Here is a 57,418-nt window from a genome sequence, read left to right as displayed (position 1 = left end):
GATCTTTAGCGTCGCTCCACCACACCCCGCACGTACGCCGCCTGTCCCGCGTGCTGGTTGTCCTCCGCGATCACGCTCACGAGGCGAACGCCCAGCGTGACGGGCGGGTCCCAGGCCTCGTCCACGACGCGGTCGAGGTCCGCGTTGGTCAGGGTGCCGAGGTGTTCCAGGCTTCGCGCGTGCACGGCGTCGTAGTAGCCGAGCAGCAGCTCCGCCGGGGCGCGGACGGCGGCGACCTGGCTGCTGGAGTGGCCGTAGCCGGTGGCGCGCGCGGAGAAGGGCAGCCCGAACCGGTCCTTCCAGCCGTCGGCCGTCCAGATCTGCTCGGTGTCGAAGACGCCCGCGACATGGTCGTCCTGGATCCGGGTGAGGTGCCAGACCAGCCAGGCGATCGAGTTCGCGTCCTCGTCGATCCTGGCGGTCAGTTCGTCCTCGGACAGCCCCTCGACGGCCCCGTGCACGGCTTCCTGGACGCGGCCGAACGCGTCCATGAGCAGGTCGGCACTCCTCATGTCACCCAACTCCTCGTCCGGCTCGCCACTCCGCCACGACCGCCTCCACGTCGAACGGCTTCAGGTTCAGCGGCGGGCCCGGGGGCGGGCGCAGGAGCGCCTCCGCGATCAGGGTGTTGATCTCGCCCAGGATCCGTCGCACCTGCGTCTCCGAGACGGCCTGGTCGACCGCCTCCCGCGCGTCCTCGGCATCCTTGCGGAGCGCCAGCGCGGCCGGGAGGACCGACGCGCCCTCGCGGTGCATCTTCTGCTTGATCCACCACAGCTCGTCGTACGGCGCGGTGTCGTCGGCCAGGGGTCTGCCGAAGCCTGCCAGCTTCCGGAACTCGCCGCGTTCCGCGGCCTCGCGGATCTGTTTGTCCACGAACGACTCGAAGCTGACACCGGGCGGCTTGCGTTCGGTCATACGTCCACAGTAGGTGGCGTCCACAACGAAAGTCAGGAGTCGAAAGCAGGAGTCGAGGCAGGAGCCGGAGCGCGGGAGCCAAAGGCAGGCACCAAAAGCAGGCACCAAAGGCAGGCACCAAAGGCAGGCACCAAAGGCAGGAGCCCCGCTCGTGCCCGAAGGCACGGAGCGGGGCTCCTTGGGTACTTCTCTAGCCGTGCGCGATCGCCGACCCGGGCAACTTAGGCCGGGGTGACGTTCTCCGCCTGCGGGCCCTTCGGGCCCTGGGTGACGTCGAAGTTCACGACCTGGTTCTCCTCGAGGGAGCGGAACCCGGACGCGTTGATCGCGGAGTAGTGGACGAAGACATCCGGGCCGCCGCCGTCCTGGGCGATGAAGCCGAAGCCCTTTTCAGCGTTGAACCACTTGACGGTTCCGGTAGCCATAAGCCCTCCTTGGGCCAAAGGGTTGCCCTGCTCCAGAACCTGCAAACAAGTCTGAAAACTACAAAAGCCTGCGGGTCACATGCTCCGCAGGCTCTGTACTGCAAGGGAAACCAAACTGCAACTTGCGATGAGCGTAGCACGCAGGGTCTGGGACGCACTAGAGGGAAAGATCACGTCACCCACACGTTTGACGACCTTCTGACGTGCTGACGTTCGGAGCCCTGACGTGCTGACGTTCGGCGCCACGCGCGCCCCGGCGATGTCCGGCGTCCGGGACGGGTCTAGCCTCGCGATGTGGACAATGCAACCGACGACCACCAGCGCAGCCGGCCCCGCGTCGGACACATCCAGTTCCTGAACTGCCTGCCCCTCTACTGGGGCCTGGCCCGGACGGGAACGCTCCTCGATCTGGAGCTGACCAAGGACACCCCCGAGAAGCTCAGCGAGCGGCTCGTGGCCGGTGACCTCGACATCGGGCCCATCACCCTCGTCGAGTACCTCCGACACGCCGACGACCTCGTCGCCCTGCCCGACATCGCCGTGGGCTGCGACGGTCCCGTGATGTCCTGCGTGATCGTCTCCCAGCGTCCGCTGGACCGGCTCGACGGTGCGCGGGTGGCCCTCGGCTCCACGTCCCGTACCTCCGTACGGCTCGCCCAGCTGCTGCTCGCCGAGCAGTACGGCGTGCGGCCCGACTACTACACGTGCCCGCCCGACCTCGGGCTGATGATGCAGGAGGCCGACGCGGCCGTGCTCATCGGCGACGCCGCCCTGCGGGCCTCGCTGCACGACGCGCCGCGCCTCGGGCTCCAGGTCCATGACCTGGGTCTGATGTGGAAGGACTGGACGGGTCTGCCGTTCGTCTTCGCGGTGTGGGCGGCGCGCAAGGACTTCCTGGCCCGCGAGCCGGAGACCGTGCGCGAGGTCCACGAGGCGTTCCTCGCCTCGCGGGACCTGTCGCTCGTGGAGGTCACCAAGGTCGCGGAGCAGGCGGCGCGCTGGGAGTCCTTCGACGCCGAGCTGCTGGAACGGTACTTCCGGACCCTGGACTTCCGGTTCGGCCCCGAGCAGCTGGCGGGGGTGCGCGAGTTCGCCCGCAGGACCGGTCCGACGACCGGCTTCCCCGCGGACGTACGGGTGGAGCTGCTCGCCGCCCACCGCGGCTGACGCGTCAGGGGGACGGGACCGGGCCCTGCATCTGCTCGCTGATCCAGGCGATCGAACCGTCCCCCATGCCCCGGACGTAGGTCTTCGCGTTGTGCTCGCCGTCCTGGATGACCTGGAGGCGGGTCTTCACCGGGCCCTTCGTGTAGTCCTTCACGAACTTCTTCAGGCTGCCGAGGCCGGACTCCCTGGTCCCGATCTGGAACGCGAGGTAGACCCGGTTCTCCTCGGTGTCCGGCTTCGTGCCGAGCGCCTTCGCCAGCTTCTCCGGGTTGTTCGCCTGGCGCGCCGCCTCGTGCCCCGCCCACAGCGGCGAGTCGGGCACGGTGTCGGGACCGGAGGCGATCACGGCCTTGAACCGGTCCGGGCGCTGGAGCACGGCCTTGAGCCCGGCGAAGCCGCCCGAGGACGAGCCCATGAAAGCCCAGCCGTCCCTGGACGCGAAGGTACGGAAATTGGCCCGGACGAAATCGGGGACGTCCTCGGTGAGCCAGGTGCCCATTTTCGGCTGCCCCGGAATATCACTTCCGTCGTAGTAGTACTTGTCGTCCGGGTTGAGGACAGGCATCACCACAATGAACGGCAGGCTCTTTCCCTCCTGCGACCACGTGCTGATGCTCGACTGGAGTTTGAGGTCCGTGCCCATCCAGTAATTCATCGGGTAGCCGTTTCCGCCCGGCAGCGCCACGAGGACCGGGAAGCCGCTCTTCGCGTACGCGGGGTCGAAATACTGCTTCGGCGCCCACACCCACACCTTGCCCGTGAAACCGGACTTCGCGCCCGCGAGCGTGGTGACGCCGATCTTGGTGCCGTCGTCCAGGGTGTTGGCCGTCGTGAAACTCGCCTTGGGGCCGGTGGGAAGAACCGTTTCGGGCCCTCCCGTCCCCTTCCCCGGGCCCGCGCCCCGGCCCGCGCCCTGTCCTGGATCCGTCGCCTGCCGGGTCGTGCTCGACTCACCCGTCGGGGTGTCGAACGTGAGTGGTGCGCCCTCGTCCGAGCAGCCGGTCACCAGTGCGGCCGCGGTACCGAGAGCGAGGGCGGTGGCGAGGAACCTGGGGAGGCGGTTCATGGGGCGACTCCGGATGTTTCGGACACGAAGGTCGATTACGGATGGGGCTACGGAAGGGAGGAGTGGCGTGGTGGGCGATCGGTTGGCTGGGTACGGTTCCGAATCGTGGTGATCCGGCCCACGGTTCGCGCGGTGCGCGCCACGACCGGGCCGTGACGGACGACGATCGGCTCGGAACCGACTCAGGGCCGGCTCCGGACCGGCTCGGAAACCGGCTCGGAAACCGGCTCAGAACCGGCCCGTGACCGGGGCCATCAAGGGGGAGACATGCAGCCGCTCGACGCGGGGGAGCCCAGGACCATCGGCGCGTACCGGATCCTCGGCCGGCTCGGTGCCGGCGGGATGGGGCGCGTCTATCTGGCCCGTACGGCAGGCGGTCGGACCGTCGCCGTCAAGATCGTGCATCCGCACTTCGCCCTGGACGAGCAGTTCCGGGAGCGGTTCCGGCGCGAGGTGGCCGCCGCCCGCCGGGTCGGCGGCCGGTGGACGGCGCCCGTCCTGGACGCGGACCCCGACGCGCCCGTCCCGTGGGTCGCGACCGGGTACGTCGCCGGGCCGACGCTCACCCGTGCGGTGGAGGCGGCCGGGCCGCTCCCCGAGCACACGGTGCGGGCCCTGGGCGCCGGTCTCGCCGAGGCGCTGGCGGGCGTGCACGGGCTCGGCCTGGTCCACCGGGACGTGAAGCCGTCCAACGTGCTGGCCACCGTGGAGGGGCCCCGCCTGATCGACTTCGGCATCGCGCGGGCCACGGACGGCACGGCCTCGCTCACGGCGAGCGGGGTCTCGGTCGGCTCACCCGGCTACATGGCACCCGAGCAGATCCTCGGGCACGGCGCGACCGGCGCGTCCGACGTCTTCTCGCTCGGCGCCGTCCTGGCGTTCGCGGCGAACGGGGCCCCGCCCTTCCCCGGCGACACCTCGGCGGCCCTGCTCTACAAGGTGGTCCACGAGGAGCCCGACCTCGGCGCGCTCGCGGGGGAGCTGCGCGAGCTGGTGACGGCCTGTCTCGCGAAGGCCCCGGCCGACCGCCCGACCCCGGCGGCCCTCGCCGCCGCGCTCGCCCCGGCCGGAGCGGCCGCCCTCGTCGCGTCCGGCTGGCTGCCGCCCCGCGTCCTGGAGGAGATCAGCCGGACCGCCGTACGCCTCCTCGACATCGACGCGGCCTCCGACGCGCCGCTCGGCGGCCCCGACCACCCCTCGGGCCCCGTGCCCTTCACGGCCCCGTCCATCGAGGGGGGTGCGGCCGGTCCGCCGTCGGGGGTCTTCGGCCCTCCGACGACCCCGCCCCCGCACCACGGCGTGTACGGCCCCCCACCGGCCACACCCGCCACACCCACCCCGTCGGTGACTCCCACCGCGGAGAACGCCTCCGCGCCCACCGCCCCCGGCGAGCGGCGGGCGACCTTCGCCGTGGCCGGACGACGGGTGAGCTGCACCCTCGCGCTGGCCGTCGCGGGAGCGCTCGCGGCCGTGACGCTGAGCGCCGGGTTCCTCTACGACCTGCTGCCCGGCGGCACCCGGGGCGACGACGCGGGCAGGAACGGCGGGACCGGGAACACCTCGAAGCCGCCGGCCGCCACGGAACCGAGCACCGAGGCCGCCACGCCCTCCACCACCCCGACGCAGAGCCGCACCCCCCGACCCACCCCGACGGACACGGCCCCCGTCGCCGCCGTCCCGGCCGCCTTCCTCGGCACCTGGACCGGGCCCACGACCGAGCGCAACGGCTCCCCGCACGGCGACTTCACCGCCGTCGTGACCAAGGGCCGCACGGGCGAGGACGTCGTCCGCACCACCCACACCATCAGCCTCCTCGGCACCACCGTGAGCTGTCACGGCATCGGCAGGCTCAGCTCCGCCACCGCCACCGACCTCACGATCGCCGACCGCACCGACCCCGACCGCCCGAGCACCGCGGGACTCTGCACCACCGGCACCTCCTCCTTCACGCTCACCCTCAACGCCGACGGGACGCTGGCCTACCGCTCCGACGAAGAGGCCGCGGGCCGCCCGACCGGCACCCTGCGGAAGTCCTGAGAAGCGCTGGCGTAGGCTGGTTCGACCCGTCAAGACCCCTCTTGAAGGCCCCAGAACTCCTCCGAAAAGGACGCACCCGGTGACCGAGAAGGCCGACCTCCAGTCCGTGCTCGACCGTGCCGCCGAGGGTGGCCGGATCACCCCCGAGGAGGCGCTCGACCTCTACCGCTCCGCGCCGCTGCACGCGCTGGGCGCGGCGGCCGACGCGGTGCGCCGCCGCCGGTACGCGGGGACCGAGCACATCGCCACGTACATCATCGAGCGGAACATCAACTACACGAACGTCTGCGTGACGGCGTGCAAGTTCTGCGCCTTCTACGCGCCGCCCAAGGACACCGCCAAGGGCTGGACCCGCGACCTCGACGACATCCTGCGCCGCTGCGCGGAGACCGTGGAGCTCGGCGGCACGCAGATCATGTTCCAGGGCGGGCACCACCCGGACTACGGCGTCGAGTACTACGAGAAGCACTTCGCGGCCATCAAGAAGGACTTCCCGCAGCTGGTCATCCACTCCCTCGGCGCCTCCGAGGTCGAGCACATGGCCCGGATCTCCGGAGTCTCCGTCGAGGAGGCGATCACCCGGATCCACGCCGCCGGTCTCGACTCCTTCGCAGGCGCCGGCGCCGAGCTGCTGCCGGAGCGGCCGCGCAAGGCGATCGCCCCGCTCAAGGAGAGCGGCGAGCGGTGGCTGGAGATCATGGAGATCGCGCACAAGCTGGGCGTCGAGTCGACGTCCACGATGCTGATGGGCACCGGCGAGACCAACGCCGAGCGGATCGAGCACCTGCGAATGATCCGTGACGTGCAGGACCGGACGGGCGGCTTCCGGGCCTTCATCCCCTACACGTACCAACCGCAGAACAACAAGCTGCGCGGCCAGACGCAGGCCACGCTCTTCGAGTACCTGCGGATGATCGCGATCGCCCGGCTCTTCCTCGACAACGTGGCCCACATCCAGGGCTCGTGGCTGACCACCGGCAAGGAGATCGGCCAGCTGACCCTGCACTACGGCGCGGACGACCTCGGCTCGATCATGCTGGAGGAGAACGTCGTCTCCTCGGCGGGCGCCAAGCACCGCTCCAACCTGCGCGAGATGATCGAAATGATCCGCACGGCGGACCGCGTCCCGGCGCAGCGCTCCACGACGTACGAGCACCTCGTCGTCCACGACGACCCGGCGAACGACCCGGTCGACGAGCGGGTCGCCTCGCACATCTCGTCCACCGCGATCGCGGGCGGGACGGCCCATCCGGAGCTGAAGCTCCTGGACGCCAACTGACGCCGCCGTGCTGACGATCCACGTCGCCGAGGCGTCGCCCGAGACCGCCGTCCTGGTCGACGGCGCGCGCCTCGGCGCCGTCGGCCCGTTCGAGGAGCTGGCCGCCGTGCGCCCCGAGGCACGCGTGCGGCGGTGGCCCGGCATCCTCACCCCCGGGCTGCTCAACCCGTACGCCCCCGAGCTGCTCGAAGCCACGTACCACCCGGATCCGCGCGAGGCCGAGGAGTTCGGCACCGCGCCGATCACCGGCGCCCGCGCGCTGGAGATCTTCCGCGCCGACCCCTCCCGCCGGGGCGCCTCCGCGCGCCGCGGCGTGCAGCGGATGCTGGCCCACGGGACGGTCGCCGTCGCCGGTGAACTGCGCGGCCGGGTCGCCGTGGACGCCGTGCGCCGGGCCGGGCTCGCCGTCGGCAGGCGGCCCGAGGTGCTGCCGGGCCCGCCGTCCTTCTCGCCGGTGCCGCTCGTGCTGCTGCCGCGCCTCGCACCGGGCGGCCCCGCCCGGTTCGCCGTCTTCGACGTCCCCGACAGCGCCGCGCTCGTCCGCCTGGGCGCCTCGACGTGCGTGGCGACCGTCATCGACGGCCGCCTGGTCCACCGCCGCCGCTAGGGCCTTTCGTTCGGATCATGCCGGGCTCGCGGGCTCCGGTGCCGCGCCTCGCCGCGTTGTCGTCAGTCCCCAACGCTCCGCGTTGACTCCCTCCTCCGCCTTGCGATGCACGGCACCGGAGCCCGCTCCCTGATCCGGCCTGATCCAAACGAAAGGCCCTAGAGCCCGTCCCTGACCTCCACGCCTTCGGTGCACAAGAGGGCGGGCCCCGCCGTGGTCCTGGTGGGGCGCCTGCCAGAATGGGCGGGTCCGTCCACACCCGAGCCGTACCCGAGTCTGCGAGGCCGAACGCCAGTGACCCGCGCATCCCTGGACAAGCAGCCGCACGAAGTCGCCTCGATGTTCGACGACGTCGCCAAGAACTACGACCTCACCAACGACGTGCTCTCGCTCGGCCAGGACCGGCGCTGGCGCAAGGAGGTCGCCAAGGCGGTCGACGCCCGCCCCGCGCAGCGCGTCCTCGACCTGGCGGCCGGCACCGCCACCTCCTCGCAGCCCTTCGCCCGCGCGGGCGCCTACGTCGTGCCCTGCGACTTCTCGCTCGGCATGCTCCGGGTCGGCAAGCAGAAGCACCCGTGGATGCCGTTCACCGCCGGCGACGGCATGAACCTCCCCTTCCGCGACGACGTGTTCGACGCGGTCACCATCTCCTTCGGGCTGCGCAACATCCAGGACACCGAGGCCGCGCTGCGCGAGCTGTACCGGGTCACCAAGCCCGGCGGCCGGGTCGTGATCTGCGAGTTCTCGCACGCCACCTGGGCGCCGTTCCGCACGGTGTACGAGGAGTACCTGATGCGCGCCCTGCCGCCGGTGGCCCGCGCGATCTCGTCCAACCCGGACGCGTACGTCTACCTCGCCGAGTCGATCCGCTCCTGGCCCGACCAGCCGACCCTGGCCGGCCTGCTCCAGAAGGCGGGCTGGTCGAAGGTCGCCTGGCGGAACCTCTCGGGCGGCATCGTCGCCCTCCACCGGGGCTTCAAGCCCTAAGGCCCCCGCCCCAGCCCCGCCCCCGCCGCGGGCGCGCCCGGGCCCCGACGGCCCGAACCGGCCGCCCTAGACTGAAACCGCACCACCTCGCCCTCGTCCTCGACCTTCGGGAGACCCCGCCGTGACCGAGCAGCAGCCCCTCTCCGAGCACAGCGCTGATGTGATCGTCGTCGGGGCGGGCCCGGCCGGTTCGACGACCGCGTACTACCTCGCCAAGGCCGGACTCGACGTCCTGCTCCTGGAGAAGACCGCGTTCCCGCGCGAGAAGGTCTGCGGCGACGGGCTCACGCCCCGCGCCACCAAGCAGCTCGTCTCCATGGGGATCGACATCTCCGAGGAGGCCGGCTGGCTGCGCAACAAGGGCCTGCGCATCATCGGCGGCGGCGTCCGCCTCCAGCTCGACTGGCCCGACCTCGCCTCGTACCCGGACTACGGACTCGTCCGCAAGCGCGACGACTTCGACGAGCAGCTCGCCCGCCAGGCGCAGAAGGCGGGCGCACGGCTGTACGAGCGCTGCAACGTCGGCGCGCCGATCATCGACGACCGCACCGGCCGGATCACCGGCGTCACGGCCAAGCTCGGCGAGGAGAAGCGCGAGGTCTCCTTCCACGCGCCGCTCGTCGTCGCCGCCGACGGCAACTCGACCCGGCTCTCCCTCGCCATGGGCCTGCACCGGCGCGAGGACCGCCCGATGGGCGTGGCCGTCCGGACGTACTTCACCAGCCCCCGCCACGACGACGACTACCTGGAGTCCTGGCTGGAGCTGTGGGACCGGCGCGGCCCGCAGGACCGGCTGCTTCCCGGCTACGGCTGGATCTTCGGCATGGGCGACGGCACGTCCAACGTCGGCCTCGGCATCCTCAACTCCTCCTCCGCCTTCCGCGAGCTGGACTGGCGCGAGGTCCTCAAGGCGTGGTGCGCCTCGATGCCGGAGGACTGGGGCTTCACGCCGGAGAACATGACGATCCCGATCCGCGGCGCCGCCCTGCCGATGGCCTTCAACCGCCAGCCGCACTACACCAAGGGCCTGCTGCTCGTCGGCGACGCGGGCGGCCTGGTCAACCCGTTCAACGGCGAGGGCATCGCGTACGCCATGGAGTCCGGCCAGCTCGCGGCCGACGTCATCGTCCAGGCGCACGCCCGCCAGACCCCGGCCCAGCGCGAACTGGCCCTGCACAACTACCCGAAGATCCTCAAGGACACCTACGGCGGGTACTACACGCTCGGCCGCGCCTTCGTGAAGATCATCGGCAACCCGAAGGTCATGAAGATCGCGACCCAGCGCGGTCTGACCCACCCGGTCCTGATGAAGTTCACGCTCAAGATGCTGGCGAACCTCACCGACCCGACCGGCGGCGACGCGATGGACCGCATCATCAACGGTCTCTCGAAGGTGGCCCCGAAGGCGTGAGGCCGGTGGGCCTGAAGGCCCGTCGGTAGTCCGAGGGGGAGACCCCGACGGTACGGGTGAAGTGGCGGCGCAGGTTCGCCGCCGTACCGAGCCCGCTGTGGTCGCCGATCTGCTCCACCGGCAGATCGGTCGACTCCAGGAGCGTCTGGGCGCGCGCCACCCGTTGCTGGAGCAGCCACTGCAGCGGTGTGGTGCCGTACGCCTCCCGCACCCTGCGGTGGAAGGTGCGCGGCGACATCCGGGCGCGCAGCGCGAGCTCCTCCACGGTCAGCGGCTCGGCCAGGTGCTCGGTCGCCCACTGCAGGACGGGCCCCAGGCTGTCGCCGTCGGCGGGCGGCACGGGCGCCTCGATGAACTGGGCCTGGCCGCCGGTGCGGTGGGCCGGGACGACGAGCCTGCGGGCGAGCTGGCCGGCCGCGGTGGCGCCGAGGTCCTTGCGGACCAGGTGCAGACAGAGGTCGAGCGCGGCGGTGGCCCCGGCGCTCGTGAGGACCGTTCCCTCGTCGGTGTAGAGCACCGAGTCGTCCACGATCACCTCGGGGTGCCGGGCGGCGAGTTGCCCGGTGTGCTGCCAGTGGGCCGTGGCCCGGCGGCCGTCGAGCAGCCCGGCGGCGGCGAGCGCGAAGGCGCCCGTGCACAGCGAGACCATCCGCGCGCCGGACGCGGCGGCCGCGCGCAGCGCCTCGACGAGTTCGCCCGGCACCTCCTCGCCGTGGTCCACGACCGCGTCCGGCACGGACGGCACGATCACGGTGTCCGCGCCGACGAGCCCGTCGAGGCCGTGGTCCGTACGGACGGAGAAGACGCCCGCGCCGCCCGCGTCCCCGCACAACCGGAGCGTGTACCAGGGGTCGGCGAGATCGGGGTGGGGGACGCCGAAGACGGCGGCGGCGATGGAGAGTTCGTACAGCTCCCAGAGCGAGGTGCCGACCCGCTGGTCCGGTACGACGGCGATGGCGACGACCCCTGTGCTCATGGCGTCGAGCCTACGTCGACCGTGGCAGGAATGGTGCGGACATGGTCAGCCCTGCCACTGTCGGCCGGATTCCGCCGCTGCGAGCGTGGACGTCATGAACAAGCCGAACGTCACCGTCATCGGTCTCGGACAGATGGGCGCCGCCCTCGCCGACGCCCTCCTCACCGCGGGCCACCCCACCACCGTCTGGAACCGCACCCCCGCGAAGGCCGACGCCCTCGTCGCCCGGGGCGCCGGCCGCGCCGCCGGCGTCGCCGAGGCCGCCGCCGCGAGCGAGCTGGTCGTCGTCTGCGTCCTCGATTACCCGGCCGTCCGTGAACTCCTCGCCCCCGAGGCCGCGTCGCTCCGCGGCAAGGTCCTCGTCAACCTCACCAGCGGTTCCCCGGAGCAGGCCCGCGCGGAGGCGGAGTGGGCGGCGGCACACGGCGTCGGGTACCTGGACGGCGGCATCATGACGACCCCGCCGGGCGTCGGCGACAGCGCCAACATGATCCTGTACGCGGGCTCGCCCGCCCTGCTCGCCGCGCACCGGGCGACCCTGGAGGTGCTCGGCGACCCGGTGGACCTCGGCGAGGACGCCGGACTCGCCTCGCTGTACGACGCGGGGCTCCTCGGGCTCATGTGGTCGGTCTTCGGCGGCTGGCTGCACGCGACGGCCCTCGCGGGCGCCGACGGAGTGGCGGCCAAGGAGTTCACGGCGGTCGCCAACCGCTGGCTGAAGACCGTCTCCTGGTTCATGAGCGGGTACGCCGACCAGATCGACGCGGGGGAGTACCCGGGTGCGGACGCCACCATCGACGTACAGGTGGCGGCGATCGGGCACCTGCTGCACGCGGGGGAGGAACGGGGCATCGACGACCGGCTGCCGCGGCTGCACCTGGAGTTGATGCGCGCCGCCGTCGACGCCGGTCACGGCGGGGACAGCTACGCCCGGATCATCGAGGCCTTCCGGAAGTAGGGCGAACCGTCACCGAAACCGCGGAAGCCGTCACTCCCCCGAGGAGTGACGGCTTCCGCCGTGGTGCGGGTGATCAGAGGATGCGGACCGCGCCCGACGGGGTGTCCCAGTCCAGGGAGCGCTCGACGACACCGGTCGACGGGTTCTGCGCGCCGACGTACTTGCCGCCGCCGACGTAGATGGCGACGTGGTACGAGCCGCTGCGGCTGCCCCAGTACAGGATGTCGCCCGGCTGGAGGTTGCTCAGCGAGACGGACGTGCCCCTGGAGGACTGGTCGCCGGAGATCCGGGGGAGGTCGATGCCGGCCTGGCGGTAGGCGGCCTGCACGAGACCGGAGCAGTCCCAGGAGTTGGGTCCCGTGCCGCCACGGACGTATGCGTCGCCGACCTGCGCGCGGGCGAAGGCCACGATCGCGGCGGCGGAGCCGGTGGGGGCCTCGGTGTTGCTCTCGTACGAGGAACCACTGTCGGAGGACGACGAGCCGGAGGAGGACGAGAGCGTGGTGCGCGTCTGGGTGCGGGAGGCGCGCTCACGCTCCGCCTGACGGGCCTTCTCGGCCTTCTCCGCCTTCTCGGCGGCCGCCTTGCGGTCGGCGTCGGCCTTGGCCCTCTTGGCGTCCTTGGCGGCCTTCTCCAGGGCAGCCGTCTCCTGGGCCTGCAGGCTGAGGTCCAGGGCCTCCTGCTGGGACGCCTCGGCCGAGGCGGAGACGGCGCTCGCCAGGTCCGTGTCGAGCGAGCCCAGCGTGGGCATCTCGATGGTCTCGGTCACCGGGTCGGCGTTCGCCGGCCCGGCGGCGCCGGCCACCGCGATGGTGCTGAGGACGCCACCGGCAACTCCGGCACGGAGCGCGAGCTTCGAGGCGCTGCGGCGGGGCTTCCGGTGGCTGGGTATGTGAGCGGTCTGGGACATGAGTACAACCGCTATCAGGGCTTCACGGTTCCCTTCAAGAAACGTGGGTTGCGCCACAGTTACGTTCGGAACCACCTAATCCGCTTATCTGGCGGCTTTATTGACGCCGTAACGGACAATCCGGGCATGCGCCATCCGGGCCTTGATCACGGGTTTTCCGCGAAACGTCCGAATTGACCGCCGCTTACCACCTCTTCACACCGTTGGCCAAGCCCCGTTTCCCTCGGGGCTTTTTCGTGTGGCGCAGGTCACATCTCGGGTCCATCAGGCGGGCGGGTGGCTCGTGAATCGGTGCACACGTCCACTTCGCTCCCGTCGACCCCCCGACCGGGCGACGGCCCGCCCCTTTATCACCCGGTCGGAGTCCATCGCCAATTTGCTTGTAGATGCCACCTCTTGATAGTGCGACACCGCCCCGACCAGGGGTTTCCGGTCCGGATGTCACATCTGGTGATCACCTGGGCGCTTCGAGTGCCAAGATCACCGCTCATCCGACTTCATGATCCTTCGTCAGGTGGTGGAGATCACAAAGTCCTTGCTGTACCCCGTGTCGCAGATCACAGAGGGGCGGGCATAAGATGCGGGGCAGCCAGGCTTGTGAACTGCCTCACATGGGGGCGATCTTCCGCGGCCCGGCAGTGCGGTCCAACGGTCAAGGACGACTGGAAGGAGCGAGGAGCGTGAATGCGTACGCGCCCATCCTCGTGCTCGGTGCCCTGGGAGCGGGGTTTGCGATCTTCTCCGTGGTCATGGCCACGCTAATCGGCCCAAAGCGGTACAACAGGGCAAAACTTGAGGCGTACGAGTGCGGTATCGAGCCGACGCCCACTCCGGCCGGAGGCGGCCGCTTTCCCATCAAGTACTACCTGACGGCGATGCTCTTCATCGTCTTCGACATCGAGATCGTCTTCCTCTACCCCTGGGCCGTCACCTTCGACGCCCTGGGGCTTTTCGGGCTCGTGGAGATGCTGCTCTTCGTGCTCACCGTCTTCGTCGCCTACGCCTATGTGTGGCGGCGCGGCGGCCTGGAATGGGACTGAGGGGCTGAGGGGCACCTATGGGACTCGAAGAGAAGCTGCCGAGCGGCTTTCTGCTGACGACGGTCGAACAGGCCGCGGGCTGGGTGCGCAAGTCATCCGTCTTCCCCGCCACCTTCGGCCTGGCCTGCTGCGCCATCGAGATGATGACGACCGGCGCCGGCCGCTACGACCTGGCGCGCTTCGGCATGGAGGTCTTCCGTGGCTCACCGCGCCAGGCCGATCTGATGATCGTGGCCGGCCGGGTCAGCCAGAAGATGGCGCCGGTCCTGCGGCAGGTCTACGACCAGATGCCCAACCCCAAGTGGGTCATCTCCATGGGGGTTTGCGCGTCTTCAGGCGGAATGTTCAATAATTACGCGATTGTGCAGGGCGTTGACCACATTATTCCGGTTGACATCTATTTGCCGGGTTGCCCGCCGCGCCCGGAGATGCTGATGGACGCGATCCTCAAGCTCCACCAGAAGATCCAGACCTCCAAGCTCGGCGTGAACGCCGAGGAGGCGGCCCGCGAGGCGGAGGAGGCGGCGCTCAAGGCGCTGCCCACCATCGAGATGAAGGGGCTCCTCCGTTGAGCGACGAGACTCCCAACCCCGAGAAGGAGCTCTCCGAGCAGAACCTTCCGGGCCAGCGCGGGGAGCACGGCGAGGAGGTCCGCGTCCAGCGCGGCATGTTCGGCGCCAACAACGGCGGCGACACCTCGGGCTACGGCGGCCTCGTCCGCTCCGTCCGTCTGCCCGGCGCGGCCACCCGCCCCTACGGCGGCTGGTTCGACGAGGTCGCCGACGAACTGGAGGGCGCGCTCGACGAGCAGGGGCTGCTGCCCGAGAACGCCATCGAGAAGACGGTCGTCGACCGCGACGAACTCACCTTCCACATCGCCCGCGAGCACCTCGTCCGCGTCGCCCGCACCCTGCGCGACGACCCGGCCCTGCGCTTCGAGCTCTGTACGGGCGTCTCCGGCGTCCACTACCCCGGTGACAAGGGCCGCGAGCTGCACGCCGTCTACCACCTGCGCTCGCTCACCCACGGCCGGCTGATCCGCCTGGAGGTGTCCGCCCCGGACACCGAGCCGCGCATCCCGTCGCTCACCGCCGTCTACCCGACCAACGACTGGCACGAGCGCGAGACGTACGACTTCTTCGGGATCGTCTTCGAAGGCCACCCCGCCCTCACCCGGATCATGATGCCGGACGACTGGCAGGGCTTCCCGCAGCGCAAGGACTACCCCCTCGGCGGCATCGCCGTCGAGTACAAGGGCGCCCAGATCCCGGCTCCTGACCAGCGGAGGTCGTACAGCTGATGAGCACCGAACATGCCTCCGCCCGCGAGACGACCGAAGGCACCGTCTACACCGTCACCGGTGGCGACTGGGAAGAGGTCGTCGAGTCCGCCGCCAAGGCCGACGACGAGCGCATCATCGTCAACATGGGTCCCCAGCACCCGTCCACGCACGGTGTGCTGCGGCTGATCCTGGAGATCGACGGCGAGACCGTCACCGAGGCCCGCTGCGGCATCGGCTACCTCCACACCGGCATCGAGAAGAACCTCGAGTTCCGGAACTGGACGCAGGGCACCACCTTCGTCACGCGCATGGACTACCTCACCTCGTTCTACAACGAGACGGCGTACTGCCTGGGCGTCGAGAAGCTGCTCGGCATCACCGACCAGATCCCGGACCGCGCCAGCGTCATCCGCGTCCTCCTCATGGAGCTCAACCGGCTCTCCTCCCACCTGGTGTGCATCGCCACCGGCGGCATGGAGCTGGGCGCCACGACGATCATGATCTACGGCTTCCGGGACCGCGAGATGATCCTGGACCTGTACGAGCTGATCACCGGACTGCGCATGAACCACGCGTTCATCCGCCCCGGCGGCCTCGCCCAGGACCTCCCGCCCGGCGCCGTCGACGCCGTGCGCGAGTTCGTGAAGACCATGAAGAAGAACCTGCCGGAGTACGACAAGCTCGCCACCGGCAACCCCATCTTCAAGGCCCGCATGCAGGACGTCGGCTACCTCGACCTCACCGGCTGCATGGCGCTCGGCGCCACCGGACCGATCCTGCGCTCCGCGGGCCTCCCGCACGACCTGCGCAAGACCGACCCGTACTGCGGCTACGAGACCTACGAGTTCGACGTACCGACCGCCGACACCTGCGACTCCTACGGACGCTTCCTCGTCCGCCTGGAGGAGATGCGGCAGTCGCTGCGGATCGTCGAGCAGTGCCTCGACCGCCTGTCGCCCGCGGGCGACGATCCGGTCATGGTCGGCGACAAGAAGATCGCCTGGCCCGCGCAGCTCGCGCTCGGCCCGGACGGACTCGGCAACTCCCTCGACCACATCAAGAAGATCATGGGCACCTCCATGGAGGCCCTGATCCACCACTTCAAGCTGGTCACCGAGGGCTTCCGGGTCCCGGCCGGACAGGCCTACGCGGCCGTCGAGTCGCCCAAGGGCGAACTGGGCGTACACGTCGTCTCCGACGGCGGCACCCGCCCCTACCGGGTCCACTTCCGCGACCCGTCCTTCACCAACCTGCAGGCCATGGCGGCCATGTGCGAAGGCGGCCAGGTCGCCGACGTCATCGTCGCCGTCGCGTCCATCGACCCCGTGATGGGAGGCGTCGACCGATGACGGACGGACAGACCAGTCTCGGGATGCCCCAGCTCCCCGCCCCCGACTACCCGGCCGAGGTACGCGCCCGGCTGGAGGCGGACGCCAAGGAGATCATCGCCCGCTACCCGGGGTCCCGCTCCGCGCTCCTGCCGCTGCTGCACCTCGTGCAGGCGGAGGAGGGCCATGTGACCCGCACCGGCATGAAGTTCTGCGCCGAGATCCTCGGCCTGACCACCGCCGAGGTCACCGCGGTCGCCACCTTCTACACCATGTACCGGCGCAAGCCCTCCGGCGACTACCAGGTCGGCGTCTGCACCAACACGCTCTGCGCGGTCATGGGCGGGGACGCCATCTTCGAGGAGCTGAAGGAGCACCTCGGCGTCGGCAACAACGAGACCACCGAGGACGGCAAGGTCACGCTGGAGCACATCGAGTGCAACGCGGCCTGCGACTTCGCGCCCGTGATGATGGTCAACTGGGAGTTCTTCGACAACCAGACCCCCGCGTCCGCGAAGAAGATCGTCGACGACCTGCGGGCCGGCCGCCCCGTCGAACCGACCCGCGGCGCGCCCCTGTGCACGTACAAGGAGACCGCGCGCATCCTGGCCGGCTTCCCCGACGAGCGCGAGGGGGCCGTCGAGGCCACCGGTGGGGCCGGCCCGGCCTCGCTCGTCGGGCTGCGGCTGGCCAAGGGCGAGACCCCGCACCACAAGATCGTCCACCCGCGCGGCGAATCGGCCAGTGGGGAGGGGGAGTGATGACCTTGGCAGCCGAACTCAACAACAGCAGCCCCGAGAAGCTTCTCGCGCCGGTGCTCTCGGCGTTCTGGGACCAGCCGGACTCCTGGACCCTGGACACCTACCGGCGCCACGAGGGCTACGAAGGGCTCCGCAAGGCCCTCGCGATGTCGCCCGACGAGGTCATCGCCTACGTCAAGGACTCGGGACTGCGCGGCCGAGGCGGCGCCGGCTTCCCCACCGGGATGAAGTGGCAGTTCATCCCGCAGGGCGACGGCAAGCCGCACTACCTCGTCGTCAACGCCGACGAGTCCGAGCCGGGCACCTGCAAGGACATCCCGCTCCTCTTCGCCAACCCGCACTCCCTCATCGAGGGAATGATCATCGCCTGCTACGCGATCCGGTCCGAGCACGCGTTCATCTATCTGCGCGGCGAGGTCGTGCCCGTCCTGCGCCGACTGCACGAGGCGGTGCGCGAGGCGTACGACGCCGGTCTCCTCGGCCGGGACATCCTCGGCAGCGGCCTGAACCTCGACATCACCGTGCACGCCGGCGCCGGCGCGTACATCTGCGGTGAGGAGACCGCGCTGCTCGACTCGCTCGAAGGACGGCGCGGCCAGCCCCGGCTGCGTCCCCCCTTCCCCGCGGTCGCCGGTCTGTACGCCTGCCCCACCGTGGTGAACAACGTCGAGTCCATCGCGTCCGTTCCCGCGATCCTCAACCGGGGCAAGGACTGGTTCAAGTCGATGGGCAGCGAGAAGTCCCCCGGCTTCACGCTCTACTCGCTCAGCGGGCACGTCACCACGCCCGGCCAGTACGAGGCCCCGCTCGGGATCACCCTGCGCCAGCTCCTCGACATGAGCGGCGGGATGCGGGCGGGCCACCGGCTGAAGTTCTGGACCCCCGGCGGCTCCTCCACCCCGATGTTCACCGACGAGCACCTCGACGTCCCGCTGGACTACGAGGGCGTGGGCGCGGCCGGCTCGATGCTCGGCACCAAGGCGCTCCAGTGCTTCGACGAGACCACCTGCGTGGTCCGGGCGGTGACCCGCTGGACGGAGTTCTACGCCCACGAGTCGTGCGGCAAGTGCACGCCCTGCCGCGAAGGCACGTACTGGCTGGTGCAGTTGCTCCGCGACATCGAGGCCGGCAAGGGCGTCATGTCCGACCTCGACAAGCTCAACGACATCGCCGACAACATCAACGGCAAGTCGTTCTGCGCGCTCGGCGACGGCGCCGCCTCGCCGATCTTCTCCTCGCTGAAGTACTTCCGCGAGGAGTACGAGCAGCACATCACCGGCCGGGGCTGCCCTTTCGACCCGGCCAAGTCGACCGCCTGGGCGGACAACCACAAGGAGGTGACGGCATGACGGTCACCACGTCCGGCCCGGCCGGCGGGGCTTCCCCGGCGGTACCGCCGGAGGACCTCGTCACGCTGACCATCGACGGCGCCGAGATCTCCGTCCCCAAGGGGACCCTGGTCATCCGCGCCGCCGAGCAGCTCGGCATCGAGATCCCGCGGTTCTGCGACCACCCGCTCCTCGACCCGGCCGGCGCCTGCCGGCAGTGCATCGTCGAGGTCGAGGGCCAGCGCAAGCCGATGGCGTCCTGCACCATCACCTGCACCGACGGCATGGTGGTGAAGTCCCAGCTGACCTCCCCGGTCGCCGAGAAGGCCCAGCACGGTGTGATGGAGCTGCTGCTCATCAACCACCCGCTGGACTGCCCCGTCTGCGACAAGGGCGGCGAGTGCCCGCTGCAGAACCAGGCCATGTCCCACGGACAGGCCGAGTCCCGCTTCGAGGGCCACAAGCGGACCTACGAGAAGCCGGTACCGATCTCCACGCAGGTGCTGCTCGACCGCGAGCGCTGCGTGCTGTGCGCGCGCTGCACCCGGTTCTCCAACCAGGTCGCGGGCGACCCGATGATCGAGCTGGTCGAGCGCGGCGCGCTCCAGCAGGTCGGCACCGGCGAGGGCGACCCGTTCGAGTCGTACTTCTCCGGGAACACCATCCAGATCTGCCCGGTCGGCGCGCTGACCTCGGCCGCGTACCGGTTCCGCTCCCGCCCCTTCGACCTGGTGTCCTCGCCGTCCGTCTGCGAGCACTGCGCGGGCGGCTGTGCCACCCGCACCGACCACCGGCGCGGCAAGGTCATGCGGCGGCTCGCGGCGGACGACCCGGAGGTCAACGAGGAGTGGGTGTGCGACAAGGGGCGCTTCGCGTTCCGGTACGCCCAGCAGCGTGACCGGCTCACCACTCCGCTGGTGCGGAACCCGGAGACCGGCGCCCTCGAACCGGCCTCCTGGCCCGAGGCGCTGGAGGCGGCGGCGCGCGGCCTGGTCCGGGGCCGTACCGGCGTCCTGGCCGGCGGCCGGCTGACCGTCGAGGACGCCTACGCGTACGCCAAGTTCGCCCGGGTCGCCCTCGACACCAACGACGTCGACTTCCGGGCCCGGGTCCACTCCGGCGAGGAGGCCGACTTCCTGGCCTCGACGGTGGCGGGTCGCGGCCGGGACCTGGACGGCTCGGGTGTCACGTACACCTCCCTGGAAGCCGCTCCCGCCGTGCTGCTGGTCGGCTTCGAGTCCGAGGAGGAGGCGCCCGGCGTCTTCCTGCGGCTGCGCAAGGCCTGGCGCAAGCACGGCCAGCAGACGTACGCGCTGGCCGCGTTCGCGAGCCGGGGACTCGAGAAGGCGGGCGGCACGCTGCTTCCGGCCGCGCCCGGCACCGAGACCGAGTGGCTGGACGCGCTCACCTCGCGGGTCGGCCTCGACGAGGCCGGTACGCGCGCGGCGGAGGCGCTGCGCCAGGACGGCGCGGTCCTCGTCGTCGGCGAGCGGCTCGCCGCCGTACCGGGCGGGCTCACCGCAGCCGTCCGGACGGCGACCGCGACCGGCGCGAAGCTGGTGTGGATCCCGCGCCGGGCGGGCGAGCGCGGCGCGCTCGAAGCCGGCGCGATCCCCACGCTGCTGCCCGGCGGCCGCCCCGCGACCGACCCCCGCGCGCGCGAGGAGGTCGCCGCCGCCTGGGGCGTACGGGACCTGCCGCACGGCTACGGCCGCGACACCGGCCAGATCGTCGAGGCCGCGGCCACCGGCGAACTCGGCGCGCTGCTCGTCGGCGGCGTCGAGGTCCGCGACCTGCCGGACCCGGCACGCGCGCGTGAGGCGCTCGACGCGGCGTTCGTGGTCTCCCTGGAGCTGCGGCCGAGCGAGGTCACCGAGCGGGCCGACGTGGTCCTGCCGGTCGCGGCGGTCGCCGAGAAGCCCGGCACCTTCCTCAACTGGGAGGGCAGGGCACGGCTCTTCGAGGCCGCGCTCAAGCCCGAGCAGATGACCCGGACGCTCCCGCCGGCGGACGCGCGCGTGCTCCACATGCTCGCCGACGCGCTCGACGCCCACCTGGCCCTGCCCGACCTGCGCTCGGTCCGCCGCGAGCTGGACCGGCTCGGCGGCTGGGACGGCGAGCGGGCCTCCGAGCCGACCGAGCCCGCACAGGCCGCGCCCCGCCCGGGCGAGGGCGAGGCGGTCCTCGCCGGACACCGGCTGCTGCTCGACCTCGGCCGCCTCCAGGAGGGCGACACCGCCCTCGCGGGCACCCGCCACGCGGCGGTCGCCCGGCTCTCGGCCACCACGGCCGCCGAGACGGGCGTCAAGGACGGCGACCTCCTCGCCGTCACAGGACCGGCGGGCTCGACGAGCTTCCCGCTCCAGGTGACCGAGATGCCCGACCGCGTGGTCTGGCTCCCGCTCAACTCCGCGACGGGCGGCGTCCTCTCCGACACGGGCGCCCACCCGGGCGACCTGGTCCGCATCGGCGCAGCGACGACGGAGGTGCAGGCATGACCACGCTGCTCGCCGCGGAAGACCTGTCCATGTTCGGGACGGACCCCTGGTGGCTCGTCGCGATCAAGGCGGTCTTCTGCTTCGCCTTCCTCATGGTCACCGTGCTCTTCTCCATCGTGTGGGAGCGCAAGGTCGTCGCCTGGATGCAGCTGCGCATCGGGCCCAACCGGCACGGCCCCTGGGGTCTCCTCCAGTCCCTCGCGGACGGCATCAAGCTGATGCTGAAGGAGGACGTCGTCGTCAAGCGCGCCGACAAGGTCGTCTACATCCTCGCGCCGATCATCGCCGCCGCCCCCGCGTTCATGGCCATCGCCGTGATCCCGTTCGGCCCGGCCGGCAACGAGGTCTCGATCTTCGGCCACCGCACCACGATGCAGCTCACCGACCTGCCGATCGCGATGCTGTACGTCCTCGCGATCGCCTCCGTCGGCATCTACGGCATCGTGCTCGCCGGCTGGTCCTCCGGCTCCACGTACCCGCTCCTCGGCGGTCTGCGCTCCTGCGCCCAGATGATCTCCTACGAGATCGCCATGGGCGCCGCGTTCGCCTCCGTCTTCCTCTACTCCGGGTCGATGTCGACCTCGGCGATCGTCGAGGCGCAGGCGGACCGCTGGTTCGTCATCCTGCTGCCGGTCTCGTTCATCATCTACATCGTCACGATGGTCGGCGAGACCAACCGCGCGCCCTTCGACATGCCGGAGTCCGAGGGCGACCTCGTCGGCGGCTTCAACACCGAGTACTCCTCCATCAAGTTCGCGATGTTCATGCTCGCCGAGTACGTGAACATGGTGACGGTCTCCGCCGTCTCCGTGACGCTCTTCCTCGGCGGCTGGCGCGCCCCGTACCCGATCTCCACCTTCTGGGAGGGCGCGAACCACGGCTGGTGGCCGATGCTCTGGTTCATCCTCAAGGTGCAGCTGCTGCTCTTCTTCTTCATCTGGCTGCGCGGCACGCTGCCCCGTGTCCGCTACGACCAGCTGATGAAGCTCGGCTGGAAGGTCCTCATCCCGGTCTCCGTGCTCTGGCTGATGCTGGTCGCCACCGTCCGGGCCCTGCGCAACGAGAACGTCGGCTTCCAGAACATCGTGCTGTACGTCGCGGGAGCCGTGATCGCCGTCCTGTTGATCTCCTTCGTCGCCGACATGTTCCGCGACCGCAGGGACAGGGCGGGCGCCGAGGCCGAGGACGAGCCGCCGTTCGACCCGATGGCCGGCGGGTTCCCCGTACCGCCCAAGCCCGGACAGTCCCTGCCGCCCGTGCCGCGGCGCAGGTCGCGGCAGGACCGCGACCTGGTTGTCAGTGGCGCCCCCGATACTGCTACTGCGAGTGATGGAAAGGAGACGGACGGTGTCTGATTTCCAGAACCCGGTGGCCGGCTTCGGCGTGACCTTCAAGGCCATGTTCAAGAAGCGGCTCACCGAGCAGTACCCGGAGGAGCGCAAGACGACGGCGCCGCGCTTCCACGGCCGGCACCAGCTCAACCGTCATCCGGACGGTCTTGAGAAGTGCGTGGGCTGCGAGCTGTGCGCCTGGGCCTGCCCCGCCGACGCCATCTACGTGGAGGGCGCGGACAACACCGACGAGGAGCGCTACTCCCCGGGCGAGCGCTACGGCCGCGTCTACCAGATCAACTACGCCCGCTGCATCCTGTGCGGTCTGTGCATCGAGGCCTGCCCCACGCGGGCGCTGACGATGACGAACGAGTTCGAACTGGCCGACTCCTCCCGCGAGAACCTGATCTTCACCAAGGAGCAGCTCCTCGCGGGCCTCGAGGAGGGCATGGTCGACTCCCCGCACGCGATCTTCCCGGGCATGGACGAGCAGGACTACTACCGGGGCCTGGTCACGCAGGCCGCCCCCGGGACCGTCCAGCAGGTCGCCACGTCCAAGGGGGAGAAGGGCGAGCCGGAAGAGGTGGACGCATGAGCGCCGCCACCCTCGCCGCGTACACCACGTCGACCGGTGAGGCCTTCCAGTTCTGGGTCCTCGGCACGGTCGCCGTGATCGGCGCCCTCGCCACGATCCTGATGAAGAAGGCCATGCACAGCGCGCTGTCGCTGGCCGGCACGATGATCATCCTGGCGGTCTTCTACCTCGCCAACGGCGCGTACTTCCTCGGCATCGTCCAGATCGTCGTCTACACCGGCGCGATCATGATGCTCTTCCTCTTCATCGTCATGCTCGTCGGCGTCACGGCCGCGGACTCGCTGAAGGAGACCATCAAGGGCCAGCGCTGGTGGGCCGCCGCCTGCGGGCTCGGCTTCGGCATCCTGCTGATCGCCGGCATCGGCCAGGCCTCCCTGACCGAGTTCAACGGTCTGGGCGCGGCCAACGGCGCGTACGGCGGAAACGTGGAGGGGCTCGCCGCCCTCATCTTCACCAAGTACGTCTTCGCCTTCGAGATCACCGGCGCGCTGCTCATCACCGCGGCCGTCGGCGCGATGGTCCTCACCCACCGCGAGCGGACCGAACGGGCCCGCACCCAGCGGGAGCTGGCGGAGCAGCGCGTACGGGAAGGCAAGCACGTACCGCCGCTGCCCGCCCCCGGCGTCTACGCCCGGCACAACGCGGTGGACATCGCCGGTCTCCTGCCCGACGGCACCCCCGCCGAGCTGACCGTGATGCAGACGCTGCGCAAGCGGGGCCAGATCCGGGACGTGTCCGGTGAGGCGATGGCCGACCTGAAGGCGCTGGAGCAGCGCTCGGAGGAGCGGCTCGGCCGCACCCGGGACGAGCGCGACCGGGACTCCGCCGGCGACCGGGACGAAGAGGAGGCCTCGCGATGAATCCCGTCAACTATCTGTACCTCGCCGCCCTGTTGTTCACCATCGGCGCGGCAGGTGTGCTGATCAGGCGCAACGCGATCGTGGTCTTCATGTGCGTGGAGCTGATGCTCAACGCCTGCAACCTCGCGTTCGTCGCCTTCTCCCGGATGCACGGCAACCTCGACGGCCAGATCATCGCCTTCTTCACGATGGTCGTCGCCGCCGCGGAGGTCGTGGTCGGGCTCGCGATCATCGTGACGCTCTTCCGTTCCCGCCACTCGGCCTCGGTCGACGACGCCAGCCTGATGAAGCTGTGAGGGGCTGAACCGTGGACAACCTGATCGCTCTGCTCGTCGCGGCGCCCCTGCTCGGCGCGGCCGTGCTGCTGTGTGGCGGGCGCCGTCTTGACAAGGCCGGGCCGCTGCTCGGCACGGCGCTCGCCGCCGCCTCCTTCGTCATCGGCGTCGTCCTCTTCGCCGACATGCTCGGCAAGAGCGCCGACGACCGGGCCCTGTACCAGAACCTGTGGACGTGGATCCCGGTCGAGGGCTTCCAGGCGGACATCGCCTTCCAGCTCGACCAGCTGTCGATGACGTTCGTGCTGCTGATCACCGGCGTCGGCTCGCTGATCCACGTGTACTCCATCGGGTACATGGAGCACGACGAGCGCAAGCGCCGCTTCTTCGGCTATCTGAACCTGTTCCTCGCGGCGATGCTGCTCCTGGTCCTCGCCGACAACTACCTGCTCCTGTACTTCGGCTGGGAGGGCGTCGGCCTCGCCTCGTACCTCCTGATCGGCTTCTGGCAGCACAAGCCCAGCGCGGCCACCGCCGCGAAGAAGGCCTTCCTGGTCAACCGGGTCGGCGACATGGGCCTTTCGATCGCCATCATGATCATGTTCACCACCTTCGGGACCTTCGCCTTCGGGCCGGTCCTGGAGGCCACCGGCGAGACGAGCGAGGGCACGCTGACGGCGATCGCCCTGATGCTGCTGCTCGCCGCCTGCGGCAAGTCGGCCCAGGTGCCGCTGCAGTCCTGGCTCGGGGACGCGATGGAGGGCCCGACCCCGGTCTCCGCCCTCATCCACGCGGCCACCATGGTCACCGCCGGTGTCTATCTGATCGTCCGCTCCGCGAACATCTTCAACGCCTCCCCCGACGCCCAGCTCGTGGTCGTCGTGGTCGGCGCGGTCACGCTCCTCTTCGGTGCGATCGTCGGTTGCGCGAAGGACGACATCAAGAAGGCGCTGGCCGGCTCGACGATGTCGCAGATCGGCTACATGATCCTGGCGGCGGGCCTCGGCCCGATCGGCTACGTCTTCGCGATCATGCACCTGGTCACGCACGGCTTCTTCAAGGCCGGGCTCTTCCTCGGCGCCGGTTCGGTCATGCACGGCATGAACGACGAGGTGGACATGAGGCGTTACGGCGGCCTGCGGAAGTACATGCCGGTCACCTTCGTCACCTTCGGCCTCGGCTATCTCGCGATCATCGGCTTCCCCGGCCTGTCCGGCTTCTTCTCCAAGGACAAGATCATCGAGGCGGCCTTCGCCAAGGGCGGCACCGAGGGCTGGATCCTCGGCGCGGTCACCCTGCTCGGCGCGGCCATCACCGCGTACTACATGACCCGCGTGATGCTGATGACCTTCTTCGGCGAGAAGCGCTGGCAGCCCGACGACAAGGGCGAGCTGCCGCACCCGCACGAGTCGCCGAAGTCCATGACGGTCCCGATGATCCTGCTGGCCGTCGGCTCCGTCGCCGCGGGTGGCTTCTTCGCCATCGGCGACCGGTTCATCAACTGGCTCAAGCCGGTGACCGAGTTCGAGCACGGCCACCCGCCGATCAGCGCCGGGGCCATCACCTCCGCCACGGTCGCGGTCATGGTGATCGGCGTCGGGATCGCCTGGCTCCAGTACGGACGCAGGCCCGTCCCGGTCACCGCCCCGCGCGGCTCGCTGCTCACCCGGGCGGCCCGCCGCGACCTGCTCCAGGACGACTTCAACCACGCCGTCTTCGTGACGGGCGGCACGCACCTCACCCGCTCGCTCGTCTACGTCGACCACACTCTGGTCGACGGGGTCGTCAACGGAACCGCGGCCTCGGTCGGCGGTCTGTCCGGCCGGCTGCGCAAGCTGCAGAACGGCTACGCCCGCACGTATGCGGTCTCCATGTTCGGAGGTACGGCGGTGCTGATCGCCGCGACCCTGCTGATGAGGGCGGTGTAACTGTCATGTCCTTCCCGCTCCTTACGGTGACGGCAGCGGTGCCGGCGGTCGGTGCGATCCTCACCGCCGCCGTCCCCGCCGCCCGCCGTACCGCGGCCAAGTGGCTGGCCCTGCTGGTCTCCCTGGTCACGCTGGTGCTCGCGGCGATCGTCATGATCCGCTTCGAGCCCGGCGGCGACCGGTACCAGCTGGTGGAGTCCCACTCCTGGATCAAGGACTTCGGCGTCCGCTACGAACTGGGTGTGGACGGCATCGGGGTGGCGCTGATCGCGCTCACCGCGTTGCTGATCCCCTTCGTCATCCTGGCCGGCTGGCACGACGCCGACCCCCTGGAGACGAAGTCCAGCCGCTGGCGGCCGACGCAGGGCTTCTTCGCCCTGATCCTGATGGTCGAGGCGATGGTGATCCTCTCCTTCGAGGCCACCGACGTCTTCCTCTTCTACATCCTGTTCGAAGCCATGCTCATCCCGATGTACTTCCTCATCGGCGGCTTCGGCGACCGCGCCCACGCGGGCTCCGACGAGAACGCGGCTGCCCAGCGCTCGTACGCGGCGGTGAAGTTCCTGCTGTACAACCTGGTCGGCGGACTGATCATGCTGGCCGCCGTCATCGGTCTGTACGTGGTCGCCGGGAACTTCTCCCTCACGGAGATCGCGGAGGCGCGGGCGTCCGGTCAGCTGGAGATGGCGACCAACACCGAACGGCTGCTGTTCCTCGGCTTCTTCTTCGCCTTCGCGGTGAAGGCGCCGCTCTGGCCGCTGCACACCTGGCTGCCGAACGCGATGGGGGAGGCGACCGCCCCGGTCGCCGTGCTCATCACCGCGGTCGTCGACAAGGTCGGCACGTTCGCGATGCTCCGCTTCTGCCTCCAGCTCTTCCCCGAGGCCTCGAAGTGGGCGACCCCGGTGATCATCGCGCTCGCCCTCGTCAGCATCGTCTACGGCGCGCTGCTCGCGGTCGGCCAGCGTGACATCAAGCGGCTGGTCGCGTACGCCTCGATCTCCCACTTCGGTTTCATCATCATGGGCATCTTCGCGATGACCACCCAGGGCCAGAGCGGCGCGACGCTGTACATGGTCAACCACGGCATCTCGACGGCCGCCCTGATGCTGGTGGCCGGCTTCCTGATCACCCGGCGCGGCTCGCGGCTCATCGCCGACTACGGCGGTGTGCAGAAGGTCGCCCCGGTGCTCGCCGGCACCTTCCTGATCGGTGGCCTCGCCACCCTCTCGCTGCCGGGCCTCGCGCCCTTCGTCAGTGAGTTCCTGGTCCTGGTCGGCACGTTCGCCCGCTACCCGGTGGCCGGCATCATCGCCACCACCGGCATCGTCCTCGCCGCGCTCTACACCCTCGTCCTCTACCAGCGGACGATGACGGGGCCGGTGAAGACGGAGGAGGTCCGGACGATGCCGGACCTGCGGGTGCGCGAGCTCGTCGTGGTCGCGCCGCTGATCGCGCTGCTGATCCTCCTCGGGGTGTTCCCGAAGCCGCTGACGGACATCGTGAACCCGGCCGTCTCGTACACCATGTCCGACGTCCAGCAAGAGGACCCGAAGCCCACTGTGCCTGTTCAGAACGCGGAGGCGGCCAAGTGAGCGACATTGCTGTCCACAGCCTGTGGACGACGGCTGCCGAGCCGTTGACCAAGATCCCGGCACCCCACATCGAGTACGTCCAGCTCTCGCCCGTACTCATCGTGGTCGGCGCCGCGGTCCTCAGCGTCCTCGCCGAGGCCTTCGTGCCCCGCAAGGCCCGCTACCAGGCCCAGGTGTTCCTGACCGTGCTCGCCCTGGTTGCGGCCTTCGCCGCGATCGTCGGCCTCGCCGCCGGCGGCTACGGCTCCACCAAGGCGCACATCGCGGCCATGGGCGCCATCGCCGTCGACGGCCCGGCGCTCTTCCTGCAGGGCACGATCCTGCTGGCCTCGCTCGTCGCCGTCTTCACCTTCGCCGAGCGCAGGCTCGACCCGGCCGACCACGGCCACAAGGTCGACTCCTTCGCCGCCGAGGCCGCCGCCGTACCCGGCAGCGACCAGGAGAAGGCGGCCGTCAAGGCTGGGTTCACCACCACCGAGGTGTTCCCGCTGGTGCTGTTCGCCATCGCGGGCATGCTGGTCTTCCCGGCCGCCAACGACCTCCTGACGCTCTTCATCGCGCTCGAGGTCTTCTCCCTCCCGCTCTACCTGCTCTGCGCCGTCGCCCGCCGCAGGCGGCTCATGTCGCAGGAGGCCGCGGTCAAGTACTTCCTCCTCGGCGCCTTCTCCTCGGCGTTCCTGCTCTTCGGCATCGCCCTGCTCTACGGCTACGCGGGCTCCGTCTCGTACGCCACCATCGCGAACGTCGTCGACGGCTCGGTCGCCTCGGTCGACCCGGCCCTCGCCCAGACCATGGGCAACGACGTCCTGCTGCTCATCGGCTTCGCGCTGGTCCTCATGGGGCTGCTCTTCAAGGTCGGCGCCGTGCCGTTCCACATGTGGACCCCGGACGTCTACCAGGGCGCCCCGACCCCCGTCACCGGCTTCATGGCGGCCGCGACGAAGGTCGCCGCGTTCGGCGCGCTGCTGCGCCTGCTGTACGTGGTGCTGCCGGGCCTCACCTGGGACTGGCGGCCGGTCATGTGGGGCGTCGCCATCGTCACCATGCTGGGCGGCGCGATCGTCGCGATCACCCAGACCGACATCAAGCGGCTCCTCGCGTACTCCTCGATCGCGCACGCGGGCTTCCTGCTCGCCGGTGTCATCGCCGCCACGCCCTCCGGCATCTCGTCGGTGCTCTTCTACCTGGGTGCGTACTCCTTCGTGACGATCGGCGCGTTCGCGGTCGTCACCCTGGTGCGGGACGCGGGCGGCGAGGCGACGCACCTGTCCAAGTGGGCGGGGCTCGGCCGCCGTTCGCCGCTGGTCGCCGCGGTGTTCGCGGTGTTCCTGCTCGCCTTCGCGGGCATTCCGCTGACCTCCGGGTTCTCCGGCAAGTTCGCGGTCTTCTCGGCGGCGGCGGAGGGCGGCGCGGGCGCGCTTGTCGTGGTCGGTGTGATCTCCTCGGCGATCGCCGCGTTCTTCTACATCCGGGTGATCGTGCTGATGTTCTTCAGCGAGCCGAAGGCGGACGGCCCGACGGTCGCCGTGCCGTCGGTCTTCACGGCGGCCACGATCACGGTGGGTGTCGCGGTCACGGTGGTGCTGGGCCTCGCGCCGCAGTACTTCCTGGACCTGGCGGGCCAGGCGAGCGTGTTCGTCCGCTAGCAGGTCCGCGAGAGGGCCCGGTCTCCGCTGGCGCGGGGGCCGGGCCCTTCTGTCGTACGCGGGCGGGCGCTAGGACGCCGGAACGATCCTCCCGGTCACCTCGCCGAGCGCGACCTGCGTCCCGTCCGGGCCCGGGGCCCACGCGGTGAGCGTGACCACGTCGCCGTCCTCCAGGAACGTCCGCTTCCCGGTGGGCAGTTCGAGCGCGTCGCGGCCGTTCCAGGTCAGTTCGAGGAGCGAGCCGCGCTGGTGGACCTCGGGGCCCGAGACCGTGCCGGAGCCGTACAGGTCACCGGTGCGCAGCGAGGCGCCGTTGACCGTCATGTGGGCCAGCTGCTGGGCGGCGGTCCAGTACATGGTGGCGAACGGCGGCTCGGAGACGACCTGCCCGTTGATCTCGACGGTGATCCGCAGGTCGAAGCCGCCGGGCTCCTCCTCGGTGGCGTCGTCGAGGTAGGGGAGGAGGTCGAAGTCCCGGGCGGGCGGGGCGGTCCTGGCCGCGTCCAGGGCCTCCAGGGGGGTCACCCAGGCCGACACGGAGGTCGTGAACGACTTGCCGAGGAACGGGCCCAGCGGCACGTACTCCCAGGCCTGGAGGTCGCGTGCGGACCAGTCGTTGAGCAGCGTCAGGCCGAAGACGTGCTCGCGGAAGTCGGCCAGCGGGACCGGCGTGCCGAGGGTGGAGGGGGTGCCGACGACGAAGCCGACCTCCGCCTCGATGTCCAGCTTCACCGAGGGACCGAAGACCGGCGCGGGGTCGGTGGGCGCCTTGCGCTGCCCGGCGGGGCGCACGACATCGGTACCGGAGACCACGACCGTGCCGGCCCGGCCGTGGTAACCGATGGGCAGGTGCTTCCAGTTGGGGGTGAGCGCGTCGCCGTCGGGGCGGAAGATCCGGCCCACGTTGGTGGCGTGGTGCTCGCTGGCGTAGAAGTCGACGTAGTCCGCGACCTCGTACGGCAGGTGCATGCTGACGGAGTCGAGCGGATACAGCAGCGGCTCTATGACCGGCCGGTGCGCGGGTACGGTCACCCAGGCCGTCAGGGCCCTGCGCACGTCGCGCCAGGCGGTGCGGCCGGCGGCGAGCAGCGGGTTGAGGCTGGGCTGCGCGAGCAGCGCCGCGTACGGCGAACCGAGGGCGTGCGCCGCGGCCCCCGCGTCGAGGACATGACCGCCGATGCGGACGCCGACCCTCCGCCGGTCGGGCTCGTCGGCGGGGGAGAAGACGCCGTACGGAAGGTTGTGCGGGCCGAAGGGGTCGCCCTCGGCCAGATCGAGCGGGGACTGCTCGGGCATCGGTGCTGCCTCGCTTTCCAGGGTGTGGGGGACACGTTAATGGGCGGGCGGCCGGACGCGGATGATATGGATCACAGAGAAAGCGCCGCCTCCGTGCACAACTGTCCATGTATGCGCGGTTTATGCATCCTGTGCGCGAGCTGTGCGCGCAAGAGGTGACTGAGCGCGTTCAATTCCTGCTTTTCCGGGGACTGATCCCGGTCATACGATCACGGCATCGTCGCGCCGCGTGAGGTTCCCGCAGGCGCGACCCCCTCCTTGCTTTGTCTTCACCCGACCGCTCTTGACCAGAAAAGGTCCATCTTGAAGATTCGCCGCATGCTCGCGACGGCCGTGGCGGCCGCCGTGACCACCCCCGTCGTCTTCCTGTCGGCCGCCCCGGCCTTCGCCGACACGAAGCCGTCCGCGCCCGCGCAGACGCAGAACGACAAGCAGGACCAGGCGCCGGACATCGACCAGCTCAAGAAGGACGTCGCGGCGGCGCAGAAGGTGTACGACGCTGCCGTCGTGGCCCACAACGACGCCAAGAAGGCGTTCAAGGAGTTCGACGAGTCGACGACCCACCCGCTCAAGGTCGCCAGGGACGACGCCAAGAAGGCCGCCGACGCCGCCGCCACGGCCAAGACCGAGGCGGACGCCAAGCTCGCCACGGCGCAGGCCGAGCTGGACGCCGCCAACGCGGGCACGGACGAGGCCGCCAAGACCGCGGCCAAGGAGAAGTTCGACGCGGCCAAGCTGGTCGCCGACACGGCCGCGACGACGAAGACCGCTGCGGACGCCACGCTCACGGCCGCCGTCACGGCCGTCGGCGACAAGAGCGTCGCCCTGTCCGCCGCGGAGCAGGCCGCGAGTGACGCCAAGGACGAGGCCCTCAAGAAGCTGGACGCCGCCAAGGAGGCGCTGAGGAAGGCCCAGGAGGAAGAGGGCGAGGAGGAGCCGCCGCACGAGGACTGCTTCCCGGACGAGAAGTTCACCTCCGTCCTCCAGGGCCTGCCCTCGAAGGTCGTCGCCGGCACCACCGTCGATTTCAAGCTGCGTCTGACGAACGGCACCGACCGCACGATGGACGAGGCCTACGCCTTCATCGCGCTGCACGCCTTCGACGAGAAGGGCCTGAAGCCGCTCGACAAGTACCTCGACCTGGAGTGGTACGAGGTCGTCAAGGGCAAGGGCACCTGGAACGACGTTCCCACCGCCGAAGAGCTTCCCGTCGGCACCCTGAAGCCGAAGGCCTTCGCCGACATCAAGCTCCGCCTGAAGGTGGACGCGGACACTCCGGCCGGCCAGGGCCTCACCTTCACCGCGGGTGACTTCTGGAACGAGGACGGCACCTGTGGTGGCACGCCCATCGACATGACCGAGTACGAGTTCGACATCCTCGCCAAGGGCACCGACCCGGGCAAGGTCGAGGACGCCACGGGCACCCCGGGCGGCAAGAACACCACCACCCAGGGCGGCACCTCCACCACCGCGGTGACCACCGGCCAGCTCGCCAAGACGGGTTCGAACGACGCCATGCCGCAGATCGCCCTCGCGGGCGCCACGGCCGTCGCGCTCGGCGCCGGCGCGATGTTCATGGTCCGCCGCCGCAAGGCCGGCGCGGACGCCTGAAAGCAGTAAGAGAAGGGCCCGCGCTCCCACCTGGGAACGCGGGCCCTTCGCCGTGTCCGACGCTCAACCCGCCGTGCGCGGAATGCTTTTCTCCCATGTCCGGTGGAAGAGGACCTCGCCGCCCTCCTTGCACACCACCTCGTTCGACGTCAGGAACGCGTCCGCGTCGCAGGTGATCTCCGAGCGGGAGTCGATCGTCACGTCCCAGGACAGGTCCGGGCGGTGGAGGCGGATCGTCCAGGTGGAGTGGGTGTGGGCCGAGAGGGGGTCGTTCTCGGTGATCGTGTAGGTCTCCAGGGCGTCCTCGGTGAACTCCAGGCCGTCCGGGTAGACCCGGGTGCCGCCGTAGCGGGGGTCGACCTCCAGGCGCCATTCGCCCTTGGCCACGTCGCGGACGACCAGGCGTTCCGGGCGGGGTTCCTCCAGAGTGGCGGGGGTGACGACGCCCAGGGGTTCCGACTGCTCCGGGGGCTGCCATTCGACCGCGTCCGTCGTCGTGCGGCGGCGGACCGGGAGGGTCAGGGACGACGTGGCCGGGGAGAGGGTGAAGCCCGCCGCGTCCGGCTGGGGCCAGATCCAGGGCCAGTACGCGGAGGAGACCGCGAGGCGGACCCGGTGGCCCGGCGGGAAGGTGTGGCCGATGCCGTTCAGGTCGAGGACGAAGTCCTCCGTCTCGTTCACCTGCGCCTCCACCGCGCGGTCCCGGCCGTAGCGGGACGAGAAGTTCATCGCGCCCCGGGTCACCAGCGTGGACGAGCCGTCCGGGGCCACGTCGCACAGGCGGGCGATCACCTGGCCCGTAGGAGCCGGGGTCGTCAGGGTGAGGCTCACCCTCGGGCGGCCCAGGACCTCGATCGGCTCGCCGTCCTCCGGGACCACGAAGTCGAAGCAGGCCCCGAGCGCGTCCTCCTCCCGCTGGTCCGGCGGCAGGTCGCCGTCGTTGCCGAAGGGGAAGAAGCGGCCCGCGTCCAGACCTGTCTGCTGCGGCGAGTGCACCGCGACCGGCTCGCCCTGGAAGGCGTACGTGACCGGGGTGACGTTCGGGGACGGCCAGGACGGGTCCGTGACCCAGCGGCCCGGCAGCTCCTCGTACACCGTGGCCGGCGGGTGCGAGGCGCTGAGCCAGGAGCGCAGCAGGGGTTCCGCCATCACGTCGTTGTCCGCGTCCTTCAGGTGGTGGTCCCACCACCTGAGCGTCTCCTGGAGGAAGCCGATCGCCGGGCCCGGTGGCAGGCCCCTGTCCGGGTACTGGTGCGACCACGGGCCGATGATCCCGCGTACCCGGTCCTGCGGGAGGTGCTCGACGAGCCGCAGCACGGTGTCCCGGTACGGGTCGTGCCAGCCGCCCACCGCCAGGACGGCCGCCCGGATCGCGCCGTAGTCCTCGCAGACGCTGCCGTGCTTCCAGTAGTCGTCCCGGGTCTGGTGGGCGAGCCAGGTGTGGATGAACGGGTCCACGGCCTGCAGGCGCCGCAGCCACATCTCCCGCCACTCCTCGCCCACGTGCAGCGGGTCCGGCGGCCGGCAGACGAAGGCCAGCATGGTGGCCGCCCAGGCGTGCATGTCGACCGCGAGGACCGACCCGCCCATGTAGTGCACGTCGTTGTCGTAGCGGTCGTCGGTCGAGCAGACCGTGACGATCGCCTTCAGGGGCTCGGGGGCCAGGGCGGCGATCTGGAGCGCGTTGAAGCCGCCCCAGGAGATCCCGAACATGCCGACCTTCCCCGTGCACCAGGGCTGTTCGGCGAGCCAGTGCACCACCGCCACGCCGTCCGCCAGCTCGACGGCGTCGTACTCGTCGCCCGGCAGCCCCTCGCTGTTGCCGTGCCCCCGCACGTCGACCCGCACGGAGGCGTAGCCGTGCCCGGCGTACCAGGGGTGGCGCTGCCGGTCCCGGGGCGCCGTCCAGTCGGTGAGCCGGTACGGGAGGTACTCCAGGAGCGCCGGGACGGGCTCCTCGGTGACCGGGCGCCAGATCCGGGCGTAGAGCCGCGTGCCGTCCGGGAGCGGGATCCGGACGTCCTCGTGGGTCGTCTCGTAGGGGAACTCGGTACGGATGCGCATGACGGATCTCCGTGGAGCTCAGTGGACGGGGTGCATCGTGCGGCGCAGCCAGGGCGCCAGGGCGATCACGACGAGGCCCGCGACGACCGCGATGGCGCCGTTCACGCCGAAGTACGCGGGTTTGGAGACGTCGTCGTACAGCTTCACGGTCTGGGCCTGGATGCCGTTGGCGAGCGCGAGGGAGAGGAACCAGAGCGACATCGTCTGGCTGGAGAAGGCCTTCGGCGCGAGTTTGCTGGTCGCCGACATCCCGGAGGTCTCCAGGAGCACGTCGCCGAGGCCGAGCAGCAGGTACGAGCCGACGATCCACCAGGCCGCCATCTGGTACGTGTCGTCCGCGTGCCCGGACGTCGGCACCACCATCAGCAGGAACGACAGACCGCCGAGGATCACGCCGAAGGCGATCTTGTTGGAGGCGTGCGGCTGGCTGTGGCCCATCCGGGCCCAGACGGCGGCCACGACGGGCGCGAGCGCCACCTCGAAGGCGCCGAGGGCGGAGGCGTACCAGCTGGCGGGGAAGTCGAAGCCGAGGATGGTGGTGCGGGCGTTGGTGGAGGCCAGCAGGATCATCGTCGAGTACGCCTGGAAGAGGATGAAGTTGAAGACCACCGAGGCCAGGAAGAGCACGATGTACGGTTTCAGCCGCCCGCGCTCCTCCGCCGTGACCCGCGGGCTCTTGAACATCACCCAGAAGTAGACGACCGGGGCGAGGACCGAGATCAGCGTCAGCAGGTCGACGAAGCGGTCCATGGTGAGCCAGCCGGCGGCGGCCAGGACGCCGCCCAGGACCGCCACGACGACCACGCCGACGACGATCGTCCGCACCGCCCGGCGCATCGCGTCGGGGGCGAGGGCGAACTCGGCGGAGTGCTTGCGCCCGGCCAGGTGACGGCGGCCGAGGACGTACTGGGCCAGGCCCAGGGTCATGCCGATGGCGGCGGCCGAGAAGCCCCAGTGGTAGCCGCGGTGGTCGGCGAGCCAGCCGGTGATGAGCGGCCCGGCGAAGGCGCCGATGTTGATCGCCATGTAGTAGAGGGCGAAGCCCGCGTCGCGGCGGTCGTCGTCGGTGGCGTAGAGCTTGCCGACCATGGTGGCGACGTTCGGCTTGAGCAGGCCGGTGCCGGCGCTGATCAGGCCGAGGCCCACCCAGGTCATGGCGGCCGTCGGCACCGCCATGGAGTAGTGGCCGAGCGCGATCAGGATGCCGCCCCACAGGACGGCCCGGTACGAGCCCAGGATGCGGTCGGCGAGCCAGCCGCCGGCCACCGAGACCAGGTAGACGAGGGTGCCGTAGGCCGCCGCGACGGAGGCGGCCGTGCCCGGGGCCATCCCGAGGCCCTCGTTCGCGACGCTGTCGGCGAAGTAGAGGACGAGGATCGCCTGCATGCCGAGGAAGGAGAACCGCTCCCAGACCTCGAGCCCCGAGAGCGTGAGAAGGCCCCTCGGGTGCCCGAAGAAGGCATGATCGTCTTCGGGTGGCGGCTGCTCGCCGTTCGCTTCGGTATCGATCGCTGTTCGGGACAAAAGGGCCACTCCTGGTCGTATGAGCTGATCACGAACATACCGGGGGTGGCGGGAAGGCGCCCATGGTGATCGAAAGGCGACCGGATACGCTGACTTGAGCGAATCCGGCGACACATCGACAATCCGTGTGGTCACCGGCAGCGGAAGCAGGCGTCGCAGCAGGCGACGGAGCAGACGCACAGCAGGCGTACAGCAGCGTTAGAGCAGGCGTTAGACAGGCGTTTAGGCAGGCGTTGGAGCAGGCGTCAGCAGACAGGAGATCCCCTCGTGACCGTCGTCGGGCCGTTCGGTCTTAGCGTGCGGGACCAGGCTCTTGAGGCCGATGTCCAGACCGGGTTGGCGGCTGTGGAGGCAGGGCTCCTCGACGCCACCAAGAGCGAGATCCCGTTCATCACGGAGGCCGCGCAGCACCTCGTCCTGGCAGGTGGCAAGCGATTCCGGCCGCTGCTCGTGATGCTCGCCGCGCAGTTCGGCGACCCGTACGCGCCGGGTGTCGTGCCCTCGGCCGTCGTCGTCGAGCTCACCCACCTGGCGACCCTCTACCACGACGACGTCATGGACGAGGCGGACGTGCGGCGCGGGGTCGACAGCGCGAACACCCGATGGGGCAACTCCATCGCCGTCCTGACGGGTGACTTCCTCTTCGCCCGCGCCTCGCACACGCTGGCGGACCTCGGCCCCGAGGCCGTACGGATCCAGTCGGAGGCGTTCGAGCGGCTGGTGACCGGCCAGATCCTGGAGACGGCGGGACCGCAGGGCGACCGCGACCCGGTCGACCACTACCTCGACGTCCTCGGCGGCAAGACCGGCTCGCTCGTCGCCGTCTCCTGCCGCTTCGGCGCCATGATGTCCGGCGCGGACGACAGCGTCGTCGACATCCTCACCCAGTACGGGGAGCGGCTCGGTGTCGCCTTCCAGCTCGCCGACGACGTCCTCGACATCGCCTCCGACTCCCACGAGTCCGGCAAGACCCCGGGCACGGACCTCCGCGAGGGCATCCCGACCCTCCCGGTCCTTCACCTGCGCGCCGCCGCGGCGGCCCACGGGCGCCCCGAGGACGTGGAGCTCGTCGAGCTGATCGACGGCGACCTCAGCGACGACGCCCGGCACGCCGAGGTGCTGCGCCGGCTCCGCGTCCACCCGGCCCTGGAGCAGGCCCGCCGGGACACCGTGCGGTTCGCGGAGGAGGCGCGCGCCATGCTGGCGCCGCTGCCCGAGGGCTACGCGAAGTCCGCCCTGGAGGAGCTCTGCGACGCGGTGGTCCACCGCGCGGGCTAAGACGCCCTAGGGGTGTGTCATCCCATAGCAGTACGCGAGGTTGAGTCCGCAGTCTGACGATTCCGAGCCGCCGCTTTGGTCAGATGGAGTCATCGACCACGGAGGTTAGGACAGACCATGGCACAGACCCGTAAGGCGAGCCGCTACGTCGTCCCGTTCGCGGTGGCCGGAGTGGCCGCCGCGACGATCGGGCTCGTACCGGCGCTGGCGGCGTCCGGCGACCCCGACCTGCCGGAGATCACGGCACAGCAGCTGATCGAGAAGATCGCCGCGTCGGACACGCAGACGCTGTCCGGCACGTTCAAGGTGAGCACGGACCTGGGCCTGCCGTCGGTGGCCGGCCTCGCCGACAGCTTCGCGGGAGCGGGCGGCGGGTCCGCCGACGGCGCGCCTTCCGCGGACCCGCAGGAGCTGCTGACGCGCCTGGTCTCGGGCACGCACACGCTCAAGGTGGCGGCCGACGGCCCGGACCGGCAGAAGCTCACGATCCTGGACGGCTCCGACGAGTACAGCCTGATCCACAACGGCGACGACGTCTGGGCGTACGACAGCAAGTCGAACCAGGTCTTCCACGAGAAGGGCGCCGCCTCGGACCACCCCGGGAAGGACGCCTCGGACGAGGGGCTGCCGGGCACGCCCAAGGAGTTCGCCGACGAGGTCCTGAAGGAGGCCGGCGACACGACGTCGATCACGGTCGGCGGGACGGCCACGGTGGCCGGCCGGGACGCCTACCAGCTCGTGATCAAGCCCAAGCAGAGCGGCTCGACGGTCGAGTCGATCAAGATCGCGGTGGACGCGAAGACCGGTACGCCGCTGAAGTTCACGCTGGCGTCGGTCGAGGGCGGCAAGCCGGTCCTCGACGCGGGCTTCACGAAGGTCGACTTCGGCAAGCCGGCCGCGTCCACGTTCGACTTCAAGGCCCCCAAGGGCGCGAAGGTGACCGAGGGCACGGGCGAGGGCCCGGCGGAGCACGGGAAGTCGCCGGAGGACGTCGAGAAGGACCTGGAGAAGGAGTTCGGCGGCGGCCTCGGCGGCCTGTTCGGCGGCGCCGTTCCCGGTGCCGACGGCAAGGGCGAGGGCATGAACGTCATCGGCGAGGGCTGGACGACGATCGCGTCCTTCGACACCGGCGCGAAGGCCCCGAAGACGGACGAGGCCCCGAAGGAGGTCCAGGGCTTCCTGGACTCGCTCGGGGACGAGGTGAGCGGGAAGTTCGGCTCCGGCACGGTCTTCAAGACGAAGATCGTCAACGCCCTGATGACGGACGACGGCAAGGTGTACGTCGGCGCGGTGACGAAGCAGGCGCTCGTCGACGCGGCGAACGCGGCGAAGTAGGCGCGTAGTCGTACGCGGAGTATGGGACCCCGGGTGGGTCGGGGGCGATGGTCACCGACCCACCCGGGCGCTTTTCGTGCGGAACAGCTCGTGCCTTACGGCAACGCCTTACGGCAACGCCTTACGGGAACGCCTTACGGGAACGTCAGCTTGACGCTGTTGATGTACCCGGTGTCCTGCGCGGCCCGGTCCTGGACGCGGAGCTTCCAGGCGCCGTTGGCGACCTCGGACGAGGCGTTCACGGTGTAGGTGGCCACGAGGTTGTCGGCGCTGCCACCGGACTGGTTGTGCAGGTTGTAGACCGAGCCGTCGGGGGCGAGCAGGTCGACGACGAGGTCACCGCGGTAGGTGTGGACGATGTTCACGTCCACCTTGAGGGCCGCCGGCGCGTTGCCGGTGATGCCCGTGACGTTGACCGTGGAGGTCACCGCGGCGCCGTTGTCCGGGATGGACACGTCGGTGGTGTTCTCGAAGACCGTGCCGGGCGGCGTGGTCGTACCGGCCGACAGGGTCCAGATCGCGTGGGCGACGGCGTCGCTGTTGCGGTCGAGAGCCGTGTCGTTGATGTTCGAGGTCGTGTCGCAGGAGGAGTGGTAGCAGCGGTCGAAGGCCGTGGCCGTACCGCCCCACTTCTGGACCTGCGCGCTGGTCTTCACCCGGCTGGCGCCGGTGAACAGACCGCCGACGGGGATGCCGACGTTCTTGAACGAGGCGTGGTCGGAGCGGCCGTCGCCCTCGGTCTCGATCTCGGTGGGGACGCCGATGCCGGCGAAGTAGCTCTTGAAGGTCTGCTCGATGGTGGGGTCGTCGTCGTAGACGAAGTAGCCCGGGTTGGGCGAGCCGATCATGTCGAAGTTCAGGTACCCGGAGAACTTCGCGCGCTCCGTGGACGGGAGCTGGTTGACGTAGTACTTCGACCCGACGAGTCCGAGCTCCTCGGCGCCCCACCAGCCGAAGCGCAGGTGCTTCGTGGGCTGGAGGTTCGCGCGGGAGACGGCGAGCGCGGTCTCCAGGACGGCCGCCGAACCGGAGCCGTTGTCGTTGATCCCGGCGCCGGAGGAGACGGAGTCGAGGTGCGCTCCGGCCATCAGGACCTGGTTGGGGTCACCGCCGGGCCAGTCGGCTATCAGGTTGTAGCCGGTCGCGCCGCTGGAGGTGAACTGCTGGACGGTGGTGGTGAATCCGGCCGCGTCCAGCTTGGCCTTCACGAAGTCGATGGAGGCCTTGTAGCCGGTACGCCCGTGGGCGCGGTTGCCGCCGTTGGCGTTGGCTATCGCCTGGAGGTCGGTGAGGTGCTGCTTGACGTTGGCGAGCGGGATGTCGGGCGCGGCGGTGGGCGCCGCGGGCGCGGCGGGTGCCGCGGTCGCGGAGGCGCCGGTGAAGCCGGCGAGGGCCAGTGCGGCTACGGCGGAGAGCGCGGCGGCACGTCTGGGAACGGAGAACTTCATGTGGGGGCTCCGGATTCCGAACGGGGATGGGACGGAAACGTGCGAGACGCCCCGGGGCGTGGGTGCCACGAGGCGCTGGAGCTGTGCGGGTGGTTCGTGGGCTGAATGTTCGGGGAGGAGTTGACTCTCCGTCAAGAGCGGAAACCGGTCAGGGTTGTTCGCTCACCGAACGAGCGGCTTCGCTGACGTCCGGGTGCGGGTCGCGCGCCAACTCCCTTACGAGAGCGGTGACTCCGGGAGTCGACCAGTATCCGACGGCTTCGACGAGCGCGATCCGCACGCCGGGGTCGGGGTGCCGGGCCAGGTGGGCCAGGCGCTCCAGGGGGCCACGACGCCGGTACGCGAACCGGCGCAGCGCCTCGCCCAGCGCGGCGGTGTCCCCCGCGGCCTCGGCCGCCTCGACGCGCCCGAGCAGGACGCGGGGCGGCGGGTGCGGCCCGTCCAGGGGATGCGGGTGCCGCTCGCGCAGCCGCCGCGCGCCGTACTCGCCGCGCGCCAGACACCCCTGGCAGGTGCAGGGCGTCCGGCCGTGCGCGTCGGGGAAGTACCGCCACCCGTTGACCTGCCGCACCCGCCGGACGGCCCGGACCTCGCGCCGCTCGACGGCCCGGGGCAGGAACACCTCCCACCCGCGCGGATCGTCGAGCCCGCGCACCACGCGCACGGCATCGGCGGCCGTCGTCTCCACCGGCTCCCGGTCCCCGTACCGCCCGACGGTGACGGCCTCCGCGTCCGCGAGTCTGACGTGCACCGCGACGACATCGCGGGTCCCGGGGCGGCGGGCCAGCTCGCGCAGCCACTGGTGGGTGAGCGGGTACGAGGGGAGCACGGGGAACAGATACGCCCCGGGACCGGATGCCCCGAGCCCACTGCCACGGCCACGGCTGAGGGCCCGTATGCCACCGCGGCGGATGCGCGGGGCGTTGGCCGCGGGTGTCAGGTGCACGAAGGTCGCCATGCGGAACACCGTCCACCGCGCGGGCGGGGCGCGGCAACCGCTTTGTGGCTCAGGAGGCCGTGAACCAGCGGTCCAGCGCCGCCCGGAGCGTGGACAGTTCGGCGGGGGCGGGGCAGGGACTCGCGGAGGCCCAGGCCACGTAGCCGTCGGGGCGGACGAGGAGGGCGGTGGGGGCGGTTCGGCCGGTCGGGTCGGTGGGGCCGGTCGGGTCGGTTCGGCCGGTCGGGTCGGTTCGGCCGGTCGGGTCGGTGAAGGCGGCCGTGTCTGTGGGGGTGGTGGGGGAGTCCTGGGTGGCGACGACGATGTCGATCGCCTTCTGGTCCGGCCCCAGGGTCGTCGCCGGGGAGCCGTCCTCCGTCAGGTCGATCAGCAACGGGCGGGCGCTTCGGGCGAGTTCGGCGAGGCGGAACCTCGTCCGTCCTCGCTCCGCCGACGGATCCGCGACCGTCAGCTCCAGATCGGGCGCGAAGTAGCCGACCGCGGGGTGGGGGTCGGCGATGCCCATGTCGTGGCGTACGTCCGTGCCCGCCGTGAGGTCCGCCACGTGCTGGACGACTTCCTTGTGGGTGAGCAGCTCCGTGAAGAGTTCACGCAGCGCCGTGGTGTCACTGCCCGGCGCCGTCAGCGCGGACTGGGCCTCAGCGTGGAGCACCATGCGGCGGGCGGCCTGGCGGCGCTCGGTGTCGTAGGTGTCGAGCAGGCCCGGCGGGGCGGTCTCGTGGAGCGTGGCGGCCAGCTTCCAGCCGAGGTTGGCGGCGTCCTGGAGGCCGAGGTTGAGGCCGGGGCCACCGCCGGCCGCGTACACGTGCGCCGCGTCGCCGATCAGGAGGACGCGGCGGTCGCGGAACCGGTCGGCGACGCGCGTGTTGCCGCCGGACAGCCGCCGCAGCACGTGCGGGCCCTCGCCCTCCGGCGGGTCGAGCGGCAGGTCGACACCGAGCACCCGGCGGACGCTCGCCGCGAGCTCGGACAGGGTCATCGGCCGGTCCGTCGCGGGCTGGTCCCATTCGGTGGTGCTGACCGGGTCCACCCAGTCGGCCGGCACGGTGGCGTGGGCGGTGCGGTTGGTACGGCGGTCGTGGCTGACGCCCGGGAAGCCGATGCCGGAGAGCTTGCGGATCACGCTGTGCGCGCCGTCCGCACCGACCACGTAGCGGGCCCGCAGCCGGGTCTCCTCGCCGTCGGGGCCGGTGACGTCGAGGGTGACGGCGTCCGTGTCCTGGGCCATGCCGTCGACCCGGTGTCCGCGCCTCAGGTCGACACCGAGCGTGTGGGCACGCTCCTCCAGGACCTCGGTGATGCGCTGCTGCGGGGCGGCCAGGCCGTGGACCGGGCTGGAGTCCAGGAGGCCGAGGTTCAGGCCCATCGCGGCGAACATGAAGTACGCGGAGTTCGGCCGCGGGGGCTCGGGGCTGCCGCTGAGCGGCTCGTGCAGGCCGCGGTGGTTGGCCAGCCGCACGACCTGGCCGAGCAGGCCGTTGGCCTTCGGCTCGGTGCTGGGGCGCGGAAGCTGTTCCAGGACGACCGGGCGGATGCCCGCGAGGCCCAGTTCGCAGGCCAGCATCAGCCCGTTCGGCCCGCCTCCGACGATGATGACGTCGGCTGTCGCGTTCGCGTCTGTCGTCACGGTCACGCCTCCTCGGGTGCGGCGATCGGGGCGGGCAGACCGGCGGCGAGCTGCTCGAAGACCTGGGCCAGGAGCGCGCCGAGCGGTGCGGGTCCGTCGGCGCGCAGGCTGTGCTCCACGGCCACCGCACTTCCGGCGGCGACCACAGCGGCGACCAGCGTCGGGTAGACGTCGCGCCGAGGGTCGGTGCCGGTGCGCCGCGCGACGGCCTCGGCCAGCTGCTCCTGGGCGGCGGCGTTCGCCTTGACCATCTCGCCCGCCAGCGCGGGCTCGGCCAGCATCAGGCGCACGCCCTCGCGCCACCGCTCGTTCTGCGGCGGCGCGGCGCCGTGCGGCGGGGCGAACTGGCTCAGGGTCGCCTGGAGCAGCGCGTCCCAGAGCGGTTCGTCTCCCGGGCGGGCCAGCAGGTCGTCGCCGATCCGGAGCATCCGCTCCACGTGGCTCGCGGCGATCGCCTCGGCCTTGCTGCCGAAGTAGTTGCGGAACGTGCGGACGGAGACCTCGGCCTCGGCGGCGATCCGGTCGATCGTCACCTCGGCCCAGCCGTGCAGGACGCAGAGCCGGATCGCCGCCTGGCTCAGCGCGAGCCGGGTCTCCCGTTTCTTGCGCTCACGTAGCCCTGTGGGTGTCATACGAGCAGCCTAGGAAATTCTTGCCGGATCGGCAATATTGCCTATTCGGCAAGTTAAGAATTCTCCTCCCGTCCGGTCACATCACCGTGCGCCCCTCCGTCAGTGGGGTGAAGACGCCGGATGGCAGACCGAAGCGAAGGAGTACGGCCATGACGAACACCCACTCCACCCCGGGCCGGACCGCGAACCCGAGCGGGACCCCGAACCCGAACCCGAACCCGACGATCTCCCGGATGCCCAACCCCGGTGAGTTCGTCCCCGAGCTGGCGGACGTCAGCGCCGCACTGTTCCGGGCCACGGGCAACCGCTCGGTGCCGCGCGCCACGATGAGCCTCGTCCACCTGCGCGCCGGGCAGATCGTCGGCAACACGTACCTGACCGTTCTCAACACCGCCTTCCTGCGGAAGGCCGGAGTCTCCGAGGAGCGGATCACCGCCGTCTCCTCCTGGCAGGACGCGCCGTACTTCACCGACGCCGAGCGCGCCGCCCTCGCCCTGGTGGAGGCCACCCTGCAGCCCGCCCCGCCCGGCGAGGAGCGCGTCTCCGACGAGCTGTACGCGTGGGTGGCCGAGCACTACGACGAGAAGGCGCTGGCCACCCTCACGATCGCCATCGGGCAGATCAACTTCTTCATCGCCCTGGCCGTCATCGGCAAGCCGCAGCCGGTCACCTCGCTCGCCGACGAGCAGTGGGACTGACCTGTAGCCGACGAGCGCGGCGTCCGAATTCCGCTAGCGGGACGGGGTGGGGGCGCGTGACGCTGGGGGCATGACGACCTACACCGCACGCCCCATCGACCCCGCCGCCCTCGCCGAGCTCCGCGACGTGGACGACGCCGGGCGCCCTTGTGTCCCGTTCACCGCCGCGGAGGGCGGGGACCCGCTGCGCTGCTGCCTCCGGCCCGTCCGGGCGGGGGAGCGGGTCGCCCTCGTCTCCTACGCGCCCCTGCGGCGCTGGGCCGCCGCGACCGGCGCCAGGCCGGGGGCGTACGACGAGCAGGGGCCGGTCTTCATCCACGCCGGCGCGTGCGAAGGGCCGGTGCCGGGAGCGGAGTCGTACCCCTTCGACCGGACCGGCGCGCTGCGCACCCTGCGGCGGTACGACTCCGAGGGGCGGATCGTCGGCGGCCGCCTCCTGGAGATCCCGGCCGAGGCGAACGAGGGCTTCGACCGGGCCCTGGCGGAGGCCTTCGCCGACTCCCGGGTCGAGTTGGTGCACGTCAGGGCGGTGGAGTACGGCTGCTTCCAGTTCGAGGTCCGGCGCGCGACGCCAGGGGAGTGAACGTCACTCCACGCAGAACTCGTTGCCCTCCGGGTCCGCCATGACGACCCAGGTCATCCCGTACTCCGACACCCGGCGCAGGACCGAGGCGCCCAGGGACTCCAGACGTTCGACCTCCGCGTCGCGCTTCTCCTGACCGGGGTGGAGGTCGAGGTGGACCCGGTTCTTGACGGTCTTCTCCTCCGGGACCTGCTGGAAGAGGATCCGTCGACCGTGTCCCGTGCCCGACTTCTCGTCGAACGGGTCGTCCGGGTGCCGGACGGCGGCCAGCTTGCGCCAGGCGCGGCGGCCGTCCGCGAGCGTCGTCGAGAGCTCGGGCGGTGCGGCGCCGGCGGCGAGCAGCCCGTCGATGAGGGCGCTGTGGTCCTCGTCCACGTAGCCGAGCGCGGCGGCCCAGAAGGCGGCCTGGGCGTGCGGGTCGGCGGCGTCGATCACGAGCTTCCAGTGCAGTGGGGTCATGCCCCCAGTCTCGGCGCGACCGCCACGCGGGCGGCGAACCGGCGCGCGTACGCCGGACTCAGACCGCCGCCCCGACCGCCTCCGCGCCCGCCGCTGCCTCCGCCTCCTTGGCGTCGTACGCCTCCCGGGCCGCCGCGATCTCGTTCTGGTGCAGCTCGGTCCACGTCACGAGCGAGCGGATCGTCGTGTGCAAGGTCCCGCCCAGCGCGGTGAGTTCGTAGTCCACGCGCGGCGGGACCACCGGGTGGACCGTGCGCCTGACGAGGCCGTCCCGCTCCAGCTGCCGCAGCGTCACGGTCAGCATCCGCTGGCTGACCCCGTCGATCTCCCGCTTCAGCTCCGAGAAGCGCAGCTTGCGGCGGTCGAGCAGGGCGATGACGAGCAGGGACCACTTGTCGGCGACCCGGTCGAGGATCTGCCGTACCTCGCAGTCCTCCCGGGTGTCCCACTGGAAGGGGTCCGTGTCCCCGGACTGGCCGTCGGCATAGGTCACTTCGCAGTGACTCGGTGACTTCAAAGTGCCTTCTTCCATGGCATCGGATCCTGCCGCAGGATCGGGGTGGTTACAAGAGGGAACCGACCCTCTGGCCGGTAACCACCCCTACCCCCTCCTGCCTGGAGACACCTGTGCCCACTTCCACCTCCACCCCCGGCTCCACGTCCCTTCCCGCGCGGGCCTGGGCCCTGCTCCTCGTACTCTGCGGGACGATCTTCCTCGAAGGCATCGACGTCGCGATGCTCGCCGTGGCCGTGCCGAGCATCAGATCCGATCTCGACCTGTCCACCGGGACAGCGGCCTGGGTGATGTCGGCGTACGTTCTCGGCTACGCCGGCTTCACCCTCCTCGGCGGACGCGCCGCCGACCTGCTCGGCCGCCGCCGGATGTTCCTCGGCTGGCTCGTGGTCTTCATGCTCTTCTCCGGACTCGGCGGCTTCGCCCAGGACGGCTGGATGCTGATCACCGCCCGCTTCATGACGGGTGTCGCCGCCGCCTTCATGACCCCCGCCGCGCTGTCGATCATCACCACCTCGTACGCGGAGGGGCCGCAGCGCAACCAGGCGCTCCTCGTCTTCGCCGGCACCGCCGCCGGGGGCTTCTCCCTCGGCCTGGTCATCGGCGGGCTGCTCACCCAGTTCGGCTGGCGCTGGGTCTTCTTCGCCCCCGTCCTCCTCGCGGCCGCGGTCCTGCTCGCCGCCCTGCGCCTGGTCCCGAAGGAGCCCCGCCCGGAGCGGGTCGCCGGCGGGTTCGACCTGGCGGGCGCGCTGACGGCGTCCGGGTCCATGCTGCTGCTCGCCTTCGCGATCGTCCGGCTCGAACACGGCCTGGCCGGCTGGCCGCTGACCGCGCTCGTGGCCGCCGCCGGGCTGGCCCTCGCCGGGGTGTTCGTCGCCGTCGAGCGGCGGGCCGCCGCTCCGCTCGTACGCCTCGGGCTGCTGCGCAAGGCCTCCACCGTCCGGGCCGATCTGGGCGCGCTGCTCTTCGTGGGGTCCTTCTTCGGCTTCCAGTTCGTCGCCACGCTCTACCTGCAGGAGCTGCGCGGCTGGTCCTCGCTGGAGACGGCGTTCGCCCTGACGGTGATGGGCGTCGACGCGATCCTCGCCCCGACGCTGACGCCCAGGCTGGTGGCGCGGTTCGGCAACGGCCGGGTGATCCTCGGCGGGTTCGTGCTCGCGGTCGTCGCGTACGCGCTCTTCCTGCCGGTCGGCCCCGACTGGTCGTACGCCGCGATGTTCCCGACCCTGCTGCTGAGCGGGCTCGCCTTCTCGCTCGCGTACGGCCCGCTGACGATCGCCGCGACCGACGGCATCGCGGAGGAGGAGCAGGGGCTCGCGAGCGGACTGCTGACGACGGCCGTGCAGTTCGGCTCGGCGGTCGGCATCTCCCTGGTCACCGCCGTCTACGGCATCGTCGGCGGCGGCCTCGACGGCTTCCGCGCGGCCCTGGTCGTACCCGTGGCGATGGTCGCCCTCGGCACGGTCGTCGCCGCGACCGGCACCCGCGGCCGGACGCGGCCGGTGACGGGGACGGTGACGGGGACGGCGCCGGGAACGGGGGCGTCCGAGGGCGCGGAGGCCCTGGCGGAGACCCCCAAGGCCGCCGTCTAGGCGGGCCGGACCGGCTGCGCCGCCGGGTCCGCGGGGGCGGACGGGCCGGTCACGACACCGGCCCCGGCCTCGGCCCACGCCCCCGCTCCCGCACTCGCGTCCACGCCCGCGTCCGTCGCCGCGCGCTCGGCCGCTGCCAGTTCCGCGCGGCTGCGGCGGGCCGTGCGCAGGGCGTCCCAGGTGAGGATCGTCAGGGCCAGCCACACCAGGGAGAAGCCCGCCCACCGCTCCGGCGGCATGGCCTCGTGGAAGTACGCGATGCCCAGCACGAACTGGAACATCGGCGCCAGGTACTGGAGCAGCCCGAGCGTCGACAGCGGTACGCGGATCGCCGCCGCGCCGAAGCAGATCAGCGGCACCGCCGTGACCACGCCCGTCGCGGCGAGCAGGGCCGCGTGCCCGGCGCCCTCCGCGCCGAACGTGGCCGAGCCCTGCGAGCCGAGCCAGATCAGGTACGCGAGGGCGGGCAGGAACTGGACCGCCGTCTCGGCCGCCAGCGACTCCAGGCCGCCGATGTTGACCTTCTTCTTCACCAGGCCGTAGACGCCGAAGGAGAAGGCCAGGATCAGCGAGATCCAGGGCGGCTGGCCGTAGCCGATCGAGAGGACGAGTACGGCCGTGGCGGCGACGCCGACCGCGATCCACTGCGCGGGCCGCAGCCGCTCCTTCAGGAGCAGGACGCCGAGCGCGATGGTGACGAGCGGGTTGATGAAGTAGCCGAGGGACGCCTCGACTACATGGCCGGTGTTGACCGACCAGATGTAGACGCCCCAGTTGACCGTGATCACCGACGCGGCGAGCGTGATCAGCCCCAGCTTGCGCGGGCTGCGCGCCAGCTCCCGTATCCAGCCCCAGCGGCGGACCGCGAGGAGCGCGACGACGACGAAGGCCAGGGACCAGACCATCCGGTGGGCGAGGATCTCGACCGCCCCGGCCGGCTTCAGGAGCGGCCAGAAGAGCGGGACCAGTCCCCACATCCCGTAGGCACCGATCCCGTAGAGGAGACCTGCTCGTCCCTCGTTGTCCGTCTTCACCGAACCTCCTGCCCCGCGCCGCGCCGTCCTGATGAAGGTAGCGCCGCACAGGGCAGGCTGTCATGTCCGTACCGCGATACGGTCATGACTCGTGCGGAGTGCGGTCACGCGAGCGCGTGCCCGACCGTCTCGGCCAGCGGGGTCGTGGGCCGGCCGATGAGGCGCGACAGGTCGCCGGTCCGCCGCGCCAGCGCCCCGCGCTCGATGGCCTTCTCGACGTCCACGAGGATCGCGGCGAAGAACGGCGGGACGCCCGCGCCGGTCAGGATCTCCTCGTGCGTCTCGGCGGGGACGTTGCTGTACGCGATCTCCTTGCCGGTCTGACGGGCGACCTCGGCGGCGTACTCGGCCATCGACCAGGCGACGTCGCCGCTCAGCTCGTACGCCGCGTTCACGTGCTCCTCGACCGGGCCCGCCAGGACGGCGGCGGCCGCGGCGGCGTAGTCGGCGCGGGCGGCGGAGGCGACACGGCCCTCGCCCGCGTTGGCGACGACGGCGCCGTGGGCGAGGACGGGGGCGAGGTTGGCGGTGTAGTTCTCGGTGTACCAGCCGTTGCGCAGGAACGTATACGGCAGCCCCGAGTCGAGGATCAGCGTCTCCGTCGCCCGGTGCTCGTCCGCCAGGTCGAAGTCGGCCTCCGGGCCGCCGAGGATGCCGGTGTACGCGAGCTGTGCGACGCCCGCCGCCTTGGCCGCTTCGATGACGGCGGTGTGCTGGGCCACGCGCTGCCCGACCTCGCTGCCGGAGATCAGCAGGACCCGGTCGCCCGCGCCGAAGGCGCCCGCGAGGGTCTCGGGGCGGCTGTAGTCCGCGATCCGCAGCTCGACACCGCGCTCGGCGAGGGCGGCGGCCTTCGCCTTGTCGCGGACGACGGCGACGACGGACTCGGCGGGGACCCGGGTCAGGAGCTCGTCGATGACGAGACGGCCGAGCTGTCCGGTGGCGCCGGTGACGACGATGCTCATGGTGGTTCCTTCTTCAGGGCGTGCGGTGGACGATGCACTCACCGTACGGCTGGCACTTTCCTTCCGAAGGTACCCACTTTGAAGTAAGGTACTGGCATGGGAGTAAGTGATCAGGTGCGCGGCCCGCGCGACCCGCAAGACGCGCAGAGTCCGCAGAGCCCGAACAGCTCGCGCGAGCCGCAGAGCCTGCTGGCCGACGTCGGCGGCGGCATGTGCCCGTCCCGCCTCGTCCTGGAGCACGTCACCAGCCGGTGGGGCGTCCTGGTCTTCATCGCGCTGAGCGAGCGTTCGTACCGCTTCAGCGAGCTGCGCCGCCGCGTCGGTGGCGTCAGCGAGAAGATGCTGACGCAGACCCTTCAGACCCTGGAGCGCGACGGCTTCGTCCACCGCGACGCCAAGCCCGTCATCCCGCCCCGCGTCGACTACAGCCTCACCCCCCTCGGCGAGGAGGCCGCCGAGCGCGTCAGGGAGCTGGCCCGGTGGACCGATGCCCGCCTCTCGGCGGTCGAGGAGGCCCGCACCAGGTACGACGTGGCGAAGAGTACGGCGGTGGCCACGAGATCGTCTCAATGAGGCGGTAACAAGGGCCAGTTGTGCCCGTGCGTCGTACGATCTGCTCACCACTGGGGGCAAGTGTGAGCGTGTGTGGGGGATTCGTGACGTACGCGTACGGAAGAGTGCTGCGCGCCTGCGGGGGTTTACTGGCCTGCGGCCTGATCCTGACCGGCTGTTCGGACCCCGGTGAGGGCGACGGGAAGGGGGACGGGAAGGGCGGTCCGCCCACGTCCCGCGGGCCGTCCGGCACCTCGACCGCGCCGCCCGCGTCGGCCGCGCCCGCACCCACCGGTCTCGAGTTCACCGCGGACCCGAGCCGGGCCCCGAAGAACGAGGCCGACGCCAAACGCCTCGCCCGCGCGATCGTCGCCGGGCCCGAGTCCTGGGGCCCCGACTACGTCGAGCGCACCCCGCACCTCAGCGCCGACACCTACTGGCCCGTCCTCGACGCCGGCTGCACCTGGGAGGCAGGCACCCGGCCCCCGACCGTGTTCCACAGCGTGACCGCCTACAGCGAGGTCCCCGCGTCGACGGGGAAGGGGCTCCTGCAGGTGTCCGCGACCGTGACCGTCCACCGTACGGAGACGGACGCCGACTGGGAGATGGCCCAGACCCTGGAGGAGGCGCTCCGCTGCCCCTCCCAGCAGCTGCGGGACGGCGAGCGCATCACCGGCCTCATGTCCCTCGGCAGCCCCTTCGGAGTCGGCGGCAACTTCACCGCGGCGGACTCGCTCCGCGAGGCCGGGACGTACGTCAACGACGCCGTGAAGGGCGAGCAGACGTACTCCTGGTACCAGTCCCGGGTCGGCCAGGTCACCGTCGCGGCCGTGGTCAAGGGCGCGCCCGGTCACACCGGCCAGGAAGTCGACAGGGCCCAGATCCAGGCCCTCGTCGCCATGGTCGGACGCGCCGAGGACGCCCTGGAGGTCCAGAAGTGAGCCAGGTCCCGCAGCCCGAGCCGAAGCCTGAGCCGGGCACTCAGCAGCCCGAGCCCCGGCCCGAGCCGGGCACTCAGCAGCCCGAGCCCCGGCCCGAGTCGGGGGCTCAGCAGTCCGACGAGGCGCGCGCCCCCCAGCCCGGCGCCCCCCAGGCCCTCCTCCCCTCCGACCCCTCCGTGATCGCCGGCTACCGGCTCCTCGGGCGGCTCGGTGCGGGCGGTATGGGGGTCGTCTACCTCGGGCGTACGGAGCACGGTGAGCTCGCCGCCGTGAAGGTGACCCACGCCGACCAGGCCGAACAGGCCGACTTCCGGGAGCGGTTCCGGCGCGAGGTCGAGGCCGCGCGCCGGGTCGTCAGCCCCTGGGCCGTGTCCGTGACCGGCGCCGACCCGGACGCCCCCGAGCCGTGGATGGCGACCGCCTTCGTCCCGGGACCCTCCCTCGGCGAGGCCGTCGCCGCGCACGGGCCGCTGCCCGAGCGGAGCGTACGGATCCTCGGCGGCGCCGTCGCCCGCGCGCTCGCCGCCGTCCACGCGGCCGGGCTCGTCCACCGGGACGTCAAGCCCGGCAACGTCCTGCTCGCCGTCGACGGCCCCCGGCTCATCGACTTCGGCATCGCCCGGGCGACCGGGGAGACCGCGCTGACCTCCACCGACATGGTCGTCGGCACCCCCGGCTTCCTCGCGCCCGAACAGGCCGAGGCCCGCGCCGGCGAGATCGGCCCGCCCAGCGACGTCTTCGCCCTCGGCTGCCTCCTCGCCCACGCGGCGACCGGCCACCCGCCCTTCGGCACGGGCACGGTCGACGCCCTCCTCTACCGCACCGTCCACGACGAGCCCGATCTCGCCGGCGTACCCGACGGGACGCTTCTGGACCTCGTACGGGCCTGTCTCGCCAAGGACCCGGCCGCCCGGCCCACCGCCGAGGAGATCGCCGCCCGCCTCACCGAGGACACTCCCGGCGCGCCCGCGGACTGGCTGCCCGCCCCCGTCGTCCGGACCATCGCCGAACGCTCCGCCGCGATGCTCGCCCTCCCCTCGATCGACCCCACCGAGCACGGGGCGCCGACGGCTCCGGGCCGACCGGCGCCCAGCAGGCGCAGGTTCCTGCTCCTGGCCTCCGGCGCCGCCGCCGTCCTCGCCGCCGGCGGAGGCGTCGCCGCCTACGCCGCCCTGAACGACGACGACCAGGGCAAGGGCGGCAGGACCGCCGCCCCGCCGCCCAAGCAGCGGCGCTGGATCGTCGGCGTCCAGGCGGACCTGACCGGCCCCGCCAAGGACGTCGGCCGCGCCCAGGAACGCGGCGCACGGCTCGCCGTCGAGCTGTTCAACGCCCGCAAGGACAAGCCCTTCACCCTCGAAGTCAAGGTCTCCGACGACGGCGGCGACAAGGACAAGGCCCTCGCCGCTGCCCGCGTCCTCACCGGCGACCCCGACGTCCTCGGGGTCCTCGGCCCGACCTCCGACTACACCGGCCTGAACGCGCTGCCCGCGTACGACGAGTCACGGCTGCCGCTCATGACGGTCTCCGCCGGGCTCAACCTGCTGACCAACGCGACGAGCGCCCAGGGCCTCTCCATGCTGCGCGCCTGTCCCCAGCACGCCATTGCCGGCAGCTGCCTCGCCTACTACGTGCTGCACAAGACCCGGAGCATCCGCCCGGGCATCCTCCAGGAACGCACCGACGACCCCTACGCCTGGCAGTACATCGGCGGCGCCAACTTCGGCTTCCGGCAGGCCGATGTGGTGCCCGTCCCGCGGGTCGTCCCCGGCCGCGCCACCGACTACGAGCGGATCCTCGGCTCGATGATCGCCGAGGGGATGGACGCGTACGTCCACTGCGGCCTCACCCCGAGCGCCGTCCTCGCCGCCCGCGCCCTCGACGCACTCGGCTTCACCGGCATGAAGATCACCGGCCAGCACGTCTTCGAGCCCCGCTTCCTCACCGAGGCGGGCCGGGCGGCCGAGGGCTGGATCCTCGGCGCGCCCGTCACCGACCCGACCGCCCGCAAGGAGGCGGCCGACTTCGTCGCCGCCCACCGCACCCGGTACGGCACGCCCCCCGCCCCCTACACGGGCGAGTCCTTCGACGTCGTCAACCTGCTGATCCAGGAAGTGGTCAAGGCCGCCGAGGGCGGGCGGCGCCCGGACCGCACCGCGCTCACGCCCGCGCTTCGCAAGGCCCGGTACACCGGCGTCATGGGCGGCTACACCTTCGACGCCGAGAGCGGAAACCTCAGCGGCATCGGCACCTTCATGTACGCCGTCCAGAACGGCCGTTACAAGCCGCTGGAGTTCGCGCCCGCCGGCCCGCCCAAGACCAGACGGACCTGACGCGTGCGGCCCCTCCGTCCCGCCGACCCCTCGGCGATCGCCGGCTACCGCCTCCTCGGCCGGCTCGGCGCCGGCGGCATGGGCGTGGTCTACCTCGCCCGCTCCGCCGGCGGCGCGCTCGCCGCGCTCAAGCTGATCAGGGCCGAGCACGCCGCCGACCCCGGCTTCCGGGAGCGGTTCCGGCGCGAGGCCCTGGTCGCCGAGCGGATCACCGGCCGTTGGGTGGTCCGGGTCCTCGGCGCGGACCCGGAGGCCCGGGAGCCCTGGCTCGCCACCGAGTTCGTCCCGGGACCCTCGCTCGCCGAGGCCGTCGGCCTGCACGGCGCGCTGCCCGAGGCGACCGTACGGGCCCTGGGCGCACGGCTCGCCGACGCGCTCACCGGCATGCACGCGGCCGGGCTCGTCCACCGGGACGTGAAGCCCGCCAACGTCCTGCTCGCCCTCGACGGGCCGCGCCTCATCGACTTCGGCATCGCCCGCTCCGCCGGGGCCACCGCCCTGACCGCCACCGACGCGATGATCGGCACCCCCGGCTACCTCGCCCCCGAGCAGGCCCGCACGGGCGGCGCGGGCGAGGTCGGCCCGCCGAGCGACGTCTTCTCGCTCGGCTGTGTGCTCGCGTACGCGACGACCGGCCGCCGCCCGTTCGGTACGGGCACGGTGGCCGCGATCGTCTATCGCACCGTCCACGAGGAGCCCGACCTCGACGGCGTACCGGAGGCGCTGCTGCCGCTGGTGACCGTGTGCCTGGCCAAGGACCCGGCTGATCGGCCCACGGCGGCGGAGGTGCGGGCGCGCCTCGGCCGGGCCGAGGGCCCGGCCGGGGACTGGCTGCCGCCCGGCCTCCCGGCACTCATCGCCGAACGCTCCACGCGCGTCCTCGACCTGCCCGTCGCCGAGCCGACCGTCGTCGTCCCCTCCACCGACGGCGACCGGGCCCACACCTCGCCGTCCCGGCGGCGCTTCCTCGCCCTCGGCTCGGCCGCCGCCGTCGCAGGGGCGGGCGGCCTGACGGCCTGGCTGGTGAACCGAGAGCCCGGAGCCGGCGCGTCCGGCGGCGCGGGCGGGGGTACGGGCGGGGGCGCCGGGGGCGGGCCGTCCGGAACCCGTCCCGCGTACACGATCGGCGTCCAGACCGATCTGAGCGGCCCCGGCAAGGCGGCCGGGCGCGCCCAGGAACGCGGTGCGCGCCTGGCCGTCGAGACTTTCAACGCCCGCTCCGACCGGCCCTTCGACCTGGCGGTGAAGGTACGGGACGACGGCGGCGACCCGCGCCGGGCCGCCGCCGCGGCCGAGGAGTTCGGGAAGGACGCGTCCGTCATGGCCGTGGTCGGCCCCACGGCCAGGGAGACCGTCGTCGCGGGCTCCGCCGCCTACGACAGGAACCAGCTGGTCTTCGCGACCGTCGCCGTCGGTATCGACGCGGGCGACCTGGCGACCCAGACCGTCAACCCCATCCACCGCGAGCTGCGCGCCCCACACGACATGCTGCAACTCCCGTTCACCAGCGTCGCCATCATCACCAAGGCCAGGCGGACGGCCGTGGTCGACGACCGCGCGGCCGGCGACTTCAGCTGGCGGACGGCCAACTCCGCGAAGAGCACCATGACTCCGGTCTCCGATGCCGTGACGGTCCATCGGATCGCCGCCGACAGCGAGGACTTCGGGACCGTCGTGCGCGAGGTGCTCGCCGCCCGCCCGCACGCGGTGCTCTACGCCGGGGTCTCCCAGCGCCGCGCCGGGCTCTGCGCGAAGGCGCTGAGCGAGCAGGGGTACAAGGGGCTGCGGGGCGGTGTCGAGTACGCGCTCGGGCCCGAGTTCCTGTCCGTCGCGGGCCCTGCCGCCGAGGAGTGGTACTTCGGCACGACGTACGTCGATCCGGCGCTCCTACCGGCCGCGAAGGCCTTCACGGCCGCCTACCGCAAGCGCTGGGGCCTGTCGGCCACGGCGCGGATCGAGCCGTTCGCCGTCGAGGCGTACGACGCGGTGACGGGCATCGCCACGAGCATGAGCGAGATGGTGTCGGGCCGGCAGCTGGACATGGCGCGGACCGCCGTACGCGGGGCGATGCGGCTGTTCCCCTACGAGGGGATCGCGAAGAAGTACGGCTTCGACGAGCGGAACGTGTCCGCGTTCAAGTACATCAAGGAGATGTTCCTCTACCGGATCGAGGGCGGCACCCCGCGCTTCCTCGGCGCTTTCGAGGCGGCGGCGCAGGGCGAGAAGAACCGGCGGAAGATCGACTGAATCGGCTGAGGGGCGCGGTGCCGGTGTTCCGGCCGCGCCCCTCGTCCGTACTGCTGGTGCTGTCTCAGCCGACGACCGTCCAGGTGTCGTTGCCGGTGAGGAGTTGGGTGAGGTCGCCCTTGCCGTGTTGTTCGATGGCGGTGTCGAGTTGGTCGGCCATGAGGGTGTCGTAGACGGGTCGTCGTACGGAGCGGAAGACGCCGATGGGGGTCTGGTGGAGGGTGTCGGGGTCGGCGAGGCGGGAGAGGGCGAAGGCGGTGGTGGGGCTGGTGGCGTGGGCGTCGTGGACGAGGATGTCGGTCTCGTTGCCGGGGGTGATGGTGACGACTTTGAGGTCGCCGGTGGCCGGGTCGCGGACGACGCCCTTGTCGAGGTCGGTGCCGAAGCGGATGGGCTGTCCGTGTTCGAGGCGGATGACGGCTTCCTGGGCCTGGTCCTTGTCCTTGAGGACTTCGAAGGCGCCGTCGTTGAAGATGTTGCAGTTCTGGTAGATCTCCACGAGTGCGGTGCCGGGGTGGTCGGCGGCCTGGCGCAGGACCTCGGTGAGGTGTTTGCGGTCGGAGTCGACGGTGCGGGCCACGAAGGAGGCTTCGGCGCCGAGGGCGAGGGAGACGGGGTTGAAGGGGGCGTCGAGGGAGCCCATGGGGGTCGACTTGGTGATTTTGCCGACCTCGCTGGTGGGGGAGTACTGGCCCTTGGTGAGGCCGTAGATCCGGTTGTTGAAGAGCAGGATCTTGAGGTTGACGTTGCGGCGCAGGGCGTGGATGAGGTGGTTGCCGCCGATGGACAGGGCGTCGCCGTCGCCGGTGACGACCCAGATGGACAGGTCGCGGCGGGAGGTGGCCAGGCCGGTGGCGATGGCGGGGGCGCGGCCGTGGATGGAGTGCATCCCGTAGGTGTTCATGTAGTACGGGAAGCGGGAGGAGCAGCCGATGCCGGAGACGAAGACGATGTTCTCCTTCGCCAGGCCCAGTTCCGGCATGAACCCCTGCACGGCCGCGAGGACGGCGTAGTCACCACAGCCCGGGCACCAGCGCACCTCCTGGTCGGACTTGAAGTCCTTCATCGACTGCGCCGCTTCGGCCTTCGGCACGAGGTTCAGGAGCGTCTCACTCATCGATGGCCTCCTCGAGGGCCGCAGCGAGCTGCTCGGCCTTGAACGGCATGCCGTTGACCTGGGTGTGCGAGTGGGCGTCGACCAGGTACTTCGCCCGCACGAGCAGAGCGAGCTGGCCGAGGTTCATCTCGGGCACCACTACCTTGTCGTAACGCTTGAGGACCTCTCCGAGATTCCTCGGGAAGGGGTTGAGGTGGCGTAGGTGGGCCTGGGCGATGGGGTGTCCGGCGCGGCGCAGTCGGCGGACGGCGGCGGTGATGGGCCCGTAGGTGGAGCCCCAGCCCAGGACCAGGGTCTTCGCGCCGTCCGGGTCGTCGACCGTGAGGTCGGGGACCTCGATGCCGTCGATCTTGGCCTGGCGGGTGCGGACCATCAGGTCGTGGTTGGCCGGGTCGTAGGAGATGTTGCCGGTGCCGTCCTGCTTCTCGATGCCGCCGATGCGGTGTTCGAGACCGGGGGTGCCGGGCACGGCCCAGGGACGGGCCAGCGTCCGCGGGTCGCGCTTGTAGGGCCAGAAGACCTCGGTGCCGTCGTCCAGGGTGTGGTTCGGCCCGGTGGCGAACGCCGTGGTCAGGTCCGGGAGTTCCGCCACGTCCGGGATGCGCCAGGGTTCGGAGCCGTTGGCGAGGTAGCCGTCGGAGAGGAGGAAGACCGGGGTGCGGTAGGTGAGGGCGATCCGGGCCGCCTCGATCGCCGCGTCGAAGCAGTCCGCGGGCGTCTTCGGTGCGACGACCGGGACCGGGGCCTCACCGTTGCGGCCGTACATCGCCTGCAGCAGGTCCGCCTGCTCGGTCTTGGTCGGCAGACCCGTCGACGGGCCGCCGCGCTGGATGTCCACGATCAGCAGCGGCAACTCCAGCGACACCGCGAGGCCGATCGTCTCCGACTTCAGCGCCACACCCGGACCCGAGGTGGTGGTCACCGCGAGGGAACCGCCGAACGCCGCACCCAGCGCCGCGCCGATGCCGGCGATCTCGTCCTCCGCCTGGAACGTCCGCACACCGAAGTTCTTGTGACGGGACAGCTCGTGCAGGATGTCCGACGCCGGAGTGATCGGATACGACCCCAGGTAGAGCGGCAGGTCGGCCTGGCGGGAGGCGGCGATCAGCCCGTACGACAGGGCCAGGTTCCCGGAGATGTTCCGGTAGGTGCCGGTCGGGAAGGCGCTGGTCGCGGGTGCGACCTCGTAGGAGACGGCGAAGTCCTCGGTCGTCTCGCCGAAGTTCCAGCCGGCGCGGAACGCGGCCACGTTCGCCTCGGCGATCTGGGGCTTCTTCGCGAACTTCTGCCGCAGGAACGTCTCCGTTCCCTCGGTGGGCCGGTGGTACATCCAGGACAGCAGCCCGAGCGCGAACATGTTCTTGCTCCGCTCGGCCTCCTTCCGCGACAGCCCGAAGTCCTT

The 57,418-nt window shown here is 71.1% G+C and carries 50 protein-coding genes; 31 read left to right on the top strand and 19 right to left on the bottom strand.

Translation table 11 applies throughout. The features are described from left to right. Positions 1-5: 5 nt before the first annotated feature. The 3 genes from ACF09C_RS24985 to ACF09C_RS24975 form a co-directional block, all read right to left on the bottom strand. Positions 6-512 (bottom strand): DinB family protein, encoded by a 507-nt coding sequence (locus tag ACF09C_RS24985; RefSeq protein ID WP_392094449.1) that lies wholly within the window; start codon positions 510-512, stop codon positions 6-8. A 1-nt stretch (position 513) separates the two neighbouring features. Beyond that, entirely contained in the window at positions 514-918 is a 405-nt protein-coding gene (locus ACF09C_RS24980; RefSeq protein ID WP_392094447.1) for a DUF1992 domain-containing protein, read from the bottom strand. Between the two features lie 221 nt (positions 919-1,139). After that, positions 1,140-1,343, bottom strand: coding sequence for a cold-shock protein (locus tag ACF09C_RS24975; RefSeq protein WP_003967102.1), 204 nt, complete (start codon positions 1,341-1,343; stop codon positions 1,140-1,142). A 294-nt stretch (positions 1,344-1,637) separates the two neighbouring features. Between ACF09C_RS24975 and ACF09C_RS24970 the strand changes: the two genes are divergently transcribed. Beyond that, positions 1,638-2,510, top strand: coding sequence for a menaquinone biosynthetic enzyme MqnA/MqnD family protein (locus ACF09C_RS24970; RefSeq protein ID WP_392094445.1), 873 nt, complete (start codon positions 1,638-1,640; stop codon positions 2,508-2,510). 4 nt (positions 2,511-2,514) lie between these two features. Here ACF09C_RS24970 and ACF09C_RS24965 read toward each other — a convergent pair whose 3' ends face one another. After that, entirely contained in the window at positions 2,515-3,576 is a 1,062-nt protein-coding gene (locus tag ACF09C_RS24965) for an alpha/beta hydrolase (RefSeq protein WP_392094443.1), read from the bottom strand. A gap of 267 nt (positions 3,577-3,843) precedes the next feature. Between ACF09C_RS24965 and ACF09C_RS24960 the strand changes: the two genes are divergently transcribed. The 5 genes from ACF09C_RS24960 to ACF09C_RS24940 all read left to right on the top strand — a co-directional run bounded on the left by ACF09C_RS24960 (position 3,844) and on the right by ACF09C_RS24940 (position 9,897). Beyond that, positions 3,844-5,613: a serine/threonine-protein kinase gene (locus ACF09C_RS24960; protein WP_392094442.1), complete on the top strand. Its 1,770-nt coding sequence runs from the start codon at positions 3,844-3,846 to the stop codon at positions 5,611-5,613. Between the two features lie 79 nt (positions 5,614-5,692). Beyond that, the gene (gene mqnC / locus ACF09C_RS24955; protein WP_392094441.1) at positions 5,693-6,892 is read left to right on the top strand and encodes a cyclic dehypoxanthinyl futalosine synthase; all 1,200 of its coding nucleotides are present in this window, start codon (positions 5,693-5,695) and stop codon (positions 6,890-6,892) included. Positions 6,893-6,899: 7 nt separating this feature from the next. After that, positions 6,900-7,499 carry a hypothetical protein gene (locus tag ACF09C_RS24950; protein WP_392094439.1) on the top strand — a complete coding sequence of 200 codons (600 nt, stop codon included), beginning with the start codon at positions 6,900-6,902 and terminating at the stop codon, positions 7,497-7,499. A gap of 294 nt (positions 7,500-7,793) precedes the next feature. Beyond that, positions 7,794-8,486, top strand: a complete 693-nt coding sequence (locus tag ACF09C_RS24945; protein WP_392094437.1) for a demethylmenaquinone methyltransferase — start codon at positions 7,794-7,796, stop codon at positions 8,484-8,486. Between the two features lie 121 nt (positions 8,487-8,607). Beyond that, positions 8,608-9,897 carry a geranylgeranyl reductase family protein gene (locus tag ACF09C_RS24940; protein WP_362424525.1) on the top strand — a complete coding sequence of 430 codons (1,290 nt, stop codon included), beginning with the start codon at positions 8,608-8,610 and terminating at the stop codon, positions 9,895-9,897. Here ACF09C_RS24940 and ACF09C_RS24935 read toward each other — a convergent pair. Then, positions 9,863-10,873 carry a helix-turn-helix domain-containing protein gene (locus ACF09C_RS24935; protein WP_392094436.1) on the bottom strand — a complete coding sequence of 337 codons (1,011 nt, stop codon included), beginning with the start codon at positions 10,871-10,873 and terminating at the stop codon, positions 9,863-9,865. The genes ACF09C_RS24940 and ACF09C_RS24935 overlap by 35 nt on opposite strands. 85 nt (positions 10,874-10,958) lie before the next feature. Here ACF09C_RS24935 and ACF09C_RS24930 point away from each other — a divergent pair, with 85 nt between their 5' ends. Beyond that, positions 10,959-11,831: an NAD(P)-dependent oxidoreductase gene (locus ACF09C_RS24930; protein WP_392094434.1), complete on the top strand. Its 873-nt coding sequence runs from the start codon at positions 10,959-10,961 to the stop codon at positions 11,829-11,831. Between the two features lie 73 nt (positions 11,832-11,904). Here ACF09C_RS24930 and ACF09C_RS24925 read toward each other — a convergent pair whose 3' ends face one another. After that, positions 11,905-12,741 (bottom strand): C40 family peptidase, encoded by an 837-nt coding sequence (locus tag ACF09C_RS24925; RefSeq protein WP_392094432.1) that lies wholly within the window; start codon positions 12,739-12,741, stop codon positions 11,905-11,907. Positions 12,742-13,421: 680 nt separating this feature from the next. Here ACF09C_RS24925 and ACF09C_RS24920 point away from each other — a divergent pair. Genes ACF09C_RS24920 through nuoN form a run of 14 tightly spaced genes read left to right on the top strand, consistent with a single transcriptional unit; the run spans position 13,422 to position 29,208 of the window. Then, the gene (locus ACF09C_RS24920) at positions 13,422-13,781 is read left to right on the top strand and encodes an NADH-quinone oxidoreductase subunit A (protein WP_030494815.1); all 360 of its coding nucleotides are present in this window, start codon (positions 13,422-13,424) and stop codon (positions 13,779-13,781) included. Positions 13,782-13,798: 17 nt separating this feature from the next. After that, positions 13,799-14,353: a NuoB/complex I 20 kDa subunit family protein gene (locus tag ACF09C_RS24915; RefSeq protein ID WP_392094430.1), complete on the top strand. Its 555-nt coding sequence runs from the start codon at positions 13,799-13,801 to the stop codon at positions 14,351-14,353. Beyond that, positions 14,350-15,081, top strand: a complete 732-nt coding sequence (locus ACF09C_RS24910) for an NADH-quinone oxidoreductase subunit C (RefSeq protein ID WP_392094428.1) — start codon at positions 14,350-14,352, stop codon at positions 15,079-15,081. Before ACF09C_RS24915 ends, ACF09C_RS24910 begins: the two co-directional genes overlap by 4 nt. Continuing rightward, a complete protein-coding gene (locus ACF09C_RS24905) occupies positions 15,081-16,412 on the top strand; it encodes an NADH-quinone oxidoreductase subunit D (RefSeq protein WP_362424540.1) in 1,332 nt (443 codons plus the stop codon). The genes ACF09C_RS24910 and ACF09C_RS24905 overlap by 1 nt, the downstream gene beginning before the upstream one ends. Then, a complete protein-coding gene (nuoE, locus tag ACF09C_RS24900) occupies positions 16,409-17,152 on the top strand; it encodes an NADH-quinone oxidoreductase subunit NuoE (RefSeq protein ID WP_392094426.1) in 744 nt (247 codons plus the stop codon). The genes ACF09C_RS24905 and nuoE overlap by 4 nt, the downstream gene beginning before the upstream one ends. After that, positions 17,152-18,501 carry an NADH-quinone oxidoreductase subunit NuoF gene (nuoF, locus tag ACF09C_RS24895; protein ID WP_392094424.1) on the top strand — a complete coding sequence of 450 codons (1,350 nt, stop codon included), beginning with the start codon at positions 17,152-17,154 and terminating at the stop codon, positions 18,499-18,501. Before nuoE ends, nuoF begins: the two co-directional genes overlap by 1 nt. After that, positions 18,498-20,978 (top strand): NADH-quinone oxidoreductase subunit G, encoded by a 2,481-nt coding sequence (locus ACF09C_RS24890; RefSeq protein WP_392094423.1) that lies wholly within the window; start codon positions 18,498-18,500, stop codon positions 20,976-20,978. The genes nuoF and ACF09C_RS24890 overlap by 4 nt, the downstream gene beginning before the upstream one ends. Then, entirely contained in the window at positions 20,975-22,333 is a 1,359-nt protein-coding gene (nuoH, locus tag ACF09C_RS24885; protein WP_392094421.1) for an NADH-quinone oxidoreductase subunit NuoH, read from the top strand. The genes ACF09C_RS24890 and nuoH overlap by 4 nt, the downstream gene beginning before the upstream one ends. Beyond that, positions 22,308-22,904: an NADH-quinone oxidoreductase subunit NuoI gene (nuoI, locus tag ACF09C_RS24880; protein WP_392094419.1), complete on the top strand. Its 597-nt coding sequence runs from the start codon at positions 22,308-22,310 to the stop codon at positions 22,902-22,904. The genes nuoH and nuoI overlap by 26 nt, the downstream gene beginning before the upstream one ends. After that, positions 22,901-23,764, top strand: a complete 864-nt coding sequence (locus ACF09C_RS24875; RefSeq protein WP_392094417.1) for an NADH-quinone oxidoreductase subunit J — start codon at positions 22,901-22,903, stop codon at positions 23,762-23,764. The genes nuoI and ACF09C_RS24875 overlap by 4 nt, the downstream gene beginning before the upstream one ends. Further along, complete coding sequence (nuoK, locus tag ACF09C_RS24870) at positions 23,761-24,060, top strand: NADH-quinone oxidoreductase subunit NuoK (protein ID WP_392094415.1); 300 nt, start codon at positions 23,761-23,763, stop codon at positions 24,058-24,060. The genes ACF09C_RS24875 and nuoK overlap by 4 nt, the downstream gene beginning before the upstream one ends. Positions 24,061-24,071: 11 nt before the next feature. Continuing rightward, on the top strand, positions 24,072-25,967 hold the full coding sequence (gene nuoL, locus ACF09C_RS24865) for an NADH-quinone oxidoreductase subunit L (RefSeq protein ID WP_392094413.1): 1,896 nt from the start codon (positions 24,072-24,074) through the stop codon (positions 25,965-25,967). A gap of 5 nt (positions 25,968-25,972) precedes the next feature. After that, positions 25,973-27,562, top strand: coding sequence for an NADH-quinone oxidoreductase subunit M (locus tag ACF09C_RS24860; protein WP_392094411.1), 1,590 nt, complete (start codon positions 25,973-25,975; stop codon positions 27,560-27,562). Further along, entirely contained in the window at positions 27,559-29,208 is a 1,650-nt protein-coding gene (gene nuoN, locus ACF09C_RS24855) for an NADH-quinone oxidoreductase subunit NuoN (RefSeq protein ID WP_392094410.1), read from the top strand. The genes ACF09C_RS24860 and nuoN overlap by 4 nt, the downstream gene beginning before the upstream one ends. Positions 29,209-29,277: 69 nt before the next feature. On the opposite strand, the gene fahA is transcribed toward nuoN, so the two are convergent. Then, positions 29,278-30,504: a fumarylacetoacetase gene (gene fahA / locus ACF09C_RS24850; protein ID WP_392094409.1), complete on the bottom strand. Its 1,227-nt coding sequence runs from the start codon at positions 30,502-30,504 to the stop codon at positions 29,278-29,280. A 318-nt stretch (positions 30,505-30,822) separates the two neighbouring features. Here fahA and ACF09C_RS24845 point away from each other — a divergent pair, with 318 nt between their 5' ends. Continuing rightward, complete coding sequence (locus ACF09C_RS24845; RefSeq protein WP_392094408.1) at positions 30,823-32,115, top strand: LPXTG cell wall anchor domain-containing protein; 1,293 nt, start codon at positions 30,823-30,825, stop codon at positions 32,113-32,115. Between the two features lie 63 nt (positions 32,116-32,178). Here ACF09C_RS24845 and ACF09C_RS24840 read toward each other — a convergent pair whose 3' ends face one another. Both ACF09C_RS24840 and ACF09C_RS24835 read right to left on the bottom strand, forming a co-directional pair. Next, entirely contained in the window at positions 32,179-34,179 is a 2,001-nt protein-coding gene (locus ACF09C_RS24840; protein WP_392094407.1) for a CocE/NonD family hydrolase, read from the bottom strand. A gap of 18 nt (positions 34,180-34,197) precedes the next feature. Further along, on the bottom strand, positions 34,198-35,703 hold the full coding sequence (locus ACF09C_RS24835; RefSeq protein WP_392094405.1) for a peptide MFS transporter: 1,506 nt from the start codon (positions 35,701-35,703) through the stop codon (positions 34,198-34,200). 267 nt (positions 35,704-35,970) lie between these two features. On the opposite strand from ACF09C_RS24835, the gene ACF09C_RS24830 reads away from it, so the two are divergent. Both ACF09C_RS24830 and ACF09C_RS24825 read left to right on the top strand, forming a co-directional pair. After that, positions 35,971-36,981, top strand: coding sequence for a polyprenyl synthetase family protein (locus ACF09C_RS24830; RefSeq protein WP_392094403.1), 1,011 nt, complete (start codon positions 35,971-35,973; stop codon positions 36,979-36,981). A 117-nt stretch (positions 36,982-37,098) separates the two neighbouring features. After that, the gene (locus ACF09C_RS24825) at positions 37,099-38,316 is read left to right on the top strand and encodes an outer membrane lipoprotein carrier protein LolA (protein ID WP_392094401.1); all 1,218 of its coding nucleotides are present in this window, start codon (positions 37,099-37,101) and stop codon (positions 38,314-38,316) included. A 134-nt stretch (positions 38,317-38,450) separates the two neighbouring features. Here the strand turns inward: ACF09C_RS24825 and ACF09C_RS24820 are convergent, their stop codons facing one another. From ACF09C_RS24820 to ACF09C_RS24805, 4 genes are all read right to left on the bottom strand, one after another. Beyond that, positions 38,451-39,764, bottom strand: a complete 1,314-nt coding sequence (locus ACF09C_RS24820) for a M28 family metallopeptidase (protein ID WP_392094399.1) — start codon at positions 39,762-39,764, stop codon at positions 38,451-38,453. A 148-nt stretch (positions 39,765-39,912) separates the two neighbouring features. Further along, complete coding sequence (locus tag ACF09C_RS24815; protein WP_392094398.1) at positions 39,913-40,722, bottom strand: HEAT repeat domain-containing protein; 810 nt, start codon at positions 40,720-40,722, stop codon at positions 39,913-39,915. A gap of 49 nt (positions 40,723-40,771) precedes the next feature. Further along, a complete protein-coding gene (locus tag ACF09C_RS24810) occupies positions 40,772-42,349 on the bottom strand; it encodes an FAD-dependent monooxygenase (protein WP_392094395.1) in 1,578 nt (525 codons plus the stop codon). 2 nt (positions 42,350-42,351) lie between these two features. Further along, positions 42,352-42,981, bottom strand: coding sequence for a TetR/AcrR family transcriptional regulator (locus tag ACF09C_RS24805; protein WP_392094393.1), 630 nt, complete (start codon positions 42,979-42,981; stop codon positions 42,352-42,354). Between the two features lie 233 nt (positions 42,982-43,214). Here ACF09C_RS24805 and ACF09C_RS24800 point away from each other — a divergent pair, with 233 nt between their 5' ends. Next, positions 43,215-43,679, top strand: coding sequence for a carboxymuconolactone decarboxylase family protein (locus tag ACF09C_RS24800; RefSeq protein WP_392094954.1), 465 nt, complete (start codon positions 43,215-43,217; stop codon positions 43,677-43,679). Positions 43,680-43,749: 70 nt separating this feature from the next. After that, on the top strand, positions 43,750-44,262 hold the full coding sequence (locus tag ACF09C_RS24795; RefSeq protein ID WP_392094391.1) for a DUF1203 domain-containing protein: 513 nt from the start codon (positions 43,750-43,752) through the stop codon (positions 44,260-44,262). 3 nt (positions 44,263-44,265) lie between these two features. Here ACF09C_RS24795 and ACF09C_RS24790 read toward each other — a convergent pair whose 3' ends face one another. Together ACF09C_RS24790 and ACF09C_RS24785 are read right to left on the bottom strand one after the other, a co-directional pair. Then, a complete protein-coding gene (locus tag ACF09C_RS24790; protein WP_392094390.1) occupies positions 44,266-44,721 on the bottom strand; it encodes a VOC family protein in 456 nt (151 codons plus the stop codon). Between the two features lie 58 nt (positions 44,722-44,779). Then, positions 44,780-45,253, bottom strand: coding sequence for a winged helix-turn-helix transcriptional regulator (locus ACF09C_RS24785; RefSeq protein WP_392094389.1), 474 nt, complete (start codon positions 45,251-45,253; stop codon positions 44,780-44,782). Between the two features lie 95 nt (positions 45,254-45,348). Between ACF09C_RS24785 and ACF09C_RS24780 the strand changes: the two genes are divergently transcribed. After that, entirely contained in the window at positions 45,349-46,827 is a 1,479-nt protein-coding gene (locus tag ACF09C_RS24780) for an MFS transporter (RefSeq protein ID WP_392094387.1), read from the top strand. Here the strand turns inward: ACF09C_RS24780 and rarD are convergent. Further along, positions 46,824-47,861 carry an EamA family transporter RarD gene (gene rarD, locus ACF09C_RS24775; RefSeq protein WP_392094385.1) on the bottom strand — a complete coding sequence of 346 codons (1,038 nt, stop codon included), beginning with the start codon at positions 47,859-47,861 and terminating at the stop codon, positions 46,824-46,826. The two genes, ACF09C_RS24780 and rarD, sit on opposite strands and share 4 nt — an antisense overlap. A gap of 104 nt (positions 47,862-47,965) precedes the next feature. Beyond that, entirely contained in the window at positions 47,966-48,826 is an 861-nt protein-coding gene (locus ACF09C_RS24770) for an SDR family oxidoreductase (RefSeq protein ID WP_392094383.1), read from the bottom strand. Positions 48,827-49,036: 210 nt separating this feature from the next. Between ACF09C_RS24770 and ACF09C_RS24765 the strand changes: the two genes are divergently transcribed. From ACF09C_RS24765 to ACF09C_RS24750, 4 genes are all read left to right on the top strand, one after another. Further along, positions 49,037-49,399, top strand: a complete 363-nt coding sequence (locus ACF09C_RS24765) for a winged helix-turn-helix transcriptional regulator (RefSeq protein WP_392094952.1) — start codon at positions 49,037-49,039, stop codon at positions 49,397-49,399. An 83-nt stretch (positions 49,400-49,482) separates the two neighbouring features. Next, positions 49,483-50,319: a hypothetical protein gene (locus ACF09C_RS24760; RefSeq protein WP_392094381.1), complete on the top strand. Its 837-nt coding sequence runs from the start codon at positions 49,483-49,485 to the stop codon at positions 50,317-50,319. A 176-nt stretch (positions 50,320-50,495) separates the two neighbouring features. Continuing rightward, complete coding sequence (locus ACF09C_RS24755) at positions 50,496-52,652, top strand: bifunctional serine/threonine-protein kinase/ABC transporter substrate-binding protein (RefSeq protein WP_392094950.1); 2,157 nt, start codon at positions 50,496-50,498, stop codon at positions 52,650-52,652. A gap of 3 nt (positions 52,653-52,655) precedes the next feature. Next, positions 52,656-54,899, top strand: a complete 2,244-nt coding sequence (locus ACF09C_RS24750) for a bifunctional serine/threonine-protein kinase/ABC transporter substrate-binding protein (RefSeq protein WP_392094379.1) — start codon at positions 52,656-52,658, stop codon at positions 54,897-54,899. A 64-nt stretch (positions 54,900-54,963) separates the two neighbouring features. Here the strand turns inward: ACF09C_RS24750 and ACF09C_RS24745 are convergent, their stop codons facing one another. Beyond that, positions 54,964-56,016, bottom strand: a complete 1,053-nt coding sequence (locus tag ACF09C_RS24745; protein ID WP_392094377.1) for a 2-oxoacid:ferredoxin oxidoreductase subunit beta — start codon at positions 56,014-56,016, stop codon at positions 54,964-54,966. Further along, positions 56,009-57,418, bottom strand: a 1,410-nt coding sequence (locus tag ACF09C_RS24740; protein WP_392094375.1) for a 2-oxoacid:acceptor oxidoreductase subunit alpha, incomplete at its 5' end; no start/stop codon positions are given. The genes ACF09C_RS24745 and ACF09C_RS24740, both read right to left, overlap by 8 nt.

This window comes from Streptomyces sp. NPDC014870 (assembly GCF_043081505.1).
In the GTDB taxonomy this organism is placed as follows: Bacteria; Actinomycetota; Actinomycetes; order Streptomycetales; family Streptomycetaceae; genus Streptomyces.
Note: the sequence above shows the minus strand (reverse complement) of the source record. Positions and strands in the feature narration are given on the sequence as shown.

Bases quoted from the DNA above. Each gene is read 5' to 3' on its own strand.
- ACF09C_RS24975 (WP_003967102.1), bottom strand. From the start codon at position 1,343: ATGGCTACCGGAACCGTCAAGTGGTTCAACGCTGAAAAGGGCTTCGGC.
- ACF09C_RS24935 (WP_392094436.1), bottom strand. From the start codon at position 10,873: ATGAGCACAGGGGTCGTCGCCATCGCCGTCGTACCGGACCAGCGGGTC.
- ACF09C_RS24980 (WP_392094447.1), bottom strand. From the start codon at position 918: ATGACCGAACGCAAGCCGCCCGGTGTCAGCTTCGAGTCGTTCGTGGAC.
- ACF09C_RS24815 (WP_392094398.1), bottom strand. From the start codon at position 40,722: ATGGCGACCTTCGTGCACCTGACACCCGCGGCCAACGCCCCGCGCATC.
- nuoE (WP_392094426.1), top strand. From the start codon at position 16,409: ATGACGGACGGACAGACCAGTCTCGGGATGCCCCAGCTCCCCGCCCCC.
- ACF09C_RS24890 (WP_392094423.1), top strand. From the start codon at position 18,498: ATGACGGTCACCACGTCCGGCCCGGCCGGCGGGGCTTCCCCGGCGGTA.
- ACF09C_RS24765 (WP_392094952.1), top strand. From the start codon at position 49,037: ATGTGCCCGTCCCGCCTCGTCCTGGAGCACGTCACCAGCCGGTGGGGC.
- fahA (WP_392094409.1), bottom strand. From the start codon at position 30,504: ATGCCCGAGCAGTCCCCGCTCGATCTGGCCGAGGGCGACCCCTTCGGC.
- ACF09C_RS24985 (WP_392094449.1), bottom strand. From the start codon at position 512: ATGAGGAGTGCCGACCTGCTCATGGACGCGTTCGGCCGCGTCCAGGAA.
- ACF09C_RS24915 (WP_392094430.1), top strand. From the start codon at position 13,799: ATGGGACTCGAAGAGAAGCTGCCGAGCGGCTTTCTGCTGACGACGGTC.
- nuoI (WP_392094419.1), top strand. From the start codon at position 22,308: ATGGAAAGGAGACGGACGGTGTCTGATTTCCAGAACCCGGTGGCCGGC.
- nuoH (WP_392094421.1), top strand. From the start codon at position 20,975: ATGACCACGCTGCTCGCCGCGGAAGACCTGTCCATGTTCGGGACGGAC.
- ACF09C_RS24960 (WP_392094442.1), top strand. From the start codon at position 3,844: ATGCAGCCGCTCGACGCGGGGGAGCCCAGGACCATCGGCGCGTACCGG.
- ACF09C_RS24820 (WP_392094399.1), bottom strand. From the start codon at position 39,764: ATGAAGTTCTCCGTTCCCAGACGTGCCGCCGCGCTCTCCGCCGTAGCC.
- ACF09C_RS24965 (WP_392094443.1), bottom strand. From the start codon at position 3,576: ATGAACCGCCTCCCCAGGTTCCTCGCCACCGCCCTCGCTCTCGGTACC.
- nuoF (WP_392094424.1), top strand. From the start codon at position 17,152: ATGACCTTGGCAGCCGAACTCAACAACAGCAGCCCCGAGAAGCTTCTC.
- ACF09C_RS24795 (WP_392094391.1), top strand. From the start codon at position 43,750: ATGACGACCTACACCGCACGCCCCATCGACCCCGCCGCCCTCGCCGAG.
- ACF09C_RS24785 (WP_392094389.1), bottom strand. From the start codon at position 45,253: ATGGAAGAAGGCACTTTGAAGTCACCGAGTCACTGCGAAGTGACCTAT.
- ACF09C_RS24905 (WP_362424540.1), top strand. From the start codon at position 15,081: ATGAGCACCGAACATGCCTCCGCCCGCGAGACGACCGAAGGCACCGTC.
- ACF09C_RS24770 (WP_392094383.1), bottom strand. From the start codon at position 48,826: ATGAGCATCGTCGTCACCGGCGCCACCGGACAGCTCGGCCGTCTCGTC.
- ACF09C_RS24790 (WP_392094390.1), bottom strand. From the start codon at position 44,721: ATGACCCCACTGCACTGGAAGCTCGTGATCGACGCCGCCGACCCGCAC.
- ACF09C_RS24845 (WP_392094408.1), top strand. From the start codon at position 30,823: ATGCTCGCGACGGCCGTGGCGGCCGCCGTGACCACCCCCGTCGTCTTC.
- ACF09C_RS24745 (WP_392094377.1), bottom strand. From the start codon at position 56,016: ATGAGTGAGACGCTCCTGAACCTCGTGCCGAAGGCCGAAGCGGCGCAG.
- ACF09C_RS24860 (WP_392094411.1), top strand. From the start codon at position 25,973: ATGTCCTTCCCGCTCCTTACGGTGACGGCAGCGGTGCCGGCGGTCGGT.
- ACF09C_RS24805 (WP_392094393.1), bottom strand. From the start codon at position 42,981: ATGACACCCACAGGGCTACGTGAGCGCAAGAAACGGGAGACCCGGCTC.
- ACF09C_RS24840 (WP_392094407.1), bottom strand. From the start codon at position 34,179: ATGCGCATCCGTACCGAGTTCCCCTACGAGACGACCCACGAGGACGTC.
- nuoK (WP_392094415.1), top strand. From the start codon at position 23,761: ATGAATCCCGTCAACTATCTGTACCTCGCCGCCCTGTTGTTCACCATC.
- ACF09C_RS24875 (WP_392094417.1), top strand. From the start codon at position 22,901: ATGAGCGCCGCCACCCTCGCCGCGTACACCACGTCGACCGGTGAGGCC.
- ACF09C_RS24925 (WP_392094432.1), bottom strand. From the start codon at position 12,741: ATGTCCCAGACCGCTCACATACCCAGCCACCGGAAGCCCCGCCGCAGC.
- ACF09C_RS24800 (WP_392094954.1), top strand. From the start codon at position 43,215: ATGCCCAACCCCGGTGAGTTCGTCCCCGAGCTGGCGGACGTCAGCGCC.
- ACF09C_RS24825 (WP_392094401.1), top strand. From the start codon at position 37,099: ATGGCACAGACCCGTAAGGCGAGCCGCTACGTCGTCCCGTTCGCGGTG.